Here is a 56,859-nt window from a genome sequence, read left to right as displayed (position 1 = left end):
GGGGAGATCGTGGGGGGTCGCGCCGGGCCTCACGGGCCCTCCCAGCTACCCGGCGTGGGGGAGGCCCGGCGCGGCTCCCCACGATCTCCCCACTTCGCCCCCCTCGCGCTGACCTGCGTAAATACCGCGAGGATCGCCCGGTCGGGCAGCTTCGCGGCGTTGACTGTGGGGAAAAGTGGGGTACGGTGGTGCGCAGTGGGGCAGTAGGGAGGCCCCAGGGGCCGCATCCGGTGGAGCACCGGGGGCGGTGGGGAGGTGAGTGCCGGTGTTCCTCGGCACGCACACCCCCAAGCTGGACGACAAGGGGCGGCTCACGCTGCCCGCGAAGTTCCGCGACGCGCTGGCAGGTGGGCTGATGGTCACCAAGGGGCAAGATCACTGCCTCTTCGTCTTCCCGCGCGCCGAGTTCGAGCAGCTGGCCCGCAAGGTCGCGGAGGCGCCCTTCACCAACGAGGCGGTGCGGGCCTACCAGCGGTACCTGTTCGCGGGCACCGACGAGCAGCGTCCGGACGGCCAGGGGCGCATCGCGATCGCGCCCGAGCTCCGGCGCTACGCCGGGCTCAACAAGGAGTGCGTGGTGATCGGGGCGATCACGCGCCTGGAGATCTGGGACGCCCAGCGCTGGGAGTCCTACCTGGAGGAACACGAGGACAGCTACGCGCAGGCCCAGGAAGAGGTCCTGCCGGGAGTCTTCTAGGTGACCCGCGCCGTCGGGGGGCGCGGGTGGCGACAGCAAGTGGGGGCGGGATCCGGCGACGGATGTCGTGAGGCCTCTGTCCGCTCAGTGGCCCTGGTGCACCTTCCCCGGCACCAGGTTCGCAGCGGGCGGGCGGGGACCTGACGGCATCCGCGCGACGGCTTAAGGGGGTGGGAGAAGTGGCAGCCGAAGCCGCGCACGTGCCGGTGATGACCGAGCGCGTGCTGGAGCTGTTCGCTCCCGCGCTCGAGGGCCGCCCGGCCGTCGTGGTCGACGCGACCACCGGCCTGGGCGGGCACTCCGAGGCACTGCTCACCAGATTCCCCCAGCTGAAGCTCATCGGGCTGGACCGGGACCCGCACGCGCTGGAGCGCGCCGGCGCGCGGCTGGCGAAGTTCGGCGACCGGGCCGAGCTGGTGCACGCCGTCTACGACACCCTGCCGGACGTCCTCGACCGGCTCGGACTGTCCCGTGTGGACGGTGTGATGTTCGACCTCGGCGTCTCCTCGATGCAGCTCGACGAGGAAGAGCGCGGCTTCGCCTACGCCCGGGACGCCCCGCTGGACATGCGGATGGACCCCACCACGGGACAGACCGCCGCGGACGTCCTCAACACCTACGAGCCGGGCGAGCTGGTCCGGATCCTGCGCGAGTACGGCGAAGAGCGGTTCGCCCAGCGGATCGTCAAGGCGATCGTCGCGGAGCGGGCGCGGCAGCCGTTCGACCGCAGCGAGCGCCTGGTGCGGCTGCTCTACGACGCGGTGCCGGCCGCGAGCCGCCGCACCGGCGGGCACCCGGCCAAGCGCACGTTCCAGGCCCTGCGCATCGAGGTCAACGGCGAGCTGGAGGTGCTGCGCCGGGCGATCCCCGCGGCGCTGTCCGCGCTGGCGGTGGGCGGCCGGATCGTCGTGGAGTCCTACCACTCGCTGGAGGACCGGATCGTCAAGCAGGCCTTCGCGGAGCTGGCGAAGTCGCGGACCCCGCCCGGCCTGCCCGTCGAACTCCCCGGCCACGGGCCGGAACTGAAGCTGATCACGCGCGGCGCCGAGAAGGCGAGCGAAGACGAGATCGAACAGAACCCGAGGGCCGCGTCGGTGCGCCTGCGGGTCGCCGAACGGATCAAGGAGGCGGACGCATGATCGACAATCGCGCAGCCCCGGTCATGCGGCCAGCCCGGGTGCGTGGCCCGGGTGCGGGTGTCCCGCAACAGCACCGTCGCAAGACACAGGAGGCGGACGCATGACAGCGCCTACGCGGGCACGCAGGCAGGCCGGTGCCGAGCCGCGGCGGCGTCCGCGCCGTTCGGACGCGCCCGCCGAGGAGGGCCTGGGCACACCGGTACCGGCCAGGCGCCGCCCCCGGCGGCAGCCCACCCGGCAGGCTCAGCGCACCACCGCCGCCGAGCGCGCCTACGCCCGGCGGGCCCAGCGCGCCGAGGGCCTGAAGCGCGCGCCCGAGCCCGAGCGCCAGAAGATCCGGCTGAAGCTGCGGCTGCCGCGTTCGCGCGCCACGTTCGTGATGCTGGTGATGGTGCTGCTCGCCGCGGGTGTGGTGGCGACGCTGCTGCTGTCCACCCAGGCGATCGCCGACTCCTACCGGCTCGAGCAGCTGCGCGACGACAACGCCGCCCTGGCCGAGCGGGTCGAGCAGCTGCAGCAGGACGTCAGCGGCGCGGAGTCGCCGTCGTCGCTGGCCGAGCGGGCCAAGGCGCTGGGCATGGTGCCCGCCAAGGACCCGGCGCACCTGGTGCTCAACCCGGACGGGTCGGTGACCGTGGTCGGCGAGCCGAAGAAGGCCGAGGGCGCCCCGGTCACGCAGGAGCCGGCGACGCCGGTGGTGCCGCAGGGCACGCCGGTCGGCGGCCGCCCGATCGAGGGTGACGTGCCGCAGGGCGACAGCCAGGTCGTCCAGCCGCAGGACCAGGCGCAGGTGCCGCCGTCCGGCGGGCAGACCCAGGCGCCGGGACAGCAGACCACGGGAGGGCAGTGATGGCGCGGCCGGGACGCCGCAGCTACGGCGCCCGCATGCGCCAGGTGGCCGGCCAGCCCAACGCCGCCACCGGCAAGGGGCGCTACGTCGGCGTGCGCGTGGTGCCGGTCGCGGTGCTGGTGCTGGCCGGGCTCAAGCTCGTGCAGGTCCAGGGCTTCCAGGCGGCGGCCCTGTCGGCGAAGGCGGAGAGCCAGCGCAGCACCACGATCCCGATCCCGGCCAAGCGTGGGTCCATTGTGGACCGCAACAACGTCAAGCTGGCGTTCACCGTGGAAACCCGCGCGCTGTCGGTGAACCTGCGCGCGATGCGCAAGGCGTGGGACGAGGTGGCGGCCAAGAACCCGGCGGGGGGCCAGAGCTTCGAGACCCGCGCGGCGGACGCGGCGCGGTTCATCGCCGCCAAGCTGCCCGGCCGGGTCACCGAGGCCGAGCTGCTCGCCGACTTCCGCAAGACCACGTCGTTCACCTACCTGGTCGACGGGGTCGAGCCGTCGATCGCCGAGGAGATCACCACCGCGTTCCCGGAGATCGGCGCCGAGGTGCGGGCCGCCCGCGAGTACCCGGGCGTCACGCTGGCCTCCAACGTCGTCGGCCTGGCGAACTGGCGCATGGACGACCCGGACGTGTCCAAGCACAGCCTGCAGGGCCTGGCCGGGCTGGAGTACACGCTCAACGCCGACCTGGCCGGCCGGCCGGGCCGCTACGTCGCCGACACCAAGCAGGGCAACGACAACGTGATCATCCCGGGCACCGAGCGGGACGTGCAGCCCGCCACCCCGGGCAACGATGTCGTGCTCACGCTCGACTCGGACACCCAGTACTTCCTGCAGAACGCGCTGGCCGACTACGTGCGGCAGTCGCGCGCCAAGGGCGCCAGCGCGGTCGTGATGGACGCGAAGACCGGCGAGATCTACGCGATCGCCGACGACTCCACGTTCGACCCCTACGACAACAAGACCTACACGCAGTCGCTGATGGACCTGCAGGCGGTGTCCACGCCGTTCGAGCCGGGCTCGGTGAACAAGATCGTGACCGCCACCGCGGCCATCGACCAGGGCCTGGTGACGCCCGAGTCGGTGCTGCAGGTGCCCGGCGCGCTGAAGGTCGCCGACCACACCGTGCACGACGCGTGGGTGCACGGCACGCAGAACTTCTCGGTCACCGGCATCTTCGCGAAGTCCTCCAACGTCGGCACGCTGCTGCTGGCCCAGCAGCTGGGCCCGGACAAGTACCTGGACTACCTCAAGCGCTTCGGCGTCGGGCAGAGCGCCGGGCTGGGCCTGTCCGGGGAGAGCCGTGGGTTCGTGCCGCCCCGCAACACCTGGACCGGCACCACGTTCGGCAACCTGCCGATCGGGCAGGGCCTGTCGATGACCGTGGTGCAGATGACCGCGATGTACCAGGCGATCGCGAACAACGGTCTGCGCGTGCAGCCGAGCATCGTCAAGGAGGAGATCCGCCCGGACGGCACCGTGGTGCCCAAGGCGGCGCCGCAGACCACGCAGGTGGTCAGCCCGGAGACCGCGACGACGGTGCGGAACATGATGCGCGCGGTCACCCAGACCGGGAAGAACGGCAACAGCGGCACGGCGCCCACGGCGGCGCTGGAGGGCTACCAGATCTCCGGCAAGACCGGCACCGGCCAGCAGGTCAACCCGGCGACCGGCGCGTACAGCGACACCCTGTACAACATCACCTTCGCCGGGATCCTGCCCGCGGACAGCCCGCGGTTCGTGGTGGGCATCCGGCTGGACGCCCCGGACACGACGCTGCCCGCCGGCCACTCCGCGGCGCCGCTGTTCCACGACATCGCCTCGTACCTGACGCAGCGGTTCCAGCTCCCGCTGTCCGAGGGCGCCGCGCCGTACGTGCCGCTCGTGCTGCCGTGACGGTCGCTGTCCAATCGAGACACAAGCGCTAGGAGTACCGGGCCGCAAGAGGGGAATCCCGGCTCGGTAACCTTCCGTGCTGTGTCGGTGGAAGCGTCTGGAAGCAGCACCATGTCGCAGGAAGCGAAGGGGCGGGTACCGGACAGCCCGGTGAAGGCGGCGGTGGCGCCGCCACGGCCGCCCCGCATCGAGCCGGTCCCGCTCACCACGCTGGTCGCGCGCGCGGCCGCGCGCCTGGTCGGCGAGCCGCGCTGGCCCGGCGACACGGTCGTCACGGGGGCCACCCTGCGGGCCCAGCACGTCCTGCCCGGCGACCTGTTCGCCGCGCTGCCGGGCGCGCGGGCGCACGGGGCCGACTTCGCCGGGCAGGCCATCGCGGCCGGGGCTGCGGCGGTGCTCACCGACGAGGCCGGAGCGGACCGGCCGTCGGTGCGTGAGGCGGGCGTCCCGGTGCTGGTGCACCCGGACCCGCGCGGGGTGCTCGGCTCGATGGCCGCCTGGATCTACGGCGAGCCGTCGCTGGAGCTGGCCGTGCTGGGCATCACCGGCACGTCGGGCAAGACCACCACCACCTACCTGGTCGAGTCGGGCCTGCGCGCCGCCGGGCACGTCACCGGCCTGATCGGCACCATCGAGACCCGCATCGCGGGGGAGCGGCTGGCCAGCGCGTTCACCACGCCGGAGGCGCCCGACCTGCAGGCGCTGCTCGCGGTCATGGTCGAGCAGGGTGTCACGCACGTGCCGATGGAGGTCTCCAGCCACGCGCTCGCGCTGGGCCGGGTCAACGGCACCCGGTTCGCGGTCGGCGCGTTCACCAACCTCTCCCAGGACCACCTGGACTTCCACCGCGACATGGAGGAGTACTTCGCGGCCAAGGCGCTGCTGTTCGACGGCCGCTCCACCACCGAGGTGGTGTGCATCGACACCGCCTGGGGACAGGCGCTGGTCACGCCGCACACGATCACCGTGACCACCGAGCCGGGCGTGGACGCGAGCTGGACCGCCACCGACTTCGCCACCACGGCCACCGGCGAGCAGAGCTTCACGCTGCTCTCGCCGTCCGGGCGCACCGCGCGGGCCACGCTGCCGCTGCCGGGCACGTTCAACATCGCCAACGCGCTGCTCGCCGCGGCGATCCTGGAGACGTGCGGCGTCAGCCTGGAGGAGACCGTCACCGGCCTGGCGCACGTCGAGGTGCCGGGCCGGATGGAGCGGGTGTACCTGGGCCAGGACTTCACCGCCGTCGTGGACTACGCCCACAAGCCGGCCGCGGTGGCGCAGGCGCTGGACGCGCTGCGCGCCCGCACCGAGGGCCGGATCATCACGGTCCTGGGCTGCGGCGGCGACCGGGACACCGCGAAGCGCCCGATGATGGGCGAGGCCGCCGCCAGACGCAGCGACGTCCTCATCGTCACCGACGACAACCCGCGGTCGGAGGACCCGGCCGCGATCCGCGCCGCGATGCTGACCGGCGCCCGCGCGGCCGGTCCCGGCTCCGGCGAGGTGCTGGAGATCGGCGACCGGCGTGAGGCGATCGTCCGGGCGGTCGGGCTGGCCCGCGCCGGGGACGTCGTGCTGATCGCGGGGAAGGGCCACGAGACCGGCCAGGAGGCCGCGGGCGTCGTGCACCCCTTCTCCGACCGCGACGAGCTGGCGGCGGCGATCCGGCACCGGCTCGAAGAGAACCAGGAGACCCGTTGATCCCGCTGACCCTGGAGCAGATCGCCGCCGTCACCGGCGGCCGGCTGCACCGCACCGACGGACGCGAGACGGTCACCGGCAGCGTCGAGTTCGACTCGCGCCGCCTCACCCCGGGCGGGCTGTTCGTGGCCCTGCCGGGGGAGAAGGTCGACGGGCACGCCTTCGCCGCCAAGGCGGTGGAGAGCGGCGCCGCCGGGGTGCTGGCCGCCCGCGAGGTGGACGCGCCCGCGGTGATCGTGCCGCCGCTGCCACCCGGCCAGGCGCACGAGCGCGCGCTCGCGCTGGCCGGCGACAAGGACGGCTCCGGCGCCGCCGTGCTGGCCGCCCTGGCGAAACTGGCCCGGCACGTGGTGATCGAGCTGTCCCGCGGCGGGCTCACCGTGGTCGGCGTGACCGGCTCGTCCGGCAAGACCTCCACCAAGGACCTGATCGCGCAGCTGCTCGAGCCGATGGGCCCGACGGTCGCGCCGCCCGGATCGTTCAACAACGAGCTGGGCCACCCGTGGACGGCCCTGCGCGCCGACGCGACCACGCGCCACCTGGTGCTGGAGATGTCCGCCCGCGGACCGGGCCACATCGCCCACCTCGCGGAGATCGCCCCGCCGCGCATCGGTGCCGTGCTCAACGTCGGCAGCGCCCACGTCGGCGAGTTCGGCTCGCGCGAGGGCATCGCCAAGACCAAGGGCGAGCTGGTCGAGGCGCTGCCGTCGGCGGAGCAGGGCGGGGTCGCGGTGCTCAACCTGGACGACCCGCTGGTCGCCGCGATGGCGAGCCGGACCACGGCGCGGATCGTCGGCGTCGGCGAGCACCCGGACGCGCAGGTGCGCGCCGAGGACATCACCCTCGACGAGCAGGCCCGCGCCTCCTTCCGGCTGATCACCCCGGCCGGACAGGCGCCGGTGAAGCTGTCGCTCTACGGCGAGCACCACGTGGGCAACGCGCTGTCGGCCGCCGCCATCGCGCTGGAGCTGGGCGCGAGCGTCGAAGAGGTCGCGCAGCGCCTGTCGGCCGCCCAGCGCCGCTCCGCGCGCCGCATGGAGGTCACCACCAGGGCCGACGGCGTCGTGGTGATGAACGACTCCTACAACGCCAACCCCGAGTCGATGCGCGCCGCGCTCAAGACCCTGGCCTCGGCCAGCCGCGGGAAGCGGTCCTGGGCGGTCCTCGGTGTGATGGGCGAACTCGGTGCCGATAGCGTGTCCGCGCACGACGAGATCGGCCGCCTCGCGGTCCGGCTCAACATCAGCAGGCTCGTGGTGGTCGGGGACGAGGCGGCCGCGATGCACCAGGGCGCCAGCCACGAGGGTTCGTGGGGCGAGGAGTCCGTGCTGGTGCCCGACGCCGACGCCGCGATCGCCCTCCTGCGCGAGCAGCTGGAACCCGGTGACGTCGTGCTGGTGAAGGCTTCGAAGGTCGCCGAGCTCTGGCTCGTCGCTGACGCACTGCTCAAGGAAGGTGTTGCGTGATCAGCATTCTGATCGCGGCCGCGATCGGTCTCCTGGTCTCCATCCTGCTCACGCCCTACCTGATCCGGGTCTTCTCCCGGCAGGGCTTCGGCCAGGAGATCCGCGAGGAGGGCCCGCAGGGCCACAAGTCCAAGCGCGGCACGCCCACGATGGGCGGGGTCGCGATCATCATCGCGATGGTGGTCGGCTACTTCGCCGCGCACCTGATGAACTGGATCGGCTCGGGCAGCTCCGCCGACGACGGCCCGTCGGCGTCCGGCCTGCTCGTGCTGTTCCTCGCGGTGGGCCTGGGCGTGGTCGGGTTCCTCGACGACTTCATCAAGATCCGCAAGCAGCGCAACCTGGGCCTGAACAAGACCGCGAAGCTGGTCGGCCAGCTGGTGGTCGCGGTGGCGTTCGGCATCCTGGCGCTGCAGTTCGCCGACCGCTACGGCCTCACCCCGGCCTCGCGCAACCTCAGCTACGTGCGCGACCTCGCGCTGATCACCTTCCCCGCGGTGATCTTCGTGATCTTCTGCTACGTGGTCATCTCCGGCTGGTCGAACGCGGTGAACTTCACCGACGGCCTGGACGGCCTGGCCGGCGGCACCTCGGCGATGGTACTGGCCACCTACGTGGTGATCGCGTTCTGGCAGGCCCGGCTGTCCTGCGTGGTGACCCCGCAGGCGGCCTGCTACGACGTGCGCGACCCGCTGGACCTCGCGGTGGTCGCGGCCGCCGCGGCCGGCGCGTGCGTCGGGTTCCTGTGGTGGAACGCCGCGCCGGCGAAGATCTTCATGGGCGACACCGGCTCGCTCGCGCTGGGCGGCCTGGTGGCCGGCCTGTCCATCACCACCCGCACCGAGCTGCTCGCCATTGTCATCGGCGGCCTGTTCATGGTCGAGATGATCTCGGTGGTGCTGCAGATCGCGGTGTTCCGCACGACGCGGCGGCGCCTGTTCCGGATGGCCCCGTTCCACCACCACTTCGAGCTGGCGGGCTGGGCCGAGACGACGGTGATCATCCGGTTCTGGCTGCTCGCCGCCATCTGCTGCATGTTCGGCCTCGGCCTCTTCTACTCCGAACAGCTGGGCGCGGGAGGCTGACAATGGTCGGAAGCGGTCTGCGTAGCGGTGCGGGTGGCGGAACCTCAGAAACCCCCTCGCTCCGGGATCGCCTCCTCATGAATGCCAATTCACCACGTCGGCGCTGTCCTCGCGAGGGGGCTCCTGAGAACCCGCGGCGGTGCCGGCTGACGGCCCACCCCGCGCGGCTCCGCCGCGCAGAAAGCGAGTGATGGTGTTCGCCGGACGCAACGTGCTCGTCGCCGGCGCCGGGGTCACCGGGCGCGCGGCGGTGCGGGCCCTGACCGAGCGCGGCGCCCGGGTGACGGTGACCGACGGCAACGCCGAGCGGCTGGCCGAGCTGGACGGCCTGGGCGCCGAGCTGGTGCCCGGCCTGGCCGAACCCCCGGCCGGGACCGACCTGGTGGTCACCAGCCCCGGCTGGCGGCCGACCGCGCCGCTGCTGGTCGCCTCGGCCGCGGCCGGGATCGAGGTGATCGGCGACGTCGAGCTGGCCTGGCGCGCCTCCCGGGACCTCCCGAACCCGGCCACCTGGCTCGCGGTCACCGGCACCAACGGCAAGACCACCACGGTCGGCATGCTGGAGTCGATGCTGCGCGCGGGCGGGGCGCACGCGCTGGCCTGCGGCAACATCGGCCTGCCCGTGCTGGACGCGGTGTTCTCCGGCTACGAGGTGCTGGCGGTGGAGCTGTCCAGCTTCCAGCTGCACTGGTCCTCGACGCTGGCGCCGCACGCCTCGGTGGTGCTCAACCTCGCCGAGGACCACCTGGACTGGCACGGCTCGATGGAGTCCTACGCGGCCGCCAAGGGCACCATCCACGCGCACTCCTCGGTGGTCGTGCACAACGCCGACGACCCGTGGTCGGTGCGGCTGGCCGGCGAGTACGCGCCCGCCGGGGCCAAGCGGGTCGGGTTCCGCCTGGACACCCCGCGCCCCGGTGAGCTGGGCCTGGTCGAGGACCTGCTGATCGACCGCGCCTACGGCCCGGACCCGCAGCACTCCGCCGACGAGCTGATCTCGGTGAGCGAGGTGCGCCCGGCCGGCCCGCACAACCTCGCCAACGCCCTGGCCGCGGCCGCGCTGGCCCGCGCGTACGGCATCGACCCCGCTGGGGTCGCCAAGGGCCTGCGCGAGTTCCAGCCGGGCGCGCACCGCGCGGTCGAGGTGGGCGAGTTCGGCGGCGTCCGCTACGTCGACGACTCCAAGGCCACCAACCCGCACGCCGCCGCCGGGTCGCTGCTCGCGCACTCCAGCGTGGTGTGGATCGCCGGCGGGCAGCTCAAGGGCGCCGCGGTCGACGAGCTGGTCGAGGTGGTCGCCGGACGCCTGCGCGGCGCGGTGCTGATGGGCGCCGTCGCCCCGGTGATCGCCGCCGCTCTCGCGCGACACGCGCCCGATGTCCCCGTCCATCGGGTCGCTTCGGGTGACGATGAGGCCATGAACGAGGCGGTCTCGGTGGCCAGCGACCTGGCCCGGCCCGGTGACGTGGTGCTGCTGGCGCCCGCCGGGGCGTCCCTGGACATGTTCCGCAACTACGCCCATCGGGGCGACGCCTTCGCCGACGCGGTCCTGGCCCGTGCGACGGGGTCTGCCGATGACGGTCGTTGAGGAGCCGGACCAGAAGCAGGACCGCGAGCCGCGCAGGCGGGACCGGGGCGACCGGCAGAGCCCGGCGCGCGCCACGTTCACCGCGCTGACCGCGTGGCTGTCGCGCCCGCTCGCCGACTTCCACCTGGTGCTGGCCCTGACCGGCCTGCTCACCTCGATCGGCATCGTGATGGTGCTGTCGGCGTCCTCGGTCGCCTCGGTCGACCCGGACACCGGCTCCGGCGTGTACGCGCTGTTCAAGAAGCACCTGATCTTCGTGCTCACCGGGTCGGTGGTGTTCTGGGTGGCGCTGCGGATGCCGCTGAAGCGGACCCGCGCGCTGTCCTCGATGGCCGTGCTGGTGTGCCTGGTGATGCTGGCGCTGGTGCTGACGCCGCTCGGGTCGGCGGGCGGTGGCGCCCAGCGGTGGTTCGCCCTCGGTGGCTTCTCGGTGCAGCCGGTCGAGTTCACCAAGGTCGCCTTCGCGTTGTGGGGCGCGCACGTGCTGGTCACCAAGTACCACGTGCTGCACCAGTGGCGGCACCTGATGGTGCCGGTGGTGCCGGTCGCGCTGCTGATGTTCGCGCTGGTCATGGCCCAGCCGAACCTGTCCGGCACGATCACGCTCGGCGTGGTGCTGATGTCGCTGCTGTGGTTCGCCGGCGCGCCGAAACGGCTGTTCGCGGTGATCCTCGCCGGTGGCATCGCCGGGGCCGTGGTGCTGGCGCTGACCGCGTCCTACCGCATGTCGCGGGTGATGTCGTTCCTCTCGCCCGGCTCGGACACCAGCGGCGCCGCCTACCAGGCCACGCAGGCCAAGTACGCGCTGGCCGACGGCGGGCTGTTCGGCAAGGGGCTCGGGCAGGGCCCGTCGAAGTGGTCCTACCTGCCGAACGTGCAGAACGACTTCATCTTCGCGGTGATCGGCGAGGAGCTGGGCTTCATCGGCTGCATCGTGGTGATCGGCCTGTTCGTCGGGCTCGCCATCGTGGGCCTGCGCATCGCCATGCGTAACCTGGACCCGTGGATCCGGATCACCTCCGGCACGCTCACGGTGTTCACGGTGTCCCAGGCCGGGATCAACATCGGGTACGTCGTCGGGCTGCTGCCGGTCACCGGCGTGACGCTGCCGCTGATCTCGGCGGGCGGCACGTCGATCTGGGTCACCATGTTCCTGATGGGCCTGCTGGCCAACGCCGCCCGGCACGAGCCGGAGTCGGTGGCGGCGCTGCGGTCGCAGGGACCGGGTAAGTTCGGCCGTCTCCTGCGCCTGCCGGCGCCCGAGGTGTACCGGCCGCCGACGCGGCGGCGGGGCAGCGGCCGTGCGGCACCCCGCGGGGACCGGCCCTCGGCCCGCGGGGCACGATCGGCGCAGGCGCCCGAGCGCCGGCGCGCGGCGCCGGGCAGACGGGGAAGTTCAGTGCGGAGAGGGACGTAGGATCAAGTGAGCAAGGCGGTTACCGGCGTGGCTCCCACCGTGGTGGTGGCGGGCGGCGGCACGGCCGGACACATCGAACCCGCGCTGGCGCTGGCCGACGCCGTGCGGCGGCTGCGGCCGGACGCCACGGTGGTCGCGCTGGGCACGTCCCGGGGGCTGGAGAACAAGCTGGTCCCGGCGCGCGGCTACCCGCTGGAGCTGATCCCGCCGGTGCCGCTGCCGCGCAAGCCGACCACCGACCTGCTGCGGCTGCCGCTGAAGATCCGGGACTCGGTCAAGCAGACCCGCGAGATCCTGGACCGGGTCGGCGCGGACGTCGTGGTCGGGTTCGGCGGGTACGTGTCGCTGCCGGCCTACTTCGCCGCGCGCGGCCGCGTGCCGATCGTGGTGCACGAGGCCAACCAGTCGCCGGGCCTGGCCAACCGCGTCGGGGCGCGCTTCGCGAAGCGGGTCGCGGTCGCGGTGCCCGGCACGCCCCTGCCGGGCGCGGAGGTCGTCGGCATCCCGCTGCGGCGCTCGATCACCTCGCTGGACCGGGCGGCGCTGCGGGCGGAGGCCCGGGCGCACTTCGGGCTCGACCCGGACGCGCCGACGCTGCTGGTGTTCGGCGGTTCGCAGGGTGCCCAGTCGATCAACAACGCGGTGTCCGGCGCGGCCAAGGAGCTGGCCGACGCCGGGATCGGCGTGCTGCACGCGCACGGGCCGAAGAACAGCCTGGTGGTGCAGGAGTTCCCGGGCCGCCCGGCGTACGTGCCGGTGCCCTACCTGGAGCGGATGGACCTGGCCTACGCGGCGGCCGACGTGGTGCTGTGCCGGTCGGGCGCGATGACCGTGGCCGAGGTGTCCGCGGTCGGGCTGCCCGCGGTGTTCGTGCCGCTGCCGCACGGCAACGGCGAGCAGGCGATCAACGCCCGGCCCGCGGTCGACGCCGGCGCGGCGCTGATGGTCCAGGACGCGGACCTGAGCCCGGCCAAGGTCGCCGAGCTGGTGATCCCGCTGGTCACCGACCCCGCCCGGGTTACGAAGATGGGGGCCGCGGCGGTCGGGCTGGGCCACCGCGAGGCCGACGAGGTGCTGGCGCGCATCGTCCTGGAGGTGTGCGGCAAATGAGCGAAGTCCCCGCCGAGCTGGGCCGGGCCCACCTGATCGGGATCGGCGGTGCCGGCATGAGCGGCATCGCGCGGATCCTGCTGGCGCGCGGCGCCCGGGTGTCGGGTTCGGACGCCAAGGACTCCCGCGCGTTCCTGACGCTGCGCGCGCAGGGCGCCGAGATCGGCATCGGGCAGCGCCCGGAGAACCTGGACGCGCTGCCCGGCGGCCCGTCCGCGGTGGTGGTGTCGACCGCGATCAAGGAGAGCAACCCGGAGCTGGTGGCCGCCCGCGAGCGCGGCATCCCGGTGCTGCACCGGGCGCAGGCGCTCGCGCTGCTGATGGCCGGGCACCGGGTGGCCTGCATCGCCGGCACCCACGGCAAGACCTCGACCACGTCGATGCTCACGGTCGCGCTGCAGCACTGCCGGCTGGACCCGTCGTTCGCGATCGGTGGTGACCTCAACGAGTCCGGCGCGAACGCGCACCACGGCGAGGGCGGGGTGTTCGTCGCCGAGGCCGACGAGAGCGACGGCTCGTTCCTGAGCTACTCGCCGTCGGTGGCGGTGGTGACCAACGTCGAGCCGGACCACCTGGACCACCACGGCACCGCCGAGGCCTACACCGCGGTGTTCACGCAGTTCACCCGCCGGATCGAGCCGGGCGGCCTGCTGATCGTGTGCGCCGACGACGAGGCCGCGAACGCGCTGGGCGACCACGCCGCGGCCGAGGGCGTGCGGGTGCGCCGCTACGGCCGCTCGGTGACCGGCGCCGGGGACGCGAAGGTGCTGGACTACCGGCCCGCCGACGGCGGCGGGGTCATCCGGATCGCGCTGGACGGCGCCGAGACCGACGTGCGGGTCGCGGTGCCGGGCGAGCACATGGCCTTCAACGCCGTCGCCGCGGTGCTGGCCGGCCTGGAGCTGGGCGCGCCGCTGGGCGGGCTGGCCGAGGGGCTGGCCGCGTTCGGCGGGGTGCGGCGGCGGTTCGAGTTCAAGGGCCGCGCCGCCGACGTGCGGGTCTACGACGACTACGCCCACCACCCGACGGAGGTCGCCGCGCAGCTGCGGGCGGTGCGGCACGCGGCGGGCGGGGGCCGGGTGGTCGTGGTGTTCCAGCCGCACCTGTACTCGCGCACGAAGCTGTTCGCCGCGGAGTTCGCCGACGCGCTCGGGCTGGCCGACGAGGTCGTGCTGCTGGACGTGTACGGCGCGCGGGAGGAGCCGGAGCCGGGCGTCAGCGGCGCGCTGATCGCGGAGCGGATCACCGGGGCGGGGGTGCACTACGAGCCGGCGTTCGACCGGGCCGTGACGCTGGCCGCCGACCTGGTCAAGCCCGGGGACCTGCTGGTCACCATGGGCGCGGGCGACGTGACCCAGCTGGGGCCGGAGATCCTGGCGGAGCTGGACCGGCGGGCCGGGGGCTAGGTGGCGACGCGAGCGCGGAGCGACGAGCGCAGCCGGCCGTCCACGCGGCGGTCGTCGTCGGCGGTGCGCAGCCGCCGGGGACGGCGCCCGCTGACCGCCCGGCGGCGCACCGGCACGGGCGTCTCGCGGCGCCGCGCGTTGCGGCGCCGGTGGGTGGCGACGCTGAGCGTGCTGACGGTGCTCGGGCTCGGGTACGTCGTGATGTTCACGTCGCTGCTGGGGGTACGTTCGGTGGAGGTGCACGGCGCGCACAGCGTGCCGGGGGACCAGATCCTGGCCGCGGCGGCGGTGCCCGATCTGAAACCGATGCTGCTGCTGGACACCGACGAGATCGCCGCCCGCGTCACGGCGATCCCCGGAGTGGCCACTGTGGACGTCTCCCGGTCGTGGCCCTCCACTGTGGACATCACGGTGACGGAGCGGTCGCCGATCGGGTTCGTGGCCGGCCGGGACGGCTTCCACCTGGTCGATTCCGGCGGCCTGGACTACAAGACGGTGCAGAACAAGCCGGAGCGCCTGCCGGAGCTGCAGGTGGCGGTGGTGTCGCCGGAGGACGCGGTGACGCGGTCGGTGGTCGCGGTGCTCGCGACGGTGCCGGAGCCGCTGAAGGGCCAGATCGCCGTGGTGCGGGCCGGCACCCCGGGCGGCGTGGAGTTCACGCTGACCACGGGCAAGACGGTCCGCTGGGGCGACGCGTCGAACGCCGAGCGCAAGGCCAGGGTGCTGGGCGTCCTCCTGACACGCGAGGGCCGGATCTACGACGTGGCGAGCCCCGAGCTGCCGACGGTCTCCTGAGGACGGAGACACCGGCGGGGACGCTGTGCGAAGCTGTGCGCATGATCAGGACGGAACCGCCCTTCGACGGCGGCGAGCGCGAGCAGCTGACCGCCTTCCTGGACTTCCTGCGCGAGGCCGTCGTGCTCAAGTGCGCGGGCCTGACCGACGAACAGGCCCGCCGCAGCCTGGTCCCGAGCGAGCTGACCACGATCGCCGGCCTGGTCGGCCACCTGACCTACGTGGAGCACTACTGGTTCGAGGCGGTGCTCGCCGGCCGTCCCAACCGGTGGGCGGAGAAGCTGGCGGACGACCGCGACGCCGACTTCCGCGAGGCGCTCACGGTCCCGCTCGCGGACCTGGTGGCCGCCTACCGCGCGCAGTGCGCCACCAGCCGCGAGATCGCGGCGGAGCTGGCGCCGGACACCCTGGTGTCCTTCAAGGACGGTTCGGTCAACCTCCGCTACGTGCTGATCCACATGGTGGAGGAGACCGGGCGGCACGCCGGGCACCTGGATCTGCTGCGTGAGCTGACCGACGGCCGGACCGGCGAATGAGGCGTCCGGCGCGGTGATTTTGCAACGCCACGGACGACACGCGGCGTGGCTACTGGATTCCGCTTCGCCGGATCCCTACCTTCGGCGGACGGAGCGGGGAGTTGACATAACTCTGAACCTTGAGTTTAGGTTGAGGGTTTTTCGCTCCCGGCGAGCGGTACGAGGAATCACGATAGGAAGGCGGACCCGATGACGCCCCCGCACAACTACCTCGCGGTGATCAAGGTCGTCGGCATCGGCGGTGGTGGCGTGAACGCCGTCAACCGCATGATCGAGGTCGGCCTCAAGGGTGTCGAGTTCATCGCGATCAACACGGACGCGCAGGCGCTGCTGATGTCCGACGCGGATGTCAAGCTCGACATCGGCCGCGAGCTGACCCGCGGCCTGGGCGCCGGCGCGAACCCCGAGGTGGGGCACAAGGCCGCCGAGGACCACCGCGAGGAGATCGAGGAGGTGCTCAAGGGCGCCGACATGGTCTTCGTGACCGCGGGGGAGGGCGGCGGCACCGGCACCGGCGGCGCGCCGGTGGTCGCCTCGATCGCGCGCAAGCTCGGCGCGCTCACGATCGGCGTGGTGACCCGGCCGTTCACCTTCGAGGGCAAGCGCCGCGGCAAGCAGGCCGAGGACGGCATCCAGGCGCTGCGCAACGAGTGCGACACCCTCATCGTCATCCCCAACGACCGGCTGCTGCAGCTCGGCGACATCGGCGTCAGCCTGATGGACGCGTTCCGCTCCGCCGACGAGGTCCTGCTCTCCGGTGTCCAGGGCATCACCGACCTGATCACCACGCCGGGTCTGATCAACCTGGACTTCGCCGACGTGAAGAGCGTGATGTCCGGCGCGGGCAGCGCGCTGATGGGCATCGGCTCCGCGCGCGGCGAGGGCCGGGCGGTGCAGGCCGCGGAGAAGGCGATCAACTCGCCGCTGCTGGAGGCTTCGATGGAGGGCGCGCACGGCGCGCTGCTGTCCATCGCGGGCGGCTCCGATCTCGGCCTGTTCGAGATCAACGAGGCCGCCTCGCTGGTGCAGGAGGCCGCGCACCCCGAGGCGAACATCATCTTCGGGACGATCATCGACGACTCCCTCGGCGACGAGGTGCGCGTGACGGTGATCGCGGCCGGGTTCGACTCCGGCTCGCCCACCCACAAGAAGCTCGAGCCGCCCGCCGTGGGCACCCGCTCGACGACGGCGTCCGCCGAGGCCGGGCAGGTCCGCCAGCCGGCGCCCCCGGCAGCGACGCCGCCCGCCCCGCCCGCCGGTGGGGGCTTCCCGGTCACGCCGCCGCGGACGCCGCCGTCGGGCACCAGCTACGGCACGCCGCCCAGCGGGCTGCCGCAGCCCGGTGGCGGCAGCCGCAGCTACCCGGCGCCGCGCACGAGCACCAGCCAGGGCAGCCTGCCCAGCCGGGCCGTCCCGGTCACCGACGACCCGTCCGACGACGACGTGGACGTCCCGCCCTTCATGCGGCGCTGACCCCGCGCCGGGCCTGACCCGCGGTCAGGCCCGGTGGTGCTGTTCGAGTTCGTCGATGGCGCGGGACAGCGTCCAGCGTTCGTCCTCGGACAGCTCCCACGGCAGGTGGTCCCGCAGCGCGGCGTCGAGCCGCTCGGCGACCACGACCTCCAGGATGTCCGGCACCCCGGCGCCCATCAGCAGCTCGGCCAGCGGCACCGACCAGTGGGGGTGCGGGAACCGCGCCGCGTGGCGGCTGGCGCGCGCCTCCTGCCAGATCCGCCGCGTCGCCTCGGGCCCGTCGAACCGCACGGCGTCCTGCAACAACCGGCACCAGCCGAGGTCGGCCATGTCCATCGCCCCGCTGAACTCGCCCCAGAGGTCGGCCTCGCCGACCTCGCGGAACAACACCAGCGCTCCGGCTCGGTCGCCCGCCGCGTAGCGCGCGTCCGCCTCGTCCAGCTTGGCCTTGAGGCGCTGGCCCGCGGTCGCGCCGTGCTTCGCGAGGTACTCCTCGCGGTCGCGGGCGAGATGGGCGACCTCCGGCACCCGGCGGGTGACCTCCCACAGGTCCTCCGCCTCCTCGTCCGGGACGCCGTGCTCCAGCGCCCTCTCGAGCAGGGCGATCGCGCGGTCGTTGTGCTCGGCCATCTCCCCGGAGGAGAGGAATCCGATGTCGTCCAGGTGGCCGTAGGCGCCGGCGAGCGCGAACGCGCCCCGCACCGCCGGGTCCACCTCGTCCAGGCGCTCGTCCACGGCTTCGGCGATGCGGGTCCACTTCTCCTGGCCGGGCGGGGTGAACAGCGCGGCCAGCTCCGGCGGCAGCTTCCCGGAGGTGGCCAGCGCGCGGACGCTCGGGGGCACGGGTGGCAGATCCATGGCGGTGAGACCGGCCGAGCACGGTGTCCGGTTCCCAGTAGGCTCAGGGCAAACCAGGCGAGTGGAGGTAGTGGGACTTGCGCATCCGTCGGGTGGTCACGACCAGGGCGGGTGGCGTTTCGGCGCCGCCGTACGACACGTTCAACCTCGGTGACCACGTCGGTGACGATCCGGCCGCCGTCGCGGCCAACCGCAAGCGGCTGGGTACCGAGCTGGGTGTCGAGCGGGTCGCCTGGATGGAGCAGGTGCACGGCCGCACGGTCACCGTCGTCGACGGCAGCGAGACCGCGCCCGCCGAGGCCACCGACGCGCTCGTGACGAAGACCCCCGGCCTGCCCGTCGCCGTGCTCGTCGCCGACTGCGTGCCGGTCCTGCTCGGCGACCCGGAGAGCGGGGTCGTGGCCGCGGTGCACGCCGGCCGCGTCGGCGCCCGCGTCGGGGTGCTGCCCGCCGCGCTGGAGGCGATGGTCGCGGCCGGCGCCGAGATGGGCCGCATCGAAGTCCTGCTCGGCCCGGCGATCTGCGGCGAGTGCTACGAGGTGCCCGCCGGGATGGCCGCCGACGTCGACCAGCACCTGCCCGGCAGCGCGACCCGCACCCGCACCGGCAAGCCCGGTCTGGACCTGCGCGCCGGCCTGTGGCGCCAGCTCGCCGAGGCCGGGGTCGGCAAGGTCGGCGTCGACCCGCGCTGCACCGCCGAGGACCCCACGCTGTTCAGCTACCGGCGCGACGGCACCACCGGCCGCATCGCCGCGCTGACCTGGGCCGAGCCGGAATGAGCGACGAGCAGCGACGGGAGGGGATCGCCAAGGCGCTCGAAGCCGTCGAGGCGCGCGTCGCGCAGGCGTGCGCGGCGGCCGGGCGGCCACGGGCGCAGGTGCGTCTGCTCGCCGTCACCAAGACCTTCCCCGCCACCGACGCGGCCCTGCTCACCGACCTCGGCCAGACCGACCTCGCGGAGAACCGCGACCAGGAGGCCGGCGCCAAGGCGGCCGAGGTGCGCGTGCTGCGGCCGGAGGCGCGGCCGCGCTGGCACATGATCGGGCGGCTGCAGCGCAACAAGGCGCGCTCGGTGGTGCGGTGGGCCGACGAGGTCCAGTCGGTCGACTCGATCCGGCTCGCCGACGCGCTCGCCAAGGCGCTGCGCAACGCGCACGAAGCGGGGGAGCGGTCCGGGCCGCTGGACGTCCTGATCCAGGCCAGCCTCGACGACGATCCGTCACGAGGCGGCTGTCCGCTCCCTCGGCTGGGTGAGCTGGCCGATCACATCGCCGGGCTGGACGGGCTGCGGCTGCGCGGCCTGATGGCGGTCGCGCCGCTCGGCGCGGACCCCGCGCCGGCCTTCGCGCGCCTGGCCGGAGCGGCCGATGACCTCCGCCGGAACCACCCGGAGGCGGTCGAGCTGTCCGCCGGGATGAGTGGTGATCTGGAACCCGCCATCGCGCACGGTTCGACATGTGTGCGTGTCGGAACCGCGTTGCTCGGCGCCCGCGGTTTAGCCTCGCCGTAGCGAGATCACCCGGAAGTGAGCGATCGCGTCCGGGTAGTCAGGTGAGGGAGCGGCTAGGGAGAGGCATGAGCGCGCTGCAGAAGCTGAAGGCCTACTTCGGCATGATCCCGGCCGACAGTGACGGTTACGACGGCTACGACTCCTACGAGGCCGCCGACCGGTACGACGACGACTACCGGCGCGACTACGCCGACGAAGCCTACGACGGCTTCGACGAGGAGCCGCCGCCGCGTGCCCGCCGACGGTACCGCGACGGGTCCGGCTACGACGAGGAGGGCCCGCTCCGCGCGCGGCCACGGGCGCCGGAGCCGCCGGTGCACGGCGCGCTGGCGGTCGAGCGGCAGCCGGAGCCGGTGGCGCGGCTGCGGCCGGTACCGGAGCCGGCCCGGGCGTCCGCGCGGGACGCGCTGGGGCGGATCACCACGCTGCACCCCACGAGCTACGTCGAGGCGCGGGGGATCGGCGAGGCGTACCGCGAGGGCATCCCGGTGATCATCAACCTGACCCAGATGGAGAACGCGGACGCCAAGCGTCTCGTGGACTTCGCGGCCGGGCTGGCGTTCGCGCTGCGCGGCTCGATGGACAAGATCACCAGCAAGGTGTTCCTCCTCTCGCCGCCGGACGTGGAGGTGACCGCGGAGGAACGCCGCCGGATCGCCGAGGGCGGGCTGTTCCTCCGTCACTGAGGGCGACCACCCGGTCCGGAAAATGACCCGGAACAGGGTGATGGCCCAACTACTATTCGTAGCAATTTAGGCCGAACGGGTGAAACCGTTGGCTAAATCACAGTTCGATTACGTGACCCGGACAGACCGGGTGTTCCGGGTGCTCCCGGGGTCACGGTGATGTGGCAGAGTGGTGTTCGTGGATGCGGTCCGGCTAGTCCTCTACTACGTGCTGTTCGTCTTTTGGCTGCTGCTCACAGCACGTGTCGTGGTGGAGCTCGTGCGTGCCTTCGCACGGGATTGGCGCCCCGCCGGTGGGGTTGCGGTGACGCTGGAGACCATCTACACAGTGACCGATCCTCCGGTCCGCGTGGTGCGGAGGATCATTCCGATGGTTCGCATTGGCGGCGTCGGACTGGACTTATCGATTATGGTGCTGCTGTTGGTTGTGTTCATACTGATGCAACTGGCGCTTCCTGGGTGACTTCGGGGGAACCCAGGTGTCGGAGCAGGCCATGGAGTGCGTGAGGTGATCTGATGTCGTTGACCCCCGCTGACGTGCATAACGTCGCGTTCAGCAAGCCACCCATCGGCAAGCGGGGCTACAACGAGGACGAGGTGGACGCGTTCCTCGACCTGGTGGAGACCGAGCTCGCGCGGCTCATCGAGGACAACAACGAGCTGCGCCAGCAGGTCGAGCAGCTCGACGCCGAGCTCGAAGGCACCCGTGCCGACCTCGAGGCCGCCCGCGCCGGAGCCGGACCGCAGGAGCGCCGCCTGGCGCCCGTGCCGCCGCCCTCGGCCGCCGAGCAGACCCAGGCCCACCCGATGTCGGACGGCGGCGAGCCGAACGTCCAGGCGGCGAAGGTCCTCGGCCTGGCCCAGGAGATGGCCGACCGGCTGACCGCCGAGGCCAAGACCGAGTCCGACGGCATGCTGGCCGAGGCTCGCGCGAAGTCCGAGCAGCTGCTCTCCGACGCCCGCACCAAGGCCGACTCGATGGTCAACGAGGCGCGCACGCGAGCGGAGAACATGCTCAACGACGCCCGCACCCGCGCCGAGACGCTGGAGCGGCAGGCGCGCGACAAGGCGACGACCATGGAGCGCGAGGCGCAGCGCAAGTACACCGAGACCATGAACACGATGAACAGCGAGAAGACCGCGCTGGGCAAGAAGATCGAGGAACTGCGCACCATCGAGCGCGAATACCGCACGCGGCTGCGCGGGTTCCTGGAGTCCCAGCTGCGCGAGCTCGACGATCGTGGTTCCGCCGCGCCCGCGTCGGCGTCCTCGAACTCGGGACAGGCGAGCGCGGGATCGGGCAGCGGCCAGGGCTACTCGTTCGGTCCCCGCGCCGAGGCCGGCTGAGCTTCCCGGTGACGGTTCCGGCACTCCGCGTGGGAGGGTCGGAACCGTTCCGGGCGTGGTTCGTGTTGTAATTCACCGTGCTCTTCATCGTTCTGATCCTGGTTCTGGCCGCGCTGGGGCTGCTGATCGCGGCGTTGGTCACGGCGAACTCGCTGTGGGCGTGGATCTCGATCGGCCTGTCGGTCGCCGCCGGGCTGCTGCTGGTGGCCGACTTCGTGCGGCGCCGGGTGGCCCGTCGCCGCGCGGCCGCCGCGCTGGTGGCGGAACCGGATGAGGAGCCCGCGGCGGAGTCGTCGGCCGCCGCGGTGGACGAGGAGCCGTCGGCCGCCGAGGTCGCGGAGGACGCGGAGAAGCCGGCCGGGGAGCCGTCGACGGCGGACGCCGCGGTGGACGAGGCGCCGGTGGACCAGACCGCGCTGCTGCCGACCGCCGGTGAGCTGGTCGGCACTGCCGAGGAGGGCGAGCCGGGCGAGGAGCCCACGGCCCCGGCGGACGCGGAGATCGTGGACGAGCTGGACGCCGAGGTCGTGGTCGTGGACGAGCACCCGCGCTACCACCTGACGGACTGCGGCTGGCTCGCCGACCGCGACACGATCCCGATCTCCGTGAAGGAGGCCCGGGACCTCGGGTTCACGCCGTGCGCCCGCTGCACCCCCGACGCCCACCTGGCCGAGGCCCACCGCGCCAAGGCCTGAGGGAGGCTCACCGCGCGAAGGCCTGAGGCGCCTCCGGCCGAGGCCCACCGCGCGAAGGCCTGACGCTCACGCCATCCGCACGCCGAGGAGATCGGCGAGCGCGGTGGTGCCCGTGCTGGGTCAGCCGTGCCCGGGCCGGTGCCGCGTCACCCAGCCCTGCTTCAGGAACACGCGCCGCGAGCGCGGCGTCCAGTGCGCCCGCTGCACCCCCGACGCCCACCTGGCCGAGGCCCACCGCGCGAAGGCCTGACGCACCTCCGGCCGAGCCGCCCCCGAAACCAGGATCCGAGCCCACGCGGCCCGATTTCCCCGAGGCGCTGCCGCGGCTTCAGCCGGCGACACGCACTCCCAGCCGTCCGGCGAGTGCGTCCGCTCCCGTGTCGGTCAGCCGGAGTGCCCGGTGCCCGGGCCGGTGCCGCGTCACCCAGCCCTGCTCCAGGAACCGCGCCGCGAGCGCCGCGCCCAGTCCGCCCGCCAGGTGGTGCCGCTGCTCGGACCAGTCCAGGCAGAACTTCAGCAACGGCCGCCGCCCGCGGGCGGCGTCCACGGCGTCCACGTCCAGCCCGAGCAGCGCCAGCACCTCCGGCGCCTCCGGCCCCAGGGCGTAGGGGTGCTCGGCCAGCGGCTGGGACAGCGCGTCGCCCGGGCGGCGGCTCGTGCCGGGGACACCGTCCGTCGTGACCAGCGCCCCGCGCTCCACCAGCGCCGCCGTCACCGAGACGCCCAGCCGCCCGGCGACGTGGTCGTAACAGGTCCGGGCGAACCGCAGCGCCCGCGCCCGCGTCCCCGATCGCAGCGAGGTGACCGGCCGGGCGGGGGAGAAGCGGGCGAGCGTTTCGAGGATCTCGACGGCGTCCGGCCGCAGCCGGTAGAAGCGGTGCCGCCCGGACCGCTCCGCCTCGACGAGCCCCGCCTCCCGCAGCTTCGCCAAATGCGCACTGACCCCCGGCGCGGACAACCCGGCCTCGGCCGCGAGCACGGACGCCGCGAGAGCCCGCCCGTCGGCCAGTGCCGTGAGCACCCGCACCCGGGCCGGATCCGCGAACAGTGCCGCGGTGCGCGCGATGTCGGCGTCCCCTCCACTCATGGCTCCAGCATGCCGCGCCGACACTTCCACCGGCGCCGAAGCGTCCCGGCACACTTCCACCCACCCGGAAACGAATCCGGGGTCTCCTGGACCCATGCCCGACAAGCGTTCCGCCGTCCTGCTCACCCAGTGCGCCGGCATGTTCCTGGTCCAGCTCGACGTCACCGTGGTCAACGTCGCCCTGCCGAGCATCGGCGCCCGCTTCCACGCCGGCGTTCCCGCGCTCCAGTGGATCGTCGACGGCTACACCGTCGTGCTCGCCGCGCTGCTGCTGTCCGGCGGGGCACTCGGCGACGTGCTCGGCCACCGCCGGGTCGTGCTCGCCGGCCTGGGGATCTTCGGCCTCGCCTCCGCCGGGTGCGCCCTGGCGCCGGACAGCGCGACCCTGATCGCCGCCCGCGTGGCCCAAGGCGCCGGGGCCGCGCTGCTGCTGCCCGGGACGCTGGCGGTGATCACCCGCACCTTCCCCGGCCGCCACGAACAGGCCCGCGCGCTCGGCGTCTGGGCCGGCGTCTCCGCGCTGGCACTGGCCGCCGGCCCGCTGCTGGGCGGGCTGCTGGTCACGGCCACCGGCTGGCGCTCGCTGTTCTGGATCAACGTGCCGCTGACCGCGCTGGCCGCCGCCGGCACCCTGCTCGTCCCGGCGGATCCGCCCACCACCGGCCGCGTGGACGTCAAGGGCGTCCTCACCGGCGCCACCGCCCTCGCCGCCCTGGTCTACGCGGTCATCGAGTCCAGCATCCCGGCCGCCGTCCTCGGTGTCGCCGCCGCCGCGGCGTTCCTCGCCGCCGAACGCACCGGCCCGGCGCCGATGCTGCCGCTGACCCTGCTGCGGTCACGCACCTTCGCCGCGGCCAACGTCGTCGCCGGCGCGATGAACTTCGCCGGCCTCGGCACGATCCTGCTCGCCACCCTCTACCTGCAGGGCGTCCACCACGCCGGCCCGCTGACCGCCGCGCTGGCGATGCTGCCCGGATTCCTGCCGCTGTCGCTGCTCGCCCCGGTCACCGGGCGGCTCACCGCGCGGTTCGGCCCGCGGCCGGTCATGATCGCCGGGCTGCTCACCGGCGCGACCGGCCTGCTCGGCCTGCTGCGCGTCACCGGGCACAGCACGATCGCCGGCTCGTTCCTGCCCGCGTTCGCCCTGTTCGGCGTGGGACTGGGCCTGCTGACCGCGGCCGTCGTCGCCGCGGCGGTCGGCGGCGTCCCGGCCGGCCGGGCCGGCATCGCCAGCGGCGTCAACAACACCGCGCGCCAGGCCTGCGGCGCGCTCGGCATCGCCACGTTCGGCGCCATCGCGGGCAGCCCGGCCCAGCCCGCGGCGTTCCTGCACGGGCTGCACGCCGCCGCGGTGCTGGGCGCCGGGATGTGGCTGGCCGCGGCCGTCCTCACCGCCGTCGCCGTCGGCCGACCCTGAGCGAAACCGGCTTGCGGGAGGCGGCTAACCTGGACGGACACGGCGTCGATCCGGCCATCACCGGGGAGCCTCCGGAAGAACGGGACCGGGTGGTCCTCAGTAGAACCGGACGGGTACGGCCCGTCACAGCCGTCAACGAAGAGGCCTGCTCGGTGAGCGGGCAAACGGGGTGGTACCGCGGAAGCGCGCTCAGGTGGCGCCTTTTCGTCCCCGTGCTGGATCCGCCGAGGATCCGCCACGAGAGCGACGAGCACCCGCGAGGAGCGCACCGATGTACCCGAAGGCTCAGCTCGGCGACGGCCCGGCCGGCCAGGTCCCGTCCCAGCCGTCCTTCCCGGCGCTGGAGAACAGCGTGCTGGCCTACTGGGAGTCCGACCGGACCTTCCAGGCCACCATCGACGCGCGCGAACCGGGGACGAACGGCAGCAACGAGTACGTCTTCTACGACGGCCCGCCGTTCGCCAACGGCCTGCCGCACTACGGCCACCTCCTGACCGGTTACGTCAAGGACATCGTGCCGCGGTACCAGACCATGCGCGGCCGCCGCGTCGAGCGCCGCTTCGGCTGGGACACCCACGGCCTGCCCGCCGAGCTGGAGGCCGAGCGGCAGCTCGGGATCACCGACAAGTCGCAGATCGACGAGATGGGCATCGCCGCGTTCAACGACGCGTGCCGCGAATCCGTCCTGCGCTACACGAACGAGTGGCGCGACTACGTCACCCGCCAGGCCCGCTGGGTCGACTTCGAGCACGACTACAAGACGCTCGACATCACCTTCATGGAATCGGTGATCTGGGCGTTCAAGCAGCTGTGGGACAAGGGCCTGGTCTACGAGGGCTACCGCGTGCTGCCCTACTGCTGGCGCGACGAGACCCCGCTGTCCAACCACGAGCTGCGGATGGACGAGGACGTCTACGCCAGCCGCCAGGACCCGGCCGTGACGGTCGGGTTCCGCGCCGAGGGCAACGGCACCGAGCTGGACGGCACGTACCTGGTGATCTGGACCACCACGCCGTGGACCCTGCCGTCGAACCAGGCGGTCGCGGTGCACCCGGACGTGGACTACGCCGTGGTCGAGCGCGACGGGAAGCGCTTCCTGCTCGCCGAGTCGCGGCTTCCCGCCTACGCCAGGGAACTCGGCGAGGAGCCGGTCGTGGTGGCGCGCCACCGGGGCGCCGAGCTGGCGGGCGTGAAGTACGCGCCGCCGTTCCCGTACTTCGTCGGCGCCGAGAACTCGCACCAGGTGCTGCTGGCCGACTTCGTCACCACCGACGACGGCACCGGCATCGTCCACATGGCCCCGGCCTACGGCGAGGACGACAAGGCCGCCGGCGACGCCGCCGGCATCACTCCGGTCACCCCGGTGGACGCGCGCGGCCGCTTCGACGCGACCGTGCCGGACTACGAGGGCCAGCAGGTGTTCGACGCCAACGCCGACATCATCAAGGACCTCAAGTACGGCACCGGTTCGGCCGCCCGGCAGGGTGCGGTCCTGCTGCGGCACGAGACCTACGAGCACTCCTACCCGCACTGCTGGCGCTGCCGGAACCCGCTGATCTACCGCGCGGTGTCGTCGTGGTTCGTCAAGGTGACCGCGTTCCGGGACCGCATGGTCGAGCTGAACCAGCAGATCACCTGGTACCCCGAGCACGTCAGGGACGGCCAGTTCGGCAAGTGGCTGGAGAACGCGCGCGACTGGTCGATCTCGCGCAACCGCTACTGGGGCACGCCGATCCCGGTGTGGATGTCGGACGACCCCGCGTACCCGCGCGTGGACGTGTACGGCTCGCTCGACGAGCTGGAGCGCGACTTCGGCGTGCGGCCGACCGATCTGCACCGCCCGCACATCGACCAGCTCACCCGGCCGAACCCGGACGACCCGACCGGGAAGTCCACCATGCGGCGGGTGCCCGAGGTGCTGGACGTGTGGTTCGACTCCGGCTCGATGCCCTACGCCCAGGTGCACTACCCGTTCGAGAACGCGGAGTGGTTCGAGCACCACTACCCGGGTGACTTCATCGTCGAGTACATCGGGCAGACGCGCGGCTGGTTCTACACGCTGCACGTGCTGGCGACGGCGCTGTTCGACCGGCCGTCGTTCCTCACCTGCGTCGCGCACGGCATCGTGCTCGGCTCCGACGGGCAGAAGATGTCGAAGTCGCTGCGCAACTACCCGGACGTCAACGAGGTGTTCGCCCGGGACGGCTCGGACGCGATGCGCTGGTACCTGATGTCCAGCCCGATCCTGCGCGGCGGCAACCTGATCGTCACCGAGAAGGGCATCCGCGACGCGGTGCGCCAGGCCGTGCTGCCGCTGTGGAACTCCTACTACTTCCTCGCGCTGTACGCCAACGCCGAGGGCGTGGAAGGTCAGTGGCGCACCGATTCCCCGCACGTGCTGGACCGCTACATCCTCGCCAAGACCGGTGAGCTGGTCACCGACGTGCAGTCCGCTTTGGACACCTGCGACATCGCGGGCGCGTGCGCGACCACCCGGGACTTCCTCGAGGTGCTCACGAACTGGTACGTGCGCCGCTCGCGTGAGCGGTTCTGGGCCGGCGAGAAGGACGCGATCGACACGCTGCACACGGTGCTGGAGGTGGTGTCGCGGACGATGGCGCCGCTGCTGCCGCTGACCACCGAGGTGGTGTGGCGCGGGCTGACCGGTGGCCGGTCGGTGCACCTGCAGGACTGGCCGCTGGTGGACGAGCTGCCCGCGGACGCCGCGGCGATGACGGCGATGGACCGGGTGCGCCAGGTGTGCTCGTCGGCGCTGTCGCTGCGCAAGGCGAACAAGCTGCGGGTGCGGCTGCCGCTGGCGAAGCTGGTCATCGCGGCCGGTGACGCGGACGCGCTGGCGGACTTCACCGACATCATCGCCGACGAGGTCAACGTCAAGGCGGTCGAGCTGAGCACCGACGTCGCCGCGCACGGCCGGTTCGAGGTCGCGGTCAACGCCCGTGCCGCCGGGCCGCGCCTGGGCCGCGACGTGCAGAAGGTGATCAAGGCCGTCAAGGCGGGCGACTGGACCACCTCGCCGTCCGGCGCGGTGGTGGCGGCCGGCATCGAACTCGCCGAGGGCGAGTACGAGCGGCGCCTGGTCGCCAAGGAGGAGGGCGCGGCCGCGGAGCTGCCCGGCGGCTCCGGCCTGGTGCAGCTGGACACCGCGGTGACCCCGGAGCTGGCCGCCGAGGGCGTGGCGCGCGACCTGGTCCGCGTCGTGCAGCAGGCGCGCCGGGACGCCGGGCTCGACGTGGCCGACCGCATCGCGCTGACCGTGGACGCGCCGGAGGACGTCGCCGACGCCGCGACGCTCCACCAGGAGTTCATCGCGGGCGAGACGCTCGCCGGCGAGGTGGCGTTCGCGCACGTCGACGGCGGGTTCTCGGGTGCGGTCGGCGACGGGGAGAAGATCACCGTGGCGGTAACGAAGGCACCCTGATGCCCGACAGACCGGGAAACACCAACAGGGGGTATCGCCGGTGACGTGGCGCAGGTGGGTGCTGGCGGGTGGCGCGGCCGCGGTCGTCGCGATCGTCGTGGCGGCCGTGGTCGTGGTGTGGGGTGGCTCCTCGCCGGAGAAGCCCCGGGCCAGCGGCTCGGGCGCGGAGGATCCGGGCACCGTCGCGTCGAAGTTCCTGCGCGCCTTCGCCGAGGGCGACGCCGACGCGGCCGCGGCGCTGACCGACGACCCGCGCGCGGCGAGCGTGCTGCTGGCCGACCGGCGCCGCGGCCTGGCCCCGGTGTCGGTCGCGGCGCGGCTGGGCCAGGTCACGCCGGGCGCCACCCGGGCCACCGCGGCGTTCCAGCTCGGCTGGACGATCGCGGCCGGGCAGGTGTGGTCCTACGACAACACCCTCGACCTGGTCTCCGCCGACGGCCGCTGGCTCGTGCACTGGAGCCCGGCGGTGGTGCACCCGAAGCTGCGCACCGGGCAGCAGCTGGCGGTGCGCACGCGCGCGGGCAAGCTCGCGGTGGTGGACCGCAACGGCCGCCCGGTCCTGGCCTGGCAGTCGTCGGGCACGCGGGCGGCCGAGCCGGGCGTGGCGCCGCTGCTGGTGCCGGCGATGCAGCGGACGGTGTCCGAGCGGTCGCAGGACGGCTGGTCGGTGGTGAGCACCGACCTCGACGGCGCGGTGCAGGAGACGCTGTTCGGCCAGGGCGAGGTCGAGGTGGCGCCGCTGACCACGACGCTGAGCCTGCCCACGCAGGCGGCGGCGCAGCGGGCGGTCGACTCGGCGGCGGGCCCGGCGATGCTGGTGGCGATCCAGCCCTCCACCGGTGACCTGCTCGCGGTGGCGCAGAACGCGGCGGCCGGGGCCGAGCCGAAGGCGCTGAACGGCCTGTACGCGCCGGGGTCGACGTTCAAGATCGCCACGGCGGCGGCGCTGCTGGAGTCCGGCACGGCCACCGCGGACACGATCGCCGACTGCCCGGCGACCGCGCGCATCGGGCAGCGCACGATTCCCAACGACGACCAGTTCTCCTTCCCGCCGCTGCCGCTGCACTCGGCGTTCGCGCACTCGTGCAACACCACGTTCGCCCAGCTCGCCTCGACGTTGCCGGCCGACGCGCTGGCCGACGCGGCGAGCGGGTTCGGCCTCAACGCCGACTTCACCATCCCCGGCATCACCACCGAGGCCGGCAAGGTCGTGCCCAGCACGAGCGGGGCGGAGCAGGTCGAGTCGGCGATCGGGCAGGGCACGGTGCAGGCCAGCCCGTTCGGCCTGGCGCTGATGGCGGCGACCGTCGCGCGCGGCGACGAGGTGACGCCGCGGCTGTGGCAGGAGCTGGAGACCACGGTGAACACCGGCTACCGGGCGCCGTCCCGGGACGTGATCGCCGCGCTGCGGACGATGATGCGTGAGGTGGTCACCGGCGGCACCGCGACCGGGCTGCGGGGCAACGGCGCCGTGTACGGCAAGACGGGCACGGCGCAGTTCGGCGACGGCAGCCGGTCCAACGGGTGGTTCGCCGGGTACCGCGACGACGTGGCGTTCGCGGTGCTGCTGCTCGGGTCGGATTCGTCGAAGCCGGCGGTGACCGTGTCGTCGGTGTTCCTGGGCGCGCTGGGCTGACGTTTCGGCCCGGGCCGATGCGTCCGGTGGCTACGGTGGCCGGTGTGGAGACGATCGCGCTGGCCGAGGTGGCCGCGGTGCTCGCCGACCCGAGCCGGGCGGCGATGTGCCTGGCGCTGCTCGACGGCCGCGCGTGGACGGTCGGTGAGCTGGCCCGCGCGGCGGGGATCGCCCCGTCGACGGCGAGCGAGCACGTCAGCCGCCTGCGGGAGGCCGGGTTCGTCGCGGGCGTGAAGCAGGGGCGGCACTCCTACGTGCGGATCGCCGACCCGCGGGTGGCCGAGCTGATCGAGCACCTGGCGCAGCACGCCGAGCACCGGTCCACCTCGGGCCTGCGCGGGTCCCTGCGCGCCCGGCGGCTGGCGTTCGCGCGCACCTGCTACGACCACCTGGCCGGGGCCGCCGGGGTGGCCCTGCGGGACGGCATGATCGGGACCGGGCTGATCACGGAGCGTGCCGGGCTGGCGCTGACCGCGCGCGGCCGCGAGGTGCTCGGTGAGCTGGGGGTGCGGATCCCCACGGGGCGGCGCCCGCTGCTGCGAGCGTGCCTGGACTGGACCGAACGCCGCGACCACCTGGGCGGCGCGCTCCCGGCGGCGCTGTTCACGCACGGAGTCGAGCAGGGCTGGTTCGAGCGGCGCCCGGACCGCGCGGTGCGGGTGACGCCCGCCGCGGCGGAGCCCCTGGCGCGCCTGGGGGTGGAATTACCGGCCGAGCGCCCGGGGACTGGGTGAGGTGTGGCTTGTCGGCGGCCCGGCCCTCGCCTCGCGTGGCCTTCGCTGGGAGCCGAGTCTGGGAGTCGCGGCCGGGTACTCCTCGTGACCGGCTGCGCACCTGCCGTCGGCGGCGCGGCGGACGGTGCTCGCCCCGGTACTCCGCGTGCGTGTCCGTGATCTCGTTGCCCGGCAAGGGGAACGGCAGCGTGACGAGCTCGTCGCGCTGCCGGGGGACCCACCGGGCGCGGCAGAGCGCCTGGCCTCCCTATTCTGAGAGCCGGAGAAACCGGGCAGGGGAGGTGCGGGTGGGCGAGCTGCCGGTCGTGCTGGGGCTGGGCTCGGCCGTCCTGCTGGCCGCCGTCCTCGCGGTCCGCTTCTCCACCCGCCTGGGCCTGCCGTCGCTGCTGCTGTACCTCGCGATCGGCGTGCTGCTCGGCGAAGCCGGGTTCGGCATCCAGTTCTCCGACCCGTTCCTCACCCAGGCGCTGGGCCTGGCCGCCCTGGTCATGATCCTCACCGAGGGTGGCCTGACCACCCGCTGGTCGGCGGTGAAACCCGCGCTGGGCCAGGGAGTGGCACTGTCCACAGTGGCGGTCGGGCTGAGCATCGCGATCACCGGGCCCGCCCTGCACTGGCTGCTCGGCCTGGACTGGCGGACCGCCCTGCTGTGGGGCGCGGTGCTGGCCCCCACCGACTCGGCCGCGGTGTTCTCCGTGCTGCGCAGCGCGGGCCTGCCGAAACGACTGGTGGGCGCCCTCGAACTGGAATCCGGCATCAACGACGCGCCGGCCTACATCGCGGTCGTCGTGCTGGCCCAGGGCACCCTGGTGGACTGGTCGCTGCCGCTGCTGGTGGTCTACGAACTGGGCGCGGGCCTGGCGCTCGGCCTGGTGCTCGGCTTCGCCGGGGCCTGGGCCCTGCGGCGCTCGGCGCTGCCCGCCACCGGTCTCTATCCACTCGCGACGGTCGCGGTGTGCGTGGTGGCCTACTCGTCCGGGCAGCTGCTGCACGCGTCCGGGCTGCTGGCCACCTACGTCGCCGCGGTGGTGCTCGGCAACGCCCGGCTGCCGCACCGGTCCGACACGGTGTCCTTCGCGGAGGGTCTCGGCTGGCTCGCCCAGATCGGGCTGTTCGTGCTGCTGGGCCTGTTCGCCTCACCCGGGCGGCTGCTGGAGTCGATCGTGCCCGGCCTGATCGCCGCCGCGGTCCTGCTGCTGCTCGCGCGCCCGGTGTCGGTGCTCGTCACGCAGCTGCCGTTCCGCGTTCCGCTGCGCGAGCAGGTGTTCCTGTCCTGGGCGGGGCTGCGCGGCGCGGTGCCGATCGTGCTGGCGATGATCCCGCTGTCCGAGCAGATGGCCGGTGCGCAACGGCTCGTCGACGCCGTGTTCGTGCTCGTGATCGTGCTCACCCTCGTCCAGGGGCTGACGCTGGGCCGCCTCGCGCGGATCCTCCGGCTGCCCGGGGACGCGGAGCCGAAGGAGGTCCAGGTCGACGCCGCGCCGCTGGACGAGCTGCAGGCCGAGCTGCTCCAGGTCAAGATCCAGCCCGGCTCCCGCCTGCACGGCGTGTACCTGTCCGAGCTGCGGCTGCCGTCCGGGGCGTCGCTGAGCCTGATCGTCCGCGACGGCCGCAGCTTCACCCCGCAGCGCACCGACCGGCTGCAGCGCGGGGACCAGATCCTGATCGTGAGCACCGAGTCCGCGCGGGAGGCGGCCGAGCGGCGCATCCGCGCGGTGGACCGGGCCGGGCCGCTGGCGCGCTGGAAGGGCGAGTCCGGCACGTGAGACCCGCTGGCGCGCCGCGGGGACGATCGGTTACTGTGTCGGCGTAGGTCATGAGTGCCAGCGCCAAGCCCCGGCTCGCTGGCCGGCAACCCTCCTTCCGCGGTGGGGTGCCCCGGGTGAGGACCTGGCTCGTCGCGAGGTGCGGCGGGCAAGCGCGGACCCCGGTGCGGGTCCCCGGACCCGAGGAGCCGTTCCGATGACTCTCGCTCTCGATCGCGTCACCACCCCCGCCGTCACCGCAGCCGCGGCCGTTCCGCTGGTCACCGGCGGGGAGCTGGACTACGCCAACCTCGACCACGCGGCCAGCGCCCCGTGCCTGGAGTCCGTGCGGCGCGCGGTGGACGAGTTCCTGCCCCACTACGCCAGCGTGCACCGCGGCGCGGGGTTCGCCTCGCAGGTGTCCACAAAGGTCTACGAGCGGACCCGTGACGTGCTGCGCCGGTTCGTCGGCGCGCGGTCCTCGGACGCGGTCGTGTTCACCCGCAACACCACGGACGCGCTGAACCTGCTGGCCCGCAGCCTGCCCCGGCACACGTCGGTGGTGCTGTTCGACACCGAGCACCACGCGGCGCTGCTGCCGTGGCGCGGCCCGAACGTGCGCCGGATCCCGCTGCCGAACACGCGCCTGGCCGCGGTGTCCGCTGTGGACAGTGCGCTGGCGGAGTGCCCGGAGGGGCCGCGGCTGGTGGTCGTGACCGGCGCGTCGAACGTGACCGGCGAGCTGCTGCCGGTGGCCGAGATCGCGGCGGTGGCCCGGCGGCACGGCGCGCGCGTCGCCCTGGACGGCGCGCAGCTGGCTCCGCACCGGCCGATCTCGGTGCGGGAGCTGGACGTGGACTACGTCGTGCTGTCCGGGCACAAGCTGTACGCGCCGTTCGGGGCGGGCGCGCTGATCGGGCGGGGCGACTGGCTGCGCGCGGCGGACCCGTACCTGGCCGGCGGCGGGGCGACGAAGTCCGTGCGCCGCGACGGCGACGGTCTCGGGGTGGCGTGGCAGAGCGGGGTCGAGCGGCACGAGGCCGGTTCGCCCAACACCGTGGGCGTGTACGCGCTCGGTGTGGCGTGCGAGGAGCTGGCCGGGTCGTGGGACGCGGTGGTGGCGCACGAGCGGGAGCTGCTGGAGCGGCTGACGCGGGGGCTGGCGGCGGTGCCGGACCTGGCGGAGCTGCGGCTGTTCGACGGCGCGGCCGAGCGGGTCGGCACGGTGAGTTTCGTGCTCGACGGGTTCGAGCCGGGCTGGGTGGCGGCGGTCCTGTCGGCCGAGTACGGCATCGGCGTGCGCGACGGCGCGTTCTGCGCGCACATCGCGGTGCGGCGGCTGGTGGAGCGCACCGGCGGGGAGGGGCAGCAGGCGCTGCGGGTGAGCCTCGGGCTGGGCACCACGGCCGAGCACATCGACCGGCTGGTGACCGCGCTTCGGCAGATCGTCGCCCGCGGCGCCCGGTGGACCTACGGGGTGGTGGAGGGCCGGTGGGCGCCGTGCCCGGATCCGCGGCCGTTGCCGGGGTTTCTGGCCTGAGCGGTGTGGGCGGTTCCGGGCGTTTCCCGGCCTGCGCCGGGGGCCCTCCCGGCAGGCGTGGACAATGGCGGGGTGAGCAGTGACCCCCAGCCCTCCCCGGACCCGGACACCGTGCCGGACGAGCAGCCGGCGCCCCCGCCCCGGCGGCGCGCCCTGCTGCTGGCCGTGATCGCGATCGTCGTGTTCGCGGTGGACGTCGTGACCAAGTCGGTCGTCGTGGCGACCCTGGAGGGGCACGAGCCGGTCCGGGTGCTCGGCGGGCTCGTCTACCTGCAGCTCATCCGCAACCCCTTCGCCGCCTTCGGCCTGGGCGTCACCGGCATGACCTGGGTGTTCGCGATCGTCGCGTTCGGGGTGGTCGTCGCGCTGATCTGGTTCGCCAAGCGGCTGCGCTCGGCCGGCTGGGCGATCGGCCTCGGGCTCATCCTGGCCGGCGCGCTCGGCAACCTCGTCGACCGCGTGTTCCGCGCGCCCGGTGTCCTGCGCGGTCACGTCGTGGACTTCGTGTCGCTGTTCGCGCCCGACGGTGACGTGTGGCCGGTCTTCAACGTGGCCGACTCGGCGATCTGCGTCGGCGGCGTGCTGATCGTGCTGCTGTCCCTGCTCGGCCGCGACTACGACGGCTCCGTCAAGAAAGCCAAGCGTTGAGCGCCCGGATGCTGCCCGTCCCGGACGGGCTCGACGGCATGCGCGTGGACGCGGGCCTGGCGAAACTCCTCGGCCTGTCCCGCACGGTCGTCGCGGAGCTGGCCGAGTCCGGCGACGTCCTGCTCGACGGTCGTCCCGCCGGCAAGTCCGACCGCCTCTCGGCCGGGGTGCTGCTCGAGGTGACCCTGCCCGACCCGGACAACCCGGTCGAGGTGATCGCCGAACCGGTCGAGGGCCTGCGCATCCTCCACGACGACGACGACATCGTGGTCGTGGCCAAACCGGTCGGCGTCGCCGCGCACCCCAGCCCCGGCTGGACCGGGCCCACCGTCGTCGGCGGGCTCGCCGCGGCCGGGCTGCGCGTCTCCACCTCCGGCGCGGCCGAGCGCCAGGGTGTGGTGCACCGCCTCGACGCCGGCACCACCGGCGTGATGGTCGTGGCCAAGAGCGAGCACGCCTACACCGTGCTCAAGCGCGCGTTCAAGGAACGCACCGTCGACAAGGGCTACCACGCCGTCGTGCAGGGCCACCCGGACCCGACGCGCGGCACGATCGACGCCCCGATCGACCGGCACCCCCGGCACGACTACAAGTTCGCCGTCGTCGCCGGGGGCCGCCCGTCGGTCACCCACTACGAGGTGATCGAGGCGTTCCGCGCGGCGTCCCTGGTGGACGTCAAGCTGGAGACCGGCCGCACGCACCAGATCCGGGTGCACTTCTCGGCGCTGCGGCACCCGTGCGCCGGCGACCTGACCTACGGCGCGGACCCGGTGCTGGCCCGCAAGCTCGGCCTGACCCGGCAGTGGCTGCACGCGCGCACCCTCGGCTTCGCCCACCCCGCCGACGGCCGCTGGGTCCAGTTCGAGGCGCCCTACCCGGAGGACCTGTCGCACGCCCTGGACGTGCTGCGGGCGGAAAGCTAGGCGGCCCGCCCGTTACGGGTCACCCGGTAGCGCGGTTCCGGGCCCAGGACGGCAGCCAGGCCGGGCCGGTCAGCGGTGGCAGACTCGCGAAGTGCTCGATGACCGCCCGCAGGCCCGGGTGCGGGTTCGTCCGGGGGAGCAGCAGCGAGAGCGGGTAGACCAGCGCCGGGTTCACGATCGGGATGCGGCGCAGGTCGTGCTGAGCCGGCCACAGGTAGCGGTCGCGCGCGCCGACGAGGGTCGCCAGGTCCGCCGACTCGGCGAGGGCGTCCGCGAGCACCTCGTTGCCGAAGTTCGGGCCCGCCGCGTCGATGCGCAGGTCGAACTCCGTGGCGAGCTGGTCGTAGAACACACCCCATTCGCTCCGCGGCGCGATGCCGGGCACCCGGATCGGCAGGCCGCGCAACCGGTCCGGCGTCACCGCGCGTTCGGCGGCGAGCGGGTGCCTGGGGCCGACGAGCAGCTCCAGCGGCGAGTCGAACGCGTGGATCATCCGCACCTCGCCGGGCAGCGTGGCCGGATCGGTGACGCCGCGGAACGCGGCGTCCACCTCGCCGGCCTGCACGGCGGCGGCCACCACGTGCGGGTCGTCGACCCGGAGGGTCACCACATCGAGTTCGGTCCCGGGACGGGACCGCCAGTACTCGTGCAGGACGACGGCCTGGGCGGTGCGCAGGCCGAGCACGTCGATCCGCAGCGCCCGCGAGCCCGGCCGGGTCGCGGTGACGGCCCGGTCCACCCCGGCGACGATGCCCCGTGCGTGCGGGAGGAACGCCTGCCCGTCGAGCGTCGGTTCGACGCCGCGGGCGGTGCGGACGAACAGGCGGACCCCGAGTTCGCGCTCCAGGCCGGCGATCCGCTTCGACACCGCCTGCTGCGTCACGCCCAGCTCGTCCGCCGCGTGCTGCATCTGCCGCAGCTCGGCGGCCAGCACGAACGATCGCAGTGCCTCGGTGTCCACCGGGCCAGCTTAAGCAGGCTCAACCACCGGTTGTGGCTCCCCGGGCGGCGGTTGTGCCAGATGAGTTCGAGATCGAGTTGGCCTTTGGGGGTGTTGCTGACCGGTTCGGTCAGTTGCCGGGCCGGCTCGAGCAGGTGCTGGGCGGGGGTGTGGGGTTCGGTTGCGGTAGGACGGTCGCAGCAGCCGCACCCCGCGGTCGGTGCGGGAGGTGTCCGGGTCGCGGGAGGCGTAGCTCTTGCCGGCCAGGGTCAGTAGTCCTGGCCCCGGACTGGCCGGGCCGGTAAGGCAACGCGTCGGGGCAGGTGGCGGGCACACACCGCAACCATCGGGCCTGCGAGCGCGCTCCCGGCAGCACCTGCGCTACCGCCAGCGTCATAGGACTCACTCGTCTAGTCCTCCAGCGACCAGGTGAGGGTGCGGTCGTCCGGTTCCGGGCGGGGGCTCCAGCGCACCGCCACCACCCGGGTGGACTCGGGGAGCACGTAGACCGTGTGCCCGCCCGCCGTCTCGCCGGGCTGGACCCCGATCTTGTGCGGCGGCCGGGACGTCAGCGACACCGGCGCCTTCCCCACCGGCGTGCCGTCCTCGGTGAGCAGCTCCAGGTAGTTGTCCGGCAGCGACACGAACGGGATCGGCCCCTTGTTGGTGACCTCGGTGTGCACCACGACCGCCCGCTCACCCGGTTCGAGCCGGTACCCGGCCGCGCCGAACAGGTAGTCCGCCGGGTCCTGCACCTCCAGCAGCTGCACGGTGAGCTGCTCGCCGTCGAGACCCTGCCCGGCCAGGCTGTCACCGATCTTCCCGGTGCGCGGGCCCGCCGGTGGCGCGGGCCGCTGGTCGCCGCGGGCCCAGGACGCCGTCTGCGGCGGGCCCCACGTGCTGATCACCGGGTCCAGCGGCGCCGGATACGGCCCGGACGCGACACCGGCGACCTGGTACGGCCCCGAGCCCCCGGCGGGCGGCGCCGGGACCGGGTACGGCCCGGACGGCACACCACCGGGCGGGACACCGCGGCCGGGGCCGTTCTGCCCAGCGAAACCCGCGGCGGGCCTGGCGGGCGGCGGGTAGCCGGGCGCGGGGGGCGCGCCCGGCGGGGCGAACCCGGCCGGCACCGGTCCGGACTGGGGGTGGGACGGCGCGTTCGGGTACCCGGCCGGCACGGCACCGGACGGCGGTGGGTAGCCGGCGGGCGGAACCGGGTAGGGCGCCGGTTGCGGCGTCTGCGGCTGCGCCGCCGGGAACGCCCCGGCGAGCGCCGCGCGCAGGCCCTGCGGGTCGCTCTCCACACCGACCAGCAGCGGCAGCCCGCTGCCGGAGAGGGCGACCAGCCGGTAGGCGGCCTCCCGCGGGTCCATGCCCACGCGGGCGGCGAGTTCGTGCACGGCCACCTTGCCCAGCTCGGCCAGCGCGGCGAGCAGGCGGGCGTCGGCGGGATCGGTCACGGCCACAGCAGGAAACGCTACCCGCTGGCCTCGGTCACCCCGGCCCGGCCCTCCGAGGTTCTAGGCTGGCGGGACGCGCACCCCGACGACACTGGGACGGATGGATGACCGAGGTCGTGAAGCTCGCCGACGAGTTCGTGGAAGCCCTCTTCGACGCGGAGCCGCTGTGGCCCGCGGTGCTGGGGCTGGAGTCCGCCCGGACCGGGCTCGGTGAGCTCAGTGCCGAGGCCGAGGCCGCCCACCGCGGCCGGCTCGAGGAGTTCGTCCGGCGCGCCGAGGCGATCGAGGCGTCCACGCTGAGCGCCGAGGACCGGGTGACCCGGGACGTGCTGCTCACCCAGGCCCGCGGCAACCTGGACCGGCTGGACACCCACCTGGTCGAGTTCACGATCAGCGACATCTTCGTCGCCCCCGCGGTCGGCCTGCTGACCATCCTGCCGATGATCGGCGTGCCCGACGACGAGCAGGGCCGCCGCCACCTCGACCGGCTCGCCGCGATCCCGCGGTACCTGGAGCAGGCCGCCGACCGGCACCGCGCGGGCGTCGCCGCCGGGCGGGTCCCGGTCGAGCACCTGGTGCGCGCCGCGGTCGCGCACCTGGACCGCTACCTGGCCGCGCCGGACGCCGACCCGCTGCTGCGCCAGCCCGCGCCGAGCGAGGAGTTCGCCGGCGAGGGTGACCGGGTGCTGGCCGAGGTCGTGCGGCCCGCGTTCGCGGCCTACCGGGACGCGCTGGCGACGGACATCGCTCCGCACGGGCGCCCGCCGGAGAAGCCCGGCGTGTGCTGGCTGCCCGGCGGTGAGCGTATCTACGCCGCCCTGGCGCGCACGCACACCACCACCGACCGCACTCCGGACGAGCTGCACGAAACCGGGCTGCGCCTCATCGGCGAGCTGGCCCGCGAGTACCGCGAGATCGGCTCCCGCGTGTTCGGCACCGACGACCTGGCCGAGATCTTCCGGCGCCTGCGGACCGATCCGGGGTTGCGCTGGCGCAGCGCGGAGGAACTGCTCGGCACCGCGCGGTCGGCGATCAGCCGCGCCGAGGAGGCCGCGCCGCGCTGGTTCGGCCGGATCCCGCCGCACCCGTGGGTCGTGGAGCCGGTGCCCGCGGCCGAAGCGCCCGGCGGGCCGGCGGCGTTCTACCTGCAGCCCGCCGTCGACGGCTCGCGGCCGGGAATCTACTTCGCCAACACCCACGAGGTGACCGAACGGTTCCGGCACGCCGCCGAGGTGATGGCGTTCCACGAGGCGATCCCCGGCCACCACTTCCAGCTCTCCACCGCGCTGACGCTGACCGACCTGCCGCTGCTGCGCCGGATCGGCGACTTCAACGCCTACGCCGAGGGCTGGGGCCTCTACAGCGAACGGCTGGCCGCGGAGATGGGCCTGTACTCCGACGACATCGCGCTGCTCGGCATGCTCACCATGGACTCGATGCGCGCCGGGCGGCTGGTCGTCGACACCGGCCTGCACGCCCAGGGCTGGAGCCGGCAGCAGGCGGTGGACTACCTGCGCGAGCACACCCCGATGCCGCAGGTGGAGATCGAGTCCGAAGTGGACCGCTACATCGCCTACCCGGGCCAGGCGCTGTCGTACATGGTGGGGCGGCTGGAGATCCAGCGCGTGCGGGCGCGGGCCGAGCAGGCGCTGGGGGAGCGGTTCGACATCCGCGCCTTCCACGACCTGGTCCTCGGCGGCGGCGCGCTGCCGCTGTCGGTGCTGGCGGCCGTCGTCGACGAGTGGATCGAGCGGGCATGAGCGAGGTGGACGCGCTCGCCGAGGAGCTCACCGGCCGGATGTTCGAGGCCGATCCGCTGCGCCCGTCGGTGCTCGGCCTGCCCGGCGACCACGACCGGTTGCCCGACCTCACCGCCGAAGCGGAGGTGCGGCACCGGGCGGCCTACCTGGACATCGCCGCCCGGGCCGAAGCGGCCACCCCGCCGGGGCCGGAGGAATCGCTGACCCGCGACGTCGTGGTCCAGCAGGCCCGGGCCGCCGTCGACCTGCTCGACGCGCGGCTGCCCGAGTTCGCCGTCAGCGGCGCCTTCACCGCCCCGGTGCAGCTGCTGCTGATGACCCTGCCGATGATCGACGTGACCGGCGAGGCCCGGGCACGGGGCTTCCTCGCCGGCTCGCCGCGTTCCCGTCCTTCGTGGACCAGGTGGTGGAACGGCAGTCCGGCGACGTGGTCCCGCCGGACTTCCTGGTCGATGCGGCGATCGGCTACTTCGACCGGATGCTCGCCGCGCCGGAGCTGCCGTCGCTGCGACTCGACGTGGGGTCGGAGACGCCGGCCGCCGAGCGGGACGCGCTGCTGGCCGGCGTCGTGCGGCCCGCGCTGACCCGCTACCGCGAGTTCCTCGCCGGGGAGCTGCGGCCGCGGGCCCGGCCGGCGGCGGAGGCCGGGCTGTGCTGGCAGCCGGGCGGCCTGGCGCGCTACGCCGGGCTGATCCGCGCGCACACCACCACCGAGCGCACCGCGCAGGAGCTGCACGACATCGGGCTGGCGCTGATGGCCGACCTGACCGGGGAGTTCCGCACGATCGGCCGCCGGGTGTTCGGGACGGCCGAGACGGCCGAGATCTTCGGCCGCCTGCGCACCGATCCCGCGTTGCGGTGGGGCAGCGGCGAGGAACTGCTGGCCGCCGCGCGCGCCGCGATCGAGCGGGCGGAGGCCGAGGCGCCGCGGTGGTTCAAGACGATCCCGTCCGCGCGGTGCGAGGTGCGCCCGGTGCCCGAAAGCGACGCCGACGCGGGCACCATCGCCTACTACGTCGAACCGGCGCTGGACGGCTCCCGGCCGGGCATCTACTACGCCAACACCTTCCACGCCGGGGAGCGGTTGCGGCACGTCAGCGAGGCGATCGCCTACCACGAGGGGGTTCCCGGGCACCACTTCCAGCTGTCGCTGGCGCTCGGGCTGGACCTGCCGTTGCTGCGCCGCGTCGCCGGCGTCAACGCCTACACCGAGGGCTGGGGCCTCTACGCCGAGCGGCTGGCCGAGGAGATGGGCCTCTACACCGGGGACGTGGCCCGGCTCGGGATGCTCACCCAGGACGCGATGCGCGCCGCGCGGCTGGTGGTGGACACCGGCCTGCACGCCCTGGGCTGGTCCCGGCAGCAGGCGGTGGACTACCTGCGCGAGAACACGCCCATGGCGGCGGTGGAGATCGAGGAGGAGACCGACCGCTACGCCGGCTGCCCGGGCCAGGCCCTGTCCTACATGACGGGACGGCTGGAGATCGACCGGATCCGCGCGGGCGCGGAGCGGGCGCTGGGGGAGCGGTTCGACATCCGCGAGTTCCACGACGTCGTGCTGGGACACGGCATCCTCCCGCTGCCGGTCCTCGACCGGGTGGTTTCGGACTGGATTACCAGCCGGTAGGGTGGCTCGCACGACAGGTAAGCGCACGCTTAGGACAGAAGGTGGCATCGATGCGGATCGGCACCCAGATCTCGTACTCCGGCGGGTTCGCCGAGAGCGTCCGCGACGTCGTCGAGCTGGAGAAGGCCGGCCTCGACGTCGTCACCATCCCCGAGGCCTACTCGTTCGACGCGGTCAGCCAGCTCGGCTACGTCGCGGCGAAGACCGAGCGCGTCCAGCTCGCGTCGGGCATCCTGCAGATCTACACGCGCACGCCGACGCTGACCGCGATGACGGCGGCCGGCCTGGACTTCGTGTCCGATGGCCGGTTCATCCTCGGCATCGGCGCGTCCGGGCCGCAGGTCGTGGAGGGCTTCCACGGCGTGCGCTACGACGCGCCGCTGGGCCGGACCCGCGAGATCGTGGAGATCTGCCGCCAGGTGTGGCGGCGCGAGCGCGTGGTGCACGACGGCAAGCACTACCAGATCCCGCTGCCCGCGGACCAGGGCACCGGCCTGGGCAAGCCGCTGAAGATCATCAACCACCCGGTGCGGGAGCGGATCCCGGTGCAGATCGCGGCCATCGGGCCGAAGAACGTGGCGCTGACCGCGGAGATCGCCGAGGGCTGGCAGCCGATCTTCTTCCACCCGGAGCGCGCCGCCGAGGTGTGGGGCGAGGCGCTGGCCGAGGGCCGGGCCAAGCGGGACCCGTCGCTGGGTGAGCTGGACGTCGCGGTCGGGGTGCCGGTGGCGATCGGCGAGGACGTGGGCCACATGCTCGACTGGGTCCGCCCGGTCGTCGCTCTCTACGTCGGCGGCATGGGCGCCCGCGGCAAGAACTTCTACAACGAGCTGGCCTGCCGCTACGGCTACGAGGCCGAGGCCAAGCTGATCCAGGACCTCTACCTGGACGGCAAGAAGGAGGAGGCCGCCGCCGCGATTCCGGCCGAGCTGCTGGAGGCGATCTCCCTGGTCGGCCCGAAGGGGCTGGTCAAGGAGCGGCTGGCCGCCCTGCGCGCGGCCGGGGTCACCACCCTGCAGGTCACGTTCCTCGAACCCGACCCGGCCCGGCGCGTCGGCGTGGTGAGCGAGCTGCGCGAACTGCTCAGCTGACCCGGTCCAGGAACAGGAAGTCGGTCACCCCGACGACCGACAGGATCTGGCGCACGCCGGGCGGCATGCTGGTGCGCTGCTCGTCGTGCACGACGCGGGGCCGGGTCGTCCGGACGGACCGGCCCCGCGTCTCGATCTCGCAGCCGCCCGCGGCGAGGATGTTGCGGACCCAGTCGGTGTCCGGCCCGTAGGTCAGCGCCAGGACGTAGCCGCCGTCGGCGCGGAAGACGTTCACCGGCGTCCGGTAGGTCGTCCCGGACTTGCGGCCCCGGTGGACGATCGTCCCGAACCCGGGCAGCCTCTTGGTCAGCGGGCCCAGGACGCGGTTGGTCGCGACGCGGTTGAACCGGGCGATCCTCTTCGGCAGCACCATGCGAACAGCATGCCCGTGCGGCCACCGAAAATCAACACGTGATGAATTGACGTTTGGCTGCGTGGGCGCGGTGGAACGCTGCGGCATGCCCGAGCTGCCGGACGTCGAAGGCTTCCGCCGCACGCTCGCCGCGCACGGGGTGGGCAAGCGGATCACCGGCGTGACCACGCTGGATGCGGGGGTGCTGCGCGGGGTGAGCGCGCGCCGGTTGCGGGAGGCGTTGCGGGGCCGGCGGTTCGGCGAGCCCCGGCGGCTGGGGAAGTGGCTGGTCGTGCCGGTGGACGGCGGCCCGGAGACGGTGGTGCTGCACTTCGGCATGACCGGGTCGCTGGAGTGGTCCGATTCGGACGACCGGCAGCGGCACGACCGGGTGATCTTCGCCTTCGACGACGGGGAGCTGCGGTACCGCGACATGCGCAAGCTGCAGGGCCTGCGCCTGCTCGCCGACGACGCGGAGCTGGACCGGCTGCTGGCCGGCACCGGGCCGGACGCGCTGGAGGTGCCGCGGGAGCGGTTCCGGGACCTGCTCGGCCGCCGCCGGGGGCTCAAGCCGCTGCTGACCGACCAGGCGGTGCTGGCCGGGCTGGGCAACCTGCTGGCCGACGAGATCCTGTGGCGGGCCCGGATCGCCCCGCGGGCGCGGGCCGCGGACCTGGACCGCGCGGCGGCCGACCGGCTGCACCGGGAGATGCGGAAGGTGCTGCGCGAGGCGGTGCAGGCCGGGCGGGTGCCGCCGCGCAAGACGTGGCTGACCGGACGGCGGGACGAGCCGTCGGGGTCGTGCCCGCGGTGCGGTCGTGCGCTGGCCCGTGGCCGGGTCGGCGGGCGGGGCACCGTGTGGTGCCCGCGGTGCCAGCCCGGTTGACAGCGCGGTTGACAGTGCGGGGAAATGGGGTAAGCCGGTGCCATGAACGACAAGGACGACGAGAAGAAGCCGGTCAGCCCGGAGCCGCCGCTGTCCCCGGACTTCCCGGAGGTGCGGCACCCCGATCTGGACCTCGGGCCCACCGACGACGTGGAGAAGCCGCCGAACTCGGAAAAGATCGAGGTCGAGGAAGGAGTGCCCGAGCCACCGGACTGAGCCCGGGCGGCGGGCACCGGGCGGAGCCCGGCCCGCGCTGGGAAGCAGCAGCCATCCGGCGCCGGCGGCGCTGGGCGCGGGGCCTGATGGCCGTCCGGCCGTGCCGGTACCGGCGGCGCTGGGCGGGGGCTGGCGGCCATGTGGCCGTTGCCCGGCGCCCATCGCGTCGAGCGTGGGGCCCGACGGCCACCCGGCGGCGGGGCCCGGGGTCCCGCGGGAAGGGCGGCCTCGGTGGGACCCCGGCTGCCGCGGTCGGCGTGCCGATCTCAGCGGCGGGGAGTCCCGGCGGCTGGTTCCGGTACGAGTGGCATCACGGCGCCCGCGAAATCAGCGCGAAGCGGCGATGTTCCGCCGCACCTGGGCGGGGTCCCGGTGGGCCGGCTCGCGGCCCACCGGCTGGTGCGGCGCCGGGCCGGGGTCGATCGGCGGGATCGGCTTCGTCGTCGGCGTCCCGGTCACCGACATCGGCTCGCCGTGGTGCCGGATCTCCACCTCCTTGCCGGACAGCAGCCGGTACGTCGCGTCGTCCCGGTGGATCTCCACCGCGAACCGGCTGCCGCGGAAGCACATGCGGAACTGGATGCGGTCCAGCGCGGGCGGCAGCCGCGGCGCGAAGCTCAGCTTGCCGTCGTGGTCGCGCATCCCGCCGAAACCCGCGACCACCCCCATCCACGCCCCGGCCAGCGACGCCATGTGCAGTCCGTTCCGGACGTTGTTGTGCACGTCGTGCAGATCGGTCAGCGCCGCCTCGCCCAGGTAGTCGTAGGCGAGGTCCAGGTGGCCCACCTCGGCCGCGATCACCGACTGCGTGCCTGCCGACAGCGACGAGTCCCGCACGGTCCTGGCCTCGTAGTAGGCGAAGTTGCGCTGCTTCTGCTCCGGCGTGAACGCATCCCCCCGGAAATGCAGCGCCAGCACCAGATCCGCCTGCTTGACCACCTGCTTGCGGTACAGGTCGAAGTACGGGTAGTTCAGCAGCAGCGGGTAGTTCTCCAGTGGCGTGCCCGCGAAGTCCCAGTCCAGGTGCTCGGTGAACCCCTCCGACTGCGGGTGCACCCCCAGCTCTTCGTTGTACGGCACGAACATCCGCTCGGCCGCCTGCCGCCAGGCCGCCAGCTCGGCTTCGTCCACACCGTACAGTGCCGCGACCTCCGGCACCCGCTCGCAGGACGCCGCCGCCTCGCGGAGGTTCCGTTGCGCCATCAGGTTCGTGTAGACGTTGTTGTCCGCGACCGCCGAGTACTCGTCCGGCCCGGTCACGCCGTCGATGCGGAAGCGGCCGTGCCGGTCGAAGTGGCCCAGTGACATCCACAGCCGCGCCGTCTCCAGCAGCAGCTCGGTGCCACACTGGCGCTCGAACTCCGCGTCACCGGTGGCCCAGTAGTAGCGGGCGACCGCGTCGGAGATGTCGGCGCTGACGTGGAACGCCGCGGTGCCCGCCGGCCAGTACGCCGAGCACTCCGCGCCGTTGATCGACCGCCACGGGAACGCCGCGCCGCGCAACCCCAGCTGCCGCGCCCGTTCCCGCGCCTTGGGCAGCGTGGAGTGCCGCCACCGCAAGGCATCCCGTGCCGCCTCCGGCACGCTGTAGGTCAGCACCGGCAGCACGAACGACTCGGTGTCCCAGAAGGCGTGGCCGTCGTAGCCCGGCCCGGTCAGCCCCTTGCCCGGGATCGCGCGGCTCTCCCCGCGGGCCCCGGCCTGCAGGATGTGGAACAACGCGAACCGGGTCGCCTGCTGCAGCTCCGGGTCGCCGTCGATCTCGATGTCGGCGGTCTCCCAGAAGTCGTCCAGGAAGGCGCGCTGCTCGGCCAGCAGCCCGTCCCAGCCGGTCTGCAACGCCCCGGCCAGCGCGGCGTCCACCTGCGCCCGCAGCGCCGGCACCGAACGCTGCGCCGACCACCCGTACCCGACGAACTTCGTCAGCCGCAGCACCTTGCCCTGCGGCACGTCCACCGCGATGCTCAGCCGCGCCAGGTCCTCCTCGGCGAGGATGTCGGTGCGCAGCCCGTCCGGCGACTCGATCTGGTGGTCCATCGCCGCGGCCACCCGCAGCCCGGACCGCCGCGTCTGGTGCACCAGCACCGCGCGGTAGCCCTCGGCGAGGAAGAACTCCGACTGGAGCGGCGACTGCAGCGCCGCGGCCACCCGCGGGTCCTTGCTGTCCGACTCGATCGGCTCGTTGGCCAGCAGGTCCGACTGCAGCACCAGCTGCATCTTCCCGTCCAGCGGCTCGACCTCGTACCGGATCGCCACCACCGCCCGCTGGGTGAACGACACCAGCCGCTGGGTCCGCACCCGCACGCACCGGCCGGTCGGCGACGACCACTCGGTGGTCCGGCTCAGCGTGCCCGTCCGGAAGTCCAGCACCCGCTCGTGCGCGGCCGCGGTGCCGTAGCGCATGTCGAACGGCTCGTCCTCCACCAGCAGGCGGATGATCTTGCCGTCGGTCACGTTCACGATCGTCTGCCCGGCCTCCGGGTAGCCGTAGCCGGCCTCCGCGTAGGGCAGCTCGTGTTCCTCGTAGAAGCCGTTCAGGTAGGTGCCGGGCAGACCGCGCGGCTCGCCCTCCTCGAGCGTGCCGCGCAGGCCGATGTGCCCGTTCGACAACGCGAACGTCGATTCGGTGCGCTGCAACTGGTCCACCGCCAGCCCGCGCCACCGCAGTTCCCACGGCGCGCATTCGTAGCCGCGCGTCACCAGGCTCATGCCTTGTCCCCCAGCAGTTCCGCGAGATCGTCCACCACCACGTCGGCGCCGTGCTCCCGCAGCGCCTCCGCCTGGTCCGCCCGGTTCACGCCGACGACGAACCCGAAGTTCCCCGCCCGGCCCGCTTCGACACCGGCCAGCGCGTCCTCGAACACCGCGGCCCGCTCCGGGCCGACGCCCAGCGCCTCGGCCCCGGCGAGGAACGAGTCGGGCGCCGGTTTGCCGCGCAGCCCGTCGCGGGTGATGACCAGCCCGTCGATGCGCGCCTGCACGAACGGGGTGAACCCGGCGGCGTCCAGGACCGCCTGCGCGTTCGCCGACGACGTCACCACCGCGATCGCCAGTCCCGCGTCCCGGGCGGCCTCCAGGTACCGGCGGGAGCCCTCGTAGGGATTCGGGCCGCGCTCGGCGATGATCCGCAGCACGAGATCGTTCTTGCGGTTGCCCAGCCCGTGCACGGTGTGCTCGGTGGGCGCGTCGCCCGGATCGCCCTCGGGCAGGTCGATCCCGCGCGAGGCGAGGAACGTGCGCACCCCGTCCAGCCGCGGCCGCCCGTCCACGAAGCGGGCGTAGTCGGCGTCGGTGAACGGGTGGAAACCGCTTCCGTCCCGTTCGCGCAGGAACTGGTCGAACGTCTGCTTCCAGGCCTCCCGGTGCAGCGCGGCGGTGCCGGTGAGGACACCGTCCAGGTCGAACAGGCACGCGGTGATGCCGTCGGGCAACCCGATCATGCCTGCACGGTACCTGCGAACCGGCGCGCTCGCCGCGCTCCGCTGCGTATAACGACCTATACCGGGCGGCGCTAGTGATCCGGGTGCGGGCGGACGTGGTGGATCAGCTCGTGGACGGTCGCGTCCGCGAGCCGGTACCGCACGATCCGGCCGGTTCGCCGCGCGGTGACCAGGCCGTGCGCGCGCAACAGCCGCAGCGCCTGGGAGACCGCGGTGTCCGTCATGCCGGCCGCCACCGCCAGGTCGGAGACGCAGATCTCCCGCGCGTAGTGGATGCACACGAGCAACGTCAGGCGCGACGGGTCGGCCAGGACGGAGAACCGCTCGGCCCACTCGCGCACCACGTCCCGCTCGCCGAGCCCGGCCAGCGCCGCCTCGACGGCCGGGCCGTCGATCACCCGGCGATCCGCCCCGTTCGTCACCCCGGCATCGTCTCATCCGCCCGCGGCCCGCGTTGCTGGCAGGATCGACGCGTGACCGACATTCCCTTCCGCACCGCACGGGAACTGCGCGCCGCGCTCGGGGCGCGCGAGCTGTCCGCCCGCGAGGTCGTCCAGGCGCACCTCGACCAGATCGACCGCGTCAACCCGCGGGTCAACGCCGTCGTCACGGTCGTCGCCGAGCGGGCGCTGGCCGAGGCGGCCTCGGCTGACGAGCGCGCCGCCCGCGGCGCGGACCTGCCGCCCCTGCACGGCATCCCGGTCGCGCACAAGGACACCCACGAGACGGCCGGCATCCGCACCACGTTCGGCTCGCCGCTGCACGCGGACCACGTGCCCGAACGCGACGAGCTGGTGATCGAGCGCATGCGGGCCGCCGGGGTGATCAGCCTCGGCAAGACCAACGTGCCGGAGTTCGCCGCCGGCTCGCACACCTTCAACCCGGTCTTCGGCGCCACCCGGAACCCCTACGACCCCGGCCGGTCCGCGGGCGGGAGCAGCGGTGGCGCCGCGGCCGCCCTGGCCACCGGGATGCACCCGCTCGCCGACGGCAGCGACCTCGGCGGGTCGCTGCGCAACCCGGCGTCGTTCTGCAACGTCGTCGGATTCCGGCCGTCGATCGGACGGGTGCCGTCGTGGCCGGCGCCGCTGGGCTGGTCCGGGCTGGCGACGGTGGGCCCGATGGCCCGCACCGTCGCCGACGCGGCGCTGCTGCTGTCGGTGCTCGCCGGGCCGGACCCGCGGTCGCCGATCGCGCTGGACGAGCCGGGGGAGGTCTTCGCCCGTCCGCTGGACCGCGACGTGCGCGGCCTGCGGATCGCGTGGTCGCCCGATCTGGGCGGGAGCGTGCCGGTGGAACCGGAGGTCGCGGACGTGGTCGAGGCGTCGGCGAAGGCGTTCGCGGACATGGGGTGCGTGGTGGAGCGCGACTGCCCGGACTTCACCGGCGCGGACGAGGCGTTCCGCATCCTGCGGGCGTGGCAGTTCGCGGTGAAGTTCGGGCCGCTGCTGGCGTCCGCGCGGGACCGGCTCAAGGACAGCATCGTGTGGAACACCGAGGAGGGGCTGCGGCTGTCGGCGACCGACGTGGGACGCGCCGAGGTCCTGCGCACCGAGCTGTTCCACCGCTTCCGCGAGTTCTTCACCCGCTACGACTTCCTGGTGCTGCCGGTGAGCCAGGTGCCGCCGTTCGACGGGGAGCTGGAGTACCCGGTGCGGGTCGCGGGCCAGGACATGGAGACCTACCTGGACTGGATGCGCTCGGCCTACTTCGTCACGGTCAGCGGTTCGCCCGCGTTGTCGGTGCCGGCCGGGTTCACGCCGGGTGGCCTGCCGGTGGGGGTGCAGATCGTGGGGCCGCACCGCGCGGACTTCGCCGTGCTGCAGCTGGGGCACGCGTTCGAGCAGGCCACCCAGGTGGGCCGGCAGCGCCCGGCGGTGGCGCGATGAGGGCGCGGGAGCTGTGGGTGGTGCTGGAGACGCTGCACGACGTCACCTACTTCGCCCCGCAGGCGAAGGCGGCGCACGAGGCCGCGGGGCTTCGCGGGTTCTGGCGCGGGTACGTCGGGACGCGGGCGGCGCCGCTGGGGGCTGCTGGGCTCGGGGTGGTGACGGCGGTGTTCTACAACTTCGCGCCGTCGTTCCTGGCGCGGTCGGTGCCCGCGATCTGGGACGTGGTGTCCCCGGCGGACGCGCTGGCGGCCCGGAGCGCGGGTGCGGTGGCGGCGCTGCGGGAGAGCGTGCCGGAGGTGCCGGGGCCGGTGCTGTCGGTGTTGCGGCGGATCGTGGAGGCGGCCGGCTGGGCGGGGCGGCCGCTGGGGGCGGCGAACGCCGCGTTGCCGTGGCCGGACGAGCCGCTCGCCGCGCTCTGGCAGGCGGCGACGACGTTGCGCGAGCACCGCGGCGACGGCCACGTGGCGGTGCTCGCCGCGGAGGGGATCGACGGCCTGGAGGCCCACGCCCTGCGCGACGCGGCGGACGGCAGCCGGAGCGTGGTGGCACCCCACCGCGGCTGGACGGACGAGGAGTGGACGGCGGCACGCGAGCGCCTCACCGCGCGGGGACTCGTGCGTGCGGACGGACTGACCGACGAGGGCGCCCGGCTGAGGGACCACATCGAGCGGCGGACGGACGAGCTGGCGGCGGCGCCGTACGCGGTGGCGGACGCGGACGAGCTGGCCACGCTGGATGGCTGGCTGAGGCCGATCGCGCGGGGGCTGGTGCCGGCGCCGGTGCCACACCCGAACCCGGTGGGGGCGCCCGCGCCCTGAGCCGCTGCGCGGGGCTGACCGCCGGGAGCCGCTGCGCGGCGCTGCCGCGGCGCGGTGGAGGGTGAAGGCAGCGGATGGCGGAGCCGGAGGGTGGTCAGGCCGGGTGGCGGGGATCGGCCGGGAAGCCGCTGCGCGGCGCTGCCGTGCCGGTCCGCTGCTGGCGCCGGGGCGTCGCACGCCGGCTTGGGTTCAGAACTGCAGCCAGCCCACCGCCGACGCCACCAGCAGCGCCGCCACCAGCACTGCCAGCACCACCGAGATCACGATCGTCGCGACGGGGAGGGCTCGTGGGGGTTTCTGCTGGTGGTGTGACAGGCCGGAGGTCTGCCCCGAGTCCGGCGGCGTGTCACCGGGGGCGACGCCTCCGCCGGGCTCCAGCCCCGGCGTCCGGGCCGGGTCGGGGTCGGGCGGGGTGTCGCCCGGCCGCGGATCGGGACCGCTCATCGCACACTCACCTTCCCACCGACGCCGACACGTCGAACGACAAGCCCTTGTCCCCGCCGGCCACGCGCACCCGCGCGCCCGGGGACAGCTCGCCGCGCAGCATCATCCTCGACAACGGGTTGTCGACCTCGCGCTGGATCGTGCGGCGCATCGGGCGCGCGCCGAACTCGGGCTGGTACCCGGCCCGCGCCAGCCACGACACCGCCTCCGGCGTGAACTCCAGCGTGATGCCCTGCGCGTGCGCCCGCCGTTTCGTCTGCTCCAGCATCAGCTCGGTGATCTGCTCCAGCTGCCGGACCGCCAGCTTGCGGAACACGATGATCTCGTCGATCCGGTTGAGGAACTCCGGCCGGAACGACTCCCGCAGCCGCCGCATCAGCCGGTCCCGCAGCGGCCCCTCGGCGTCGCCGCGGTCGGTGCCGAACCCGAGCGCGCCCTGCGTGCTGCTGGAGATGATCTCCGACCCGATGTTGCTGGTCATGATGAGCACGGTGTTGGTGAAGTTCACCGTGCGCCCGCGCCCGTCGGTGAGCCGGCCGTCGTCGAGGACCTGCAGCAGCACGTTGAAGATCTCCGGGTGCGCCTTCTCGATCTCGTCGAACAGCACCACCGAGTAGGGCCGCCGCCGCACCGCCTCGGTCAGCTGGCCGGCCTCCTCGTACCCGACGTAGCCCGGGGGAGCGCCGATCAGCCTGCTGACCGTGTGCCGCTCGCCGTACTCGGACATGTCCAGCCGGATCATCCGCTCCTCGTCGCCGAACAGCGCCGCCGCCAGCGCCCGCGCCAGCTCGGTCTTGCCGACCCCGGTCGGGCCGAGGAACAGGAAACTGCCGTAGGGCCGGCCCGGCGGGGCGAACCCGGCCCGCGACCGGCGCACCGCCTCGGCGACCGCGTCGACCGCCTCCTCCTGCCCGATGACCCGTTCGTGCAGGTGCTCCTCCAGCCGCAGCAGCCGGTCGCGCTCGTCCTCGGTCAGCTGGTTCACCGGCACCCCGGTCAGCCGCGAGATCACCTCGGCGATGTCCTCGCGCGTCACCTCCTGCGCCCCGCCGGGCCGCCCCTCGCTGTCCGCGGCGCGCAGCTGCTCACGCAGGCCGGCGATCTCGTCGCGCAGGGCCGAGGCGCGCTCGAAGTTCTCCTCCGCGACGGCCTGGTCCTTGTCCCGGGACAGCTCCTCCAGCCGGGCCTGCATCTCACGCACGTCGTGGGGACGGCGGCCGGCGCGCAGCCGCACCCGCGCGCCCGCCTGGTCGATCAGGTCGATCGCCTTGTCCGGCAGGAACCGGTCGGTCAGGTAGCGGTCGGACAGGTCGGCGGCCGCGGCCAGCGCCTCGTCGGTGAACCGGACCTGGTGGTGCGCCTCGTACCGGTCGCGCAGGCCGTGCAGGATCGCGACGGTGTCGGCCACCGACGGCTCGGGCACCAGGATCGGCTGGAACCGCCGCTCCAGCGCCGGGTCGTTCTCGATGTGCTGCCGGTACTCCTCCAGCGTGGTCGCGCCGACGATGTGCAGCTCGCCGCGGGCCAGCGCGGGCTTGAGCATGTTGCCCGCGCCCATCGAGCCCTCCGACGCGCCCGCGCCGACCACGGTGTGCAGCTCGTCGATGAACACGATCAGCTGGTCGCGGTGCGCGCGGATCTCGTCGAGGAGGTTGGTCATGCGCTCCTCGAAGTCGCCGCGGTAGCGGGTCCCGGCGACCATCGCGGTCAGGTCGAGCCGCACCACCTGGCGCCGGGCGAGCAGGTCGGGCACGTCGCCGTCGCAGATGCGCTGCGCCAGGCCCTCGACGATCGCCGTCTTGCCCACGCCCGGTTCGCCGATCAGCACCGGGTTGTTCTTGGTGCGCCGCGACAGCACCTCGATGGTCTGCTCGATCTCCTCGTCGCGCCCGACGACCGGGTCGATGTTGCCCTCGGCCGCCTCGGCGGTGAGATCGCGGCCGTACTGGTCCAGTGTCGGCGTGCCGGTGCGGGCCGGCCGCTGCTCGGGCCGGGCGCCCTGCGGTGACGGCCCCTGGAAGGCCTCCGGGGTGACGCCCGCCCGCGCGAGAATGCGGCCGGCCGCGGAGTCCGGGTTGGCCACGAGCGCGAGCAGCAGGTGCTGGGGCCCGATGTAGGTGGAGCCGAGGGTGCGGGCGATGCCGTGCGCGTCCAGCAGCGTGCGCTTGGCGCCCGGCGCGAGCATGGCCGGCGTGCTGCGCTGACCGGCGCCGTTGCCGTGCCGGTCGATCTCACGCGCGATGTCGTCGGGGTCGGCGCCCGCGCTCTCCAGCAGCCGGCGCGTCGGCGAGGCCTGGGTGGCCGCCCACAGCAGCTGTTCGGTGTCGACGTCGGTGCGGCCCTGCTCGGCGGCCTTCTCGGCGGCGTGCGCGACGAGTTCCCGCGCCTGGTCGGACATGAGGCGGGTGATGTCGACCGCGTTCGGCCGCCTGCTGGGCACGGCGTTGCCGAAGAACTGGGCCAGGAACTGGTCGAACGGACTGCCGGGCCCGCCCGCGAAGAAGCCGGTCATGTGCGCGGAACACTCCTTAGCCGTGGGGGTGCGCGCCCGGCGCTCCACATCGGACGGAACGGGCCCGGGCGATCCACCGCCGTCGGCTACCCGGGGCCGGGCGGGGTGAAACCGCGAGGTCAGGGCTCTTCGGTGAGCTTCTCGCGCAGGTGCTGCAGGGTCTGCGCGAGCAGCCGCGACACGTGCATCTGGGAGATGCCCACGCGCTTGGCGATCTGGGTCTGCGTCATGTTGCCGAAGAACCGCAGCATGAGGATGGTGCGCTCGCGCGGGGCCAGGTCGCGCAGCAGCGGCTGCAGTGCCTCGTGGTTCTCCACCGTCTCGATGCCGTAGTCCTCTTCCCCGAGGGTGTCGGCCAGCGACGCGGCGTCGTCGTCCTCACCGGCGGGTTTGTCGACCGACACGGCGTAGTAGGCGTTGCCGGCCTGCAGGCCCTCGCTCACCTCGTCGGGCGTGAGGTCCAGCTCGCGGGCGATCTCGGTCGGGGTCGGCGCGCGGCCCAGGCGCTGGCCCAGCTCGCCGCTGGCCTGCCCGATCTGCAGGTGGAGTTCCTTGAGCCGGCGCGGCACCCGCACCGACCAGCTGGCGTCGCGGAAGTGCCGCCGCACCTCGCCCATGATCGTGGGCACCGCGAAGGACAGGAAGTCGGTGCCGCGTTCCGGCTCGAACCGGTCGACGGCGTTGATCAGCCCGACCCGCGCGACCTGCAGCAGGTCCTCGTACGCCTCGCCGCGCCCGCTGAACCGGCGCGCGATGTGCTCGGCCACCGACAGGTACTGGGTGACCAGCGCGGTGCGGAGCCGCTCGCGGCGCGGATCCTCCGGCGGGGTGGCCGCCAGATCCGTGAAGGTGGGGGTGTCGTCCACCGAGGAATCGTTGTCCTCGACGGTGCCCGCGAGGCGCGTCTCAGCCAACGTTCCGCTTCCCCCCGCTGCTTCGTCCCGGCCTGGTCATGGCCCGGGCTACCCCGTCCCGCCGTTCGCCACACCTGGTTGCGGCCGCCCGCCGCGGGGAACCCCGGGCGGACGAGCCGGAACGAAGGAGGTCTTTCCATGGCTGCACACACCACGGGGCGGGCGCCGGTGGCCCAGGGTTTCGCGCTACTGGTCGGCGTGGTGTTCCTGGCACTGGGGATCGGCGGGTTCGCCACGTCCGGCGAACTCCTCGGGTTCCACACGGGAACGCTGCTGAACCTGACGCGCACCGCGGTCGGCCTGCTCGCGCTGGTGGCGGCCTGGAAGGGACCGTCCGCGCGGATCCTCGGCCTGGTGGTCTTCTTCGGACTGCTGGGCATCACCGTGTGGGGCCTGCTGTCGGCGGGCACCGGCGGCCCGGGTGACGTCCGCCGCCTGTTCGACCCGGCCTGGACCGACAACGCCCTGCACGGCGTGGTCGCGGTGCTGGGACTGGTCGTCTTCCTGCTGCCCACCCGGACGAGGAACACCGAACGCGTGTGACGACTACGGAGAGTAGCAGTGCTGCGTAGCGTGTTTAGTTCCTCTGCCAGGGTGAAAGAACTCCTCCATGAGACGGGGAGAGGACGATCCGCTGCGAATCCTGGTGTGGCACGTGCACGGGTCGTGGACCAGTTCGTTCGTGCGCGGGCGGCACGAGTACCTCCTTCCGCTGTTGCCGGAGGGCGGTCCCTGGGGCCGGGGGCGTTGTGACCGAGCGTGGCCGTCGGCGCGGGAAGTGAGCCCGGCCCAGCTGCGCGACGCCGACATCGACGTGGTCGTCCTCCAGCGCCCGGAGGAGATCGAGCTGGCCGAGCGCTGGACCGGGCGGAAGCCCGGCCGGGACGTGCCGGCGGTGTTCGTCGAGCACAACACCCCGACCGGCGACGTGCCGCGCACGCGGCACCCGCTGGCCGGCCAGGACGAGATCCCGCTGGTGCACGTCACCCACTTCAACCACCTGATCTGGGACTCCGGCCGGGCGCCCGCCACGGTCATCGAGCACGGGGTGGTCGACCCGGGTGAGCTCTACACCGGCGAGGAGGCCTCGATCGGCCTCGTGATGAACGAGCCGGTGCGGCGGGGCCGGGCGGTGGGCACCGACCTGCTGCCCGCCTTCGCCGAGGTCGCGCCGCTGGACGTGTGGGGCATCGGCGTGGAGAAGCTCGAGGAGCACTTCGGCTTGGGCGAGCGCCTGCGCACGCGGGGTGATCTCGGGCAGGACGCCCTGCACGCGGGACTGGCGCGGTGCCGGCTGTACCTGCACACGCCACGCTGGACGTCGCTGGGCCTGTCGCTGATCGAGGCGATGCACCTGGGGATGCCGGTGGTGGCGGTGGCCGGCACGGAGGCGTCCCGGGCAGTGCCGCCGGAGGCGGGTTTCGTCTCGGCGGACGTGAACGAACTGGTGCGGGCGGCCGCCGAGCTCATGGCGGACCCGGAACTGGCGCACCGGATGGGCAAGCAAGCGCGCGAGCACGCGCTGGCCAGCTACGGCCTGGACGCCTTCCTGCGCAACTGGGACGTCCAGCTCGGCCGGGTGACGAGTGGAGGTAGCGCATGAAGATCTCGATGGTGTCGGAGCACGCCAACCCCCTGGCCGTGCTGGGCGAGGTGGACGCGGGCGGGCAGAACCTGCACGTGGCGGAGCTGTCCGCGGCGTTGTGCCGCCAGGGCCACGACGTCACCGTCTACACCCGGCGCGACGACCGCGCGCAGCCGGAGCAGGTCCGGGCCCCCGCGGGCTACCGGGTCGTGCACGTCCCGGCCGGCCCCGCGGAGCGCCTGCCCAAGGACGAGCTGCTGCCGCACATGACCGAGTTCGGGCGCTACCTGGCGAAGTCGTGGCAGCGGGACACCCCGGACGTGGTGCACGCGCACTTCTGGATGTCCGGGCTGGCGTCGCTGCTGGCCACCCGCGGCACCGACGTGCCGGTGGTCCAGACCTTCCACGCCCTCGGTGTGGTGAAGAAGCGCTACCAGGGCACCGCCGACACCAGCCCGCCCGAGCGGGTGCAGCTGGAGCGGCTGATCGGCAAGAACGCCGCCCGCGTCGCCGCGACCTGCTCCGACGAGGTCTTCGAGCTGGCCCGGATGGGCCTGCCGCGCGCACGCATGTCGGTCGCCCCGTGCGGGGTGGACCTGGAGCGCTTCACGCCGGACGGGCCGGCCGCCCCGCGCGGCACCCTGCACCGGATCGTCAGCGTCGGCCGGCTGGTGCCGCGCAAGGGGTTCGCGACGGCGATCGCCGCGCTGCCCGCCGTGCCCGGCGCCGAGCTGGTGATCGCCGGTGGCCCCGAGCAGGGACGGCTCGCCGACGACCCGGAGGCCAATCGCCTGCTGGAGCTGGCCCGGCGGCTCGGTGTCGCCGACCGGGTGCGGCTGCTGGGCCAGGTGACGCGCGATGAGATGCCGTCGCTGCTGCGGTCGGCGGACCTGGTCGTGTGCACGCCGTGGTACGAGCCGTTCGGCATCGTGCCGCTGGAGGCCATGGCCTGCGGGGTCCCGGTGGTGGCGGCCGCGGTCGGCGGGCTGATCGACACCGTGGTGGACGGCGTGACCGGTGAGCTGGTGCCGCCGAAGCGGCCGGAGGAGCTGGCGGCGACCCTGCGGCGGCTGCTGGGCGACCCGGCGCAGCGCGAGGCGTACGGGATCGCCGGGTGCGACCGGGCCCGGTCGCGGTACTCGTGGGACCGCATCGCGGTCGACGTCCTGCGCATCTACGAGAAGGCGCTGGGGGACAAGGTCCCGGCCGGTGCGGTGGTGCCCGCGGACGCCGCGGCGAGCCCGGTCTGACGCGAGCGAGCGGAAAGCCCCCTCGGGAGTGGTTCCCGAGGGGGCTCTTTCCGTCAGGTCAGCTTGTTGACCGCGGACTGGGCCTTGCCCTTGACCGTGCCCATCGCGTCCTGCGTGGGCGAGTAGGTCGCGTAGAGCTGTGGGTCGGGTTTGGGGGCGCTGCCGGGGCCGCCGAGGGGTTTGGGGTCCATGAGGTAGTCGATGCGGTCCTCTCCGGTGGACCAGGAGCCTTTGTTGCCGTCGGGGCCG

Annotated in this window: 49 protein-coding genes, 2 pseudogenes and 1 riboswitch; of the genes and pseudogenes, 38 read left to right on the top strand and 13 right to left on the bottom strand. The window is 73.6% G+C overall.

What is annotated here, in order from left to right; translation table 11 throughout:
- The first annotated feature begins 265 nt into the window (after positions 1-265).
- From mraZ to ftsZ, 14 genes are all read left to right on the top strand, one after another.
- Positions 266-697 carry a division/cell wall cluster transcriptional repressor MraZ gene (gene mraZ / locus D0D28_RS21840; RefSeq protein WP_026153053.1) on the top strand — a complete coding sequence of 144 codons (432 nt, stop codon included), beginning with the start codon at positions 266-268 and terminating at the stop codon, positions 695-697.
- Positions 698-876: 179 nt separating this feature from the next.
- On the top strand, positions 877-1,836 hold the full coding sequence (gene rsmH / locus D0D28_RS21835) for a 16S rRNA (cytosine(1402)-N(4))-methyltransferase RsmH (protein WP_094005921.1): 960 nt from the start codon (positions 877-879) through the stop codon (positions 1,834-1,836).
- Positions 1,837-1,936: 100 nt separating this feature from the next.
- Positions 1,937-2,686 carry a hypothetical protein gene (locus tag D0D28_RS21830; protein WP_116111866.1) on the top strand — a complete coding sequence of 250 codons (750 nt, stop codon included), beginning with the start codon at positions 1,937-1,939 and terminating at the stop codon, positions 2,684-2,686.
- The gene (locus tag D0D28_RS21825; RefSeq protein WP_116111863.1) at positions 2,686-4,575 is read left to right on the top strand and encodes a peptidoglycan D,D-transpeptidase FtsI family protein; all 1,890 of its coding nucleotides are present in this window, start codon (positions 2,686-2,688) and stop codon (positions 4,573-4,575) included. Before D0D28_RS21830 ends, D0D28_RS21825 begins: the two co-directional genes overlap by 1 nt.
- 111 nt (positions 4,576-4,686) lie before the next feature.
- Positions 4,687-6,276 (top strand): UDP-N-acetylmuramoyl-L-alanyl-D-glutamate--2,6-diaminopimelate ligase, encoded by a 1,590-nt coding sequence (locus tag D0D28_RS21820; protein WP_162831147.1) that lies wholly within the window; start codon positions 4,687-4,689, stop codon positions 6,274-6,276.
- Positions 6,273-7,742, top strand: a complete 1,470-nt coding sequence (locus D0D28_RS21815) for a UDP-N-acetylmuramoyl-tripeptide--D-alanyl-D-alanine ligase (RefSeq protein ID WP_094005924.1) — start codon at positions 6,273-6,275, stop codon at positions 7,740-7,742. Before D0D28_RS21820 ends, D0D28_RS21815 begins: the two co-directional genes overlap by 4 nt.
- The gene (gene mraY / locus D0D28_RS21810; protein ID WP_094005925.1) at positions 7,739-8,827 is read left to right on the top strand and encodes a phospho-N-acetylmuramoyl-pentapeptide-transferase; all 1,089 of its coding nucleotides are present in this window, start codon (positions 7,739-7,741) and stop codon (positions 8,825-8,827) included. The genes D0D28_RS21815 and mraY overlap by 4 nt, the downstream gene beginning before the upstream one ends.
- A gap of 190 nt (positions 8,828-9,017) precedes the next feature.
- The gene (murD, locus tag D0D28_RS21805; RefSeq protein WP_162831146.1) at positions 9,018-10,415 is read left to right on the top strand and encodes a UDP-N-acetylmuramoyl-L-alanine--D-glutamate ligase; all 1,398 of its coding nucleotides are present in this window, start codon (positions 9,018-9,020) and stop codon (positions 10,413-10,415) included.
- Entirely contained in the window at positions 10,402-11,832 is a 1,431-nt protein-coding gene (gene ftsW, locus D0D28_RS21800) for a putative lipid II flippase FtsW (protein ID WP_094005926.1), read from the top strand. The genes murD and ftsW overlap by 14 nt, the downstream gene beginning before the upstream one ends.
- Before the next feature lie 6 nt (positions 11,833-11,838).
- Positions 11,839-12,942, top strand: a complete 1,104-nt coding sequence (murG, locus tag D0D28_RS21795; RefSeq protein WP_094005927.1) for an undecaprenyldiphospho-muramoylpentapeptide beta-N-acetylglucosaminyltransferase — start codon at positions 11,839-11,841, stop codon at positions 12,940-12,942.
- Positions 12,939-14,348, top strand: a complete 1,410-nt coding sequence (gene murC, locus D0D28_RS21790; RefSeq protein ID WP_094005928.1) for a UDP-N-acetylmuramate--L-alanine ligase — start codon at positions 12,939-12,941, stop codon at positions 14,346-14,348. The genes murG and murC overlap by 4 nt, the downstream gene beginning before the upstream one ends.
- A complete protein-coding gene (locus tag D0D28_RS21785; protein ID WP_094005929.1) occupies positions 14,349-15,143 on the top strand; it encodes a cell division protein FtsQ/DivIB in 795 nt (264 codons plus the stop codon). It begins immediately after the preceding gene.
- A gap of 41 nt (positions 15,144-15,184) precedes the next feature.
- The gene (locus D0D28_RS21780) at positions 15,185-15,679 is read left to right on the top strand and encodes a DinB family protein (protein WP_094005930.1); all 495 of its coding nucleotides are present in this window, start codon (positions 15,185-15,187) and stop codon (positions 15,677-15,679) included.
- Between the two features lie 189 nt (positions 15,680-15,868).
- Entirely contained in the window at positions 15,869-17,152 is a 1,284-nt protein-coding gene (ftsZ, locus tag D0D28_RS21775; protein ID WP_094005931.1) for a cell division protein FtsZ, read from the top strand.
- Between the two features lie 24 nt (positions 17,153-17,176).
- Here the strand turns inward: ftsZ and D0D28_RS21770 are convergent, their stop codons facing one another.
- Positions 17,177-18,010 (bottom strand): hypothetical protein, encoded by an 834-nt coding sequence (locus D0D28_RS21770; protein WP_094005932.1) that lies wholly within the window; start codon positions 18,008-18,010, stop codon positions 17,177-17,179.
- A 77-nt stretch (positions 18,011-18,087) separates the two neighbouring features.
- Between D0D28_RS21770 and pgeF the strand changes: the two genes are divergently transcribed.
- From pgeF to D0D28_RS21740, 6 genes are all read left to right on the top strand, one after another.
- Positions 18,088-18,789, top strand: a complete 702-nt coding sequence (gene pgeF, locus D0D28_RS21765) for a peptidoglycan editing factor PgeF (protein WP_094005933.1) — start codon at positions 18,088-18,090, stop codon at positions 18,787-18,789.
- The gene (locus D0D28_RS21760; protein WP_094005934.1) at positions 18,786-19,520 is read left to right on the top strand and encodes a YggS family pyridoxal phosphate-dependent enzyme; all 735 of its coding nucleotides are present in this window, start codon (positions 18,786-18,788) and stop codon (positions 19,518-19,520) included. Before pgeF ends, D0D28_RS21760 begins: the two co-directional genes overlap by 4 nt.
- Before the next feature lie 65 nt (positions 19,521-19,585).
- Positions 19,586-20,206 (top strand): cell division protein SepF, encoded by a 621-nt coding sequence (locus D0D28_RS21755; protein ID WP_094005935.1) that lies wholly within the window; start codon positions 19,586-19,588, stop codon positions 20,204-20,206.
- A 178-nt stretch (positions 20,207-20,384) separates the two neighbouring features.
- The gene (locus tag D0D28_RS21750; protein WP_026153057.1) at positions 20,385-20,669 is read left to right on the top strand and encodes a YggT family protein; all 285 of its coding nucleotides are present in this window, start codon (positions 20,385-20,387) and stop codon (positions 20,667-20,669) included.
- A 53-nt stretch (positions 20,670-20,722) separates the two neighbouring features.
- On the top strand, positions 20,723-21,553 hold the full coding sequence (gene wag31, locus D0D28_RS21745) for a DivIVA-like cell division protein Wag31 (protein ID WP_094005936.1): 831 nt from the start codon (positions 20,723-20,725) through the stop codon (positions 21,551-21,553).
- A gap of 77 nt (positions 21,554-21,630) precedes the next feature.
- The gene (locus D0D28_RS21740; protein WP_116111860.1) at positions 21,631-22,248 is read left to right on the top strand and encodes a hypothetical protein; all 618 of its coding nucleotides are present in this window, start codon (positions 21,631-21,633) and stop codon (positions 22,246-22,248) included.
- Positions 22,249-22,576: 328 nt separating this feature from the next.
- Here D0D28_RS21740 and D0D28_RS21735 read toward each other — a convergent pair whose 3' ends face one another.
- Positions 22,577-23,335 carry an ArsR/SmtB family transcription factor gene (locus D0D28_RS21735; RefSeq protein ID WP_116111857.1) on the bottom strand — a complete coding sequence of 253 codons (759 nt, stop codon included), beginning with the start codon at positions 23,333-23,335 and terminating at the stop codon, positions 22,577-22,579.
- Positions 23,336-23,429: 94 nt separating this feature from the next.
- Here D0D28_RS21735 and D0D28_RS21730 point away from each other — a divergent pair, with 94 nt between their 5' ends.
- The 8 genes from D0D28_RS21730 to D0D28_RS21695 all read left to right on the top strand — a co-directional run bounded on the left by D0D28_RS21730 (position 23,430) and on the right by D0D28_RS21695 (position 35,420).
- The gene (locus tag D0D28_RS21730) at positions 23,430-24,752 is read left to right on the top strand and encodes an MFS transporter (protein WP_094005939.1); all 1,323 of its coding nucleotides are present in this window, start codon (positions 23,430-23,432) and stop codon (positions 24,750-24,752) included.
- Positions 24,753-25,023: 271 nt separating this feature from the next.
- A complete protein-coding gene (gene ileS, locus D0D28_RS21725; protein WP_116111854.1) occupies positions 25,024-28,194 on the top strand; it encodes an isoleucine--tRNA ligase in 3,171 nt (1,056 codons plus the stop codon).
- A 58-nt stretch (positions 28,195-28,252) separates the two neighbouring features.
- Entirely contained in the window at positions 28,253-29,830 is a 1,578-nt protein-coding gene (locus tag D0D28_RS21720; protein WP_116111852.1) for a penicillin-binding transpeptidase domain-containing protein, read from the top strand.
- 44 nt (positions 29,831-29,874) lie between these two features.
- The gene (locus D0D28_RS21715; RefSeq protein WP_094005942.1) at positions 29,875-30,564 is read left to right on the top strand and encodes an ArsR/SmtB family transcription factor; all 690 of its coding nucleotides are present in this window, start codon (positions 29,875-29,877) and stop codon (positions 30,562-30,564) included.
- Between the two features lie 287 nt (positions 30,565-30,851).
- Positions 30,852-32,330 carry a potassium/proton antiporter gene (locus tag D0D28_RS21710; RefSeq protein ID WP_116111849.1) on the top strand — a complete coding sequence of 493 codons (1,479 nt, stop codon included), beginning with the start codon at positions 30,852-30,854 and terminating at the stop codon, positions 32,328-32,330.
- A 46-nt stretch (positions 32,331-32,376) separates the two neighbouring features.
- A riboswitch (SAM riboswitch) is annotated at positions 32,377-32,491 on the top strand.
- 35 nt (positions 32,492-32,526) lie between these two features.
- Positions 32,527-33,849, top strand: a complete 1,323-nt coding sequence (locus tag D0D28_RS21705) for an aminotransferase class V-fold PLP-dependent enzyme (RefSeq protein ID WP_116111847.1) — start codon at positions 32,527-32,529, stop codon at positions 33,847-33,849.
- Between the two features lie 72 nt (positions 33,850-33,921).
- A complete protein-coding gene (gene lspA, locus D0D28_RS21700) occupies positions 33,922-34,497 on the top strand; it encodes a signal peptidase II (protein WP_116111844.1) in 576 nt (191 codons plus the stop codon).
- Positions 34,494-35,420 carry an RluA family pseudouridine synthase gene (locus tag D0D28_RS21695; protein WP_094005945.1) on the top strand — a complete coding sequence of 309 codons (927 nt, stop codon included), beginning with the start codon at positions 34,494-34,496 and terminating at the stop codon, positions 35,418-35,420. The genes lspA and D0D28_RS21695 overlap by 4 nt, the downstream gene beginning before the upstream one ends.
- Before the next feature lie 19 nt (positions 35,421-35,439).
- On the opposite strand, the gene D0D28_RS21690 is transcribed toward D0D28_RS21695, so the two are convergent.
- The 3 genes and pseudogenes from D0D28_RS21690 to D0D28_RS21680 all read right to left on the bottom strand — a co-directional run bounded on the left by D0D28_RS21690 (position 35,440) and on the right by D0D28_RS21680 (position 37,829).
- Positions 35,440-36,381 (bottom strand): LysR family transcriptional regulator, encoded by a 942-nt coding sequence (locus D0D28_RS21690; protein WP_116111841.1) that lies wholly within the window; start codon positions 36,379-36,381, stop codon positions 35,440-35,442.
- Positions 36,382-36,419: 38 nt separating this feature from the next.
- Positions 36,420-36,642 (bottom strand): annotated as a pseudogene (locus D0D28_RS37700) (IS982 family transposase); the annotation flags it as partial.
- 128 nt (positions 36,643-36,770) lie between these two features.
- Positions 36,771-37,829 (bottom strand): AsnC family protein, encoded by a 1,059-nt coding sequence (locus tag D0D28_RS21680; protein WP_094005947.1) that lies wholly within the window; start codon positions 37,827-37,829, stop codon positions 36,771-36,773.
- A 98-nt stretch (positions 37,830-37,927) separates the two neighbouring features.
- On the opposite strand from D0D28_RS21680, the gene D0D28_RS21675 reads away from it, so the two are divergent.
- The 3 genes from D0D28_RS21675 to D0D28_RS21665 all read left to right on the top strand — a co-directional run bounded on the left by D0D28_RS21675 (position 37,928) and on the right by D0D28_RS21665 (position 42,301).
- A complete protein-coding gene (locus D0D28_RS21675) occupies positions 37,928-39,583 on the top strand; it encodes a DUF885 domain-containing protein (RefSeq protein WP_116111839.1) in 1,656 nt (551 codons plus the stop codon).
- A gap of 406 nt (positions 39,584-39,989) precedes the next feature.
- The gene (locus D0D28_RS21670; protein WP_240323297.1) at positions 39,990-41,210 is read left to right on the top strand and encodes a DUF885 domain-containing protein; all 1,221 of its coding nucleotides are present in this window, start codon (positions 39,990-39,992) and stop codon (positions 41,208-41,210) included.
- A gap of 50 nt (positions 41,211-41,260) precedes the next feature.
- Positions 41,261-42,301 carry an LLM class F420-dependent oxidoreductase gene (locus D0D28_RS21665; protein WP_094005950.1) on the top strand — a complete coding sequence of 347 codons (1,041 nt, stop codon included), beginning with the start codon at positions 41,261-41,263 and terminating at the stop codon, positions 42,299-42,301.
- Here D0D28_RS21665 and D0D28_RS21660 read toward each other — a convergent pair.
- Positions 42,294-42,674 (bottom strand): nitroreductase family deazaflavin-dependent oxidoreductase, encoded by a 381-nt coding sequence (locus tag D0D28_RS21660; RefSeq protein WP_094005951.1) that lies wholly within the window; start codon positions 42,672-42,674, stop codon positions 42,294-42,296. The genes D0D28_RS21665 and D0D28_RS21660 overlap by 8 nt on opposite strands.
- A 61-nt stretch (positions 42,675-42,735) precedes the next feature.
- Between D0D28_RS21660 and D0D28_RS21655 the strand changes: the two genes are divergently transcribed.
- Positions 42,736-43,539 (top strand): Fpg/Nei family DNA glycosylase, encoded by an 804-nt coding sequence (locus D0D28_RS21655; RefSeq protein WP_240323296.1) that lies wholly within the window; start codon positions 42,736-42,738, stop codon positions 43,537-43,539.
- 42 nt (positions 43,540-43,581) lie between these two features.
- A complete protein-coding gene (locus D0D28_RS36235; RefSeq protein ID WP_167481517.1) occupies positions 43,582-43,755 on the top strand; it encodes a hypothetical protein in 174 nt (57 codons plus the stop codon).
- 327 nt (positions 43,756-44,082) lie between these two features.
- Here the strand turns inward: D0D28_RS36235 and D0D28_RS21650 are convergent, their stop codons facing one another.
- The 3 genes from D0D28_RS21650 to D0D28_RS21640 all read right to left on the bottom strand — a co-directional run bounded on the left by D0D28_RS21650 (position 44,083) and on the right by D0D28_RS21640 (position 47,617).
- Positions 44,083-46,464, bottom strand: coding sequence for a glycoside hydrolase family 65 protein (locus D0D28_RS21650; RefSeq protein ID WP_116111837.1), 2,382 nt, complete (start codon positions 46,462-46,464; stop codon positions 44,083-44,085).
- Complete coding sequence (locus D0D28_RS21645; protein WP_094005954.1) at positions 46,461-47,195, bottom strand: HAD family hydrolase; 735 nt, start codon at positions 47,193-47,195, stop codon at positions 46,461-46,463. Before D0D28_RS21645 ends, D0D28_RS21650 begins: the two co-directional genes overlap by 4 nt.
- A 71-nt stretch (positions 47,196-47,266) precedes the next feature.
- Entirely contained in the window at positions 47,267-47,617 is a 351-nt protein-coding gene (locus D0D28_RS21640) for an ArsR/SmtB family transcription factor (protein ID WP_094005955.1), read from the bottom strand.
- A gap of 51 nt (positions 47,618-47,668) precedes the next feature.
- On the opposite strand from D0D28_RS21640, the gene D0D28_RS21635 reads away from it, so the two are divergent.
- Both D0D28_RS21635 and D0D28_RS21630 read left to right on the top strand, forming a co-directional pair.
- Positions 47,669-49,084: an amidase gene (locus tag D0D28_RS21635; RefSeq protein ID WP_116111835.1), complete on the top strand. Its 1,416-nt coding sequence runs from the start codon at positions 47,669-47,671 to the stop codon at positions 49,082-49,084.
- Entirely contained in the window at positions 49,081-49,905 is an 825-nt protein-coding gene (locus D0D28_RS21630) for an SCO6745 family protein (protein WP_116111833.1), read from the top strand. The genes D0D28_RS21635 and D0D28_RS21630 overlap by 4 nt, the downstream gene beginning before the upstream one ends.
- A gap of 189 nt (positions 49,906-50,094) precedes the next feature.
- Here D0D28_RS21630 and D0D28_RS21625 read toward each other — a convergent pair whose 3' ends face one another.
- The 3 genes from D0D28_RS21625 to D0D28_RS21615 form a co-directional block, all read right to left on the bottom strand.
- Positions 50,095-50,349 carry a DUF6480 family protein gene (locus D0D28_RS21625; RefSeq protein WP_094005957.1) on the bottom strand — a complete coding sequence of 85 codons (255 nt, stop codon included), beginning with the start codon at positions 50,347-50,349 and terminating at the stop codon, positions 50,095-50,097.
- 7 nt (positions 50,350-50,356) lie between these two features.
- The gene (locus D0D28_RS21620; protein WP_116111831.1) at positions 50,357-52,861 is read right to left on the bottom strand and encodes an ATP-dependent Clp protease ATP-binding subunit; all 2,505 of its coding nucleotides are present in this window, start codon (positions 52,859-52,861) and stop codon (positions 50,357-50,359) included.
- Between the two features lie 119 nt (positions 52,862-52,980).
- The gene (locus D0D28_RS21615) at positions 52,981-53,775 is read right to left on the bottom strand and encodes a SigB/SigF/SigG family RNA polymerase sigma factor (RefSeq protein WP_094005959.1); all 795 of its coding nucleotides are present in this window, start codon (positions 53,773-53,775) and stop codon (positions 52,981-52,983) included.
- Positions 53,776-53,913: 138 nt separating this feature from the next.
- Here D0D28_RS21615 and D0D28_RS21610 point away from each other — a divergent pair, with 138 nt between their 5' ends.
- The 3 genes from D0D28_RS21610 (at position 53,914) to D0D28_RS21600 (ending at position 56,610) form a co-directional block, all read left to right on the top strand.
- On the top strand, positions 53,914-54,318 hold the full coding sequence (locus D0D28_RS21610) for a DUF4383 domain-containing protein (RefSeq protein WP_116111828.1): 405 nt from the start codon (positions 53,914-53,916) through the stop codon (positions 54,316-54,318).
- A 235-nt stretch (positions 54,319-54,553) separates the two neighbouring features.
- Positions 54,554-55,378: a glycosyltransferase gene (locus D0D28_RS21605; RefSeq protein WP_116111826.1), complete on the top strand. Its 825-nt coding sequence runs from the start codon at positions 54,554-54,556 to the stop codon at positions 55,376-55,378.
- Positions 55,375-56,610 (top strand): glycosyltransferase, encoded by a 1,236-nt coding sequence (locus D0D28_RS21600; protein ID WP_116111823.1) that lies wholly within the window; start codon positions 55,375-55,377, stop codon positions 56,608-56,610. Before D0D28_RS21605 ends, D0D28_RS21600 begins: the two co-directional genes overlap by 4 nt.
- Positions 56,611-56,663: 53 nt before the next feature.
- On the opposite strand, the pseudogene D0D28_RS21595 reads toward D0D28_RS21600, so the two are convergent.
- A pseudogene (locus D0D28_RS21595) lies at positions 56,664-56,859 on the bottom strand (manganese catalase family protein); the annotation flags it as partial.

Source organism: Amycolatopsis ruanii, assembly GCF_003385175.1.
In the GTDB taxonomy this organism is placed as follows: Bacteria; Actinomycetota; Actinomycetes; order Mycobacteriales; family Pseudonocardiaceae; genus Amycolatopsis_E; species Amycolatopsis_E thermalba.
The sequence above is the reverse complement of the archived record's forward strand: the minus strand, read 5'-3'. Positions and strand labels throughout refer to the sequence as shown.

Excerpts from the sequence above, each read along its gene's own strand:
- D0D28_RS21830 (WP_116111866.1), top strand. The coding sequence starts at position 1,937 with ATGACAGCGCCTACGCGGGCACGCAGGCAGGCCGGTGCCGAGCCGCGG.
- D0D28_RS21825 (WP_116111863.1), top strand. The coding sequence starts at position 2,686 with ATGGCGCGGCCGGGACGCCGCAGCTACGGCGCCCGCATGCGCCAGGTG.
- D0D28_RS21820 (WP_162831147.1), top strand. The coding sequence starts at position 4,687 with ATGTCGCAGGAAGCGAAGGGGCGGGTACCGGACAGCCCGGTGAAGGCG.
- murD (WP_162831146.1), top strand. The coding sequence starts at position 9,018 with ATGGTGTTCGCCGGACGCAACGTGCTCGTCGCCGGCGCCGGGGTCACC.
- ftsW (WP_094005926.1), top strand. The coding sequence starts at position 10,402 with ATGACGGTCGTTGAGGAGCCGGACCAGAAGCAGGACCGCGAGCCGCGC.
- murC (WP_094005928.1), top strand. The coding sequence starts at position 12,939 with ATGAGCGAAGTCCCCGCCGAGCTGGGCCGGGCCCACCTGATCGGGATC.
- D0D28_RS21780 (WP_094005930.1), top strand. The coding sequence starts at position 15,185 with ATGATCAGGACGGAACCGCCCTTCGACGGCGGCGAGCGCGAGCAGCTG.
- ftsZ (WP_094005931.1), top strand. The coding sequence starts at position 15,869 with ATGACGCCCCCGCACAACTACCTCGCGGTGATCAAGGTCGTCGGCATC.
- D0D28_RS21770 (WP_094005932.1), bottom strand. The coding sequence starts at position 18,010 with ATGGATCTGCCACCCGTGCCCCCGAGCGTCCGCGCGCTGGCCACCTCC.
- D0D28_RS21760 (WP_094005934.1), top strand. The coding sequence starts at position 18,786 with ATGAGCGACGAGCAGCGACGGGAGGGGATCGCCAAGGCGCTCGAAGCC.
- D0D28_RS21755 (WP_094005935.1), top strand. The coding sequence starts at position 19,586 with ATGAGCGCGCTGCAGAAGCTGAAGGCCTACTTCGGCATGATCCCGGCC.
- wag31 (WP_094005936.1), top strand. The coding sequence starts at position 20,723 with ATGTCGTTGACCCCCGCTGACGTGCATAACGTCGCGTTCAGCAAGCCA.
- D0D28_RS21735 (WP_116111857.1), bottom strand. The coding sequence starts at position 23,335 with ATGAGTGGAGGGGACGCCGACATCGCGCGCACCGCGGCACTGTTCGCG.
- D0D28_RS21730 (WP_094005939.1), top strand. The coding sequence starts at position 23,430 with ATGCCCGACAAGCGTTCCGCCGTCCTGCTCACCCAGTGCGCCGGCATG.
- ileS (WP_116111854.1), top strand. The coding sequence starts at position 25,024 with ATGTACCCGAAGGCTCAGCTCGGCGACGGCCCGGCCGGCCAGGTCCCG.
- D0D28_RS21705 (WP_116111847.1), top strand. The coding sequence starts at position 32,527 with ATGACTCTCGCTCTCGATCGCGTCACCACCCCCGCCGTCACCGCAGCC.
- D0D28_RS21675 (WP_116111839.1), top strand. The coding sequence starts at position 37,928 with ATGACCGAGGTCGTGAAGCTCGCCGACGAGTTCGTGGAAGCCCTCTTC.
- D0D28_RS21665 (WP_094005950.1), top strand. The coding sequence starts at position 41,261 with ATGCGGATCGGCACCCAGATCTCGTACTCCGGCGGGTTCGCCGAGAGC.
- D0D28_RS21660 (WP_094005951.1), bottom strand. The coding sequence starts at position 42,674 with ATGGTGCTGCCGAAGAGGATCGCCCGGTTCAACCGCGTCGCGACCAAC.
- D0D28_RS36235 (WP_167481517.1), top strand. The coding sequence starts at position 43,582 with ATGAACGACAAGGACGACGAGAAGAAGCCGGTCAGCCCGGAGCCGCCG.
- D0D28_RS21650 (WP_116111837.1), bottom strand. The coding sequence starts at position 46,464 with ATGAGCCTGGTGACGCGCGGCTACGAATGCGCGCCGTGGGAACTGCGG.
- D0D28_RS21645 (WP_094005954.1), bottom strand. The coding sequence starts at position 47,195 with ATGATCGGGTTGCCCGACGGCATCACCGCGTGCCTGTTCGACCTGGAC.
- D0D28_RS21630 (WP_116111833.1), top strand. The coding sequence starts at position 49,081 with ATGAGGGCGCGGGAGCTGTGGGTGGTGCTGGAGACGCTGCACGACGTC.
- D0D28_RS21625 (WP_094005957.1), bottom strand. The coding sequence starts at position 50,349 with ATGAGCGGTCCCGATCCGCGGCCGGGCGACACCCCGCCCGACCCCGAC.
- D0D28_RS21620 (WP_116111831.1), bottom strand. The coding sequence starts at position 52,861 with ATGACCGGCTTCTTCGCGGGCGGGCCCGGCAGTCCGTTCGACCAGTTC.
- D0D28_RS21610 (WP_116111828.1), top strand. The coding sequence starts at position 53,914 with ATGGCTGCACACACCACGGGGCGGGCGCCGGTGGCCCAGGGTTTCGCG.
- D0D28_RS21600 (WP_116111823.1), top strand. The coding sequence starts at position 55,375 with ATGAAGATCTCGATGGTGTCGGAGCACGCCAACCCCCTGGCCGTGCTG.